This is a genomic window from Bradyrhizobium sp. USDA 376, assembly GCF_054063675.1.
The window spans coordinates 346,030-403,700 of sequence record NZ_JBSSGN010000001.1 but is presented as its reverse complement, the minus strand read 5'-3'; the positions used below and the strand labels follow the sequence as shown (position 1 = coordinate 403,700).

General features: G+C 59.7%; 39 protein-coding genes and 9 pseudogenes (2 of these 48 only partly in view). 36 read left to right on the top strand and 12 right to left on the bottom strand.

Annotated features, from left to right (window positions below):
• Together ACVJ19_RS01720 and ACVJ19_RS01715 are read left to right on the top strand one after the other, a co-directional pair.
• Positions 1-3,887 (top strand): annotated as a pseudogene (locus tag ACVJ19_RS01720) (Ulp1 family isopeptidase); it begins 1,248 nt to the left of the window's first position.
• A gap of 362 nt (positions 3,888-4,249) precedes the next feature.
• Positions 4,250-4,571, top strand: a pseudogene (locus ACVJ19_RS01715) (DDE-type integrase/transposase/recombinase); the annotation flags it as partial.
• Positions 4,572-4,621: 50 nt separating this feature from the next.
• On the opposite strand, the gene ACVJ19_RS01710 reads toward ACVJ19_RS01715, so the two are convergent.
• A complete protein-coding gene (locus ACVJ19_RS01710; RefSeq protein WP_011084508.1) occupies positions 4,622-4,879 on the bottom strand; it encodes a WGR domain-containing protein in 258 nt (85 codons plus the stop codon).
• Between the two features lie 569 nt (positions 4,880-5,448).
• On the opposite strand from ACVJ19_RS01710, the gene ACVJ19_RS01705 reads away from it, so the two are divergent.
• Positions 5,449-5,670, top strand: coding sequence for a hypothetical protein (locus ACVJ19_RS01705; protein WP_014497999.1), 222 nt, complete (start codon positions 5,449-5,451; stop codon positions 5,668-5,670).
• 524 nt (positions 5,671-6,194) lie between these two features.
• Here the strand turns inward: ACVJ19_RS01705 and ACVJ19_RS01700 are convergent.
• Entirely contained in the window at positions 6,195-6,539 is a 345-nt protein-coding gene (locus ACVJ19_RS01700) for a hypothetical protein (protein WP_011084509.1), read from the bottom strand.
• Between the two features lie 156 nt (positions 6,540-6,695).
• Between ACVJ19_RS01700 and ACVJ19_RS01695 the strand changes: the two genes are divergently transcribed.
• The 3 genes from ACVJ19_RS01695 to tnpC are packed head-to-tail and all read left to right on the top strand — an operon-like array spanning position 6,696 to position 9,047.
• The gene (locus tag ACVJ19_RS01695) at positions 6,696-7,070 is read left to right on the top strand and encodes a transposase (RefSeq protein ID WP_011084510.1); all 375 of its coding nucleotides are present in this window, start codon (positions 6,696-6,698) and stop codon (positions 7,068-7,070) included.
• A 19-nt stretch (positions 7,071-7,089) separates the two neighbouring features.
• Complete coding sequence (gene tnpB / locus ACVJ19_RS01690; RefSeq protein WP_453947815.1) at positions 7,090-7,446, top strand: IS66 family insertion sequence element accessory protein TnpB; 357 nt, start codon at positions 7,090-7,092, stop codon at positions 7,444-7,446.
• A gap of 53 nt (positions 7,447-7,499) precedes the next feature.
• Complete coding sequence (gene tnpC, locus ACVJ19_RS01685; protein ID WP_039156384.1) at positions 7,500-9,047, top strand: IS66 family transposase; 1,548 nt, start codon at positions 7,500-7,502, stop codon at positions 9,045-9,047.
• Between the two features lie 213 nt (positions 9,048-9,260).
• Here the strand turns inward: tnpC and ACVJ19_RS01680 are convergent.
• A pseudogene (locus ACVJ19_RS01680) lies at positions 9,261-10,262 on the bottom strand (type IV secretory system conjugative DNA transfer family protein); the annotation flags it as partial.
• Positions 10,263-10,532: 270 nt separating this feature from the next.
• On the opposite strand from ACVJ19_RS01680, the gene ACVJ19_RS01675 reads away from it, so the two are divergent.
• On the top strand, positions 10,533-11,597 hold the full coding sequence (locus ACVJ19_RS01675; protein WP_011084514.1) for an IS630-like element ISRj1 family transposase: 1,065 nt from the start codon (positions 10,533-10,535) through the stop codon (positions 11,595-11,597).
• A gap of 47 nt (positions 11,598-11,644) precedes the next feature.
• Here the strand turns inward: ACVJ19_RS01675 and ACVJ19_RS01670 are convergent, their stop codons facing one another.
• Together ACVJ19_RS01670 and ACVJ19_RS01665 are read right to left on the bottom strand one after the other, a co-directional pair.
• Entirely contained in the window at positions 11,645-12,628 is a 984-nt protein-coding gene (locus ACVJ19_RS01670) for a zinc ribbon domain-containing protein (RefSeq protein ID WP_453947814.1), read from the bottom strand.
• Between the two features lie 29 nt (positions 12,629-12,657).
• Positions 12,658-13,263, bottom strand: coding sequence for a recombinase family protein (locus ACVJ19_RS01665; protein ID WP_453955055.1), 606 nt, complete (start codon positions 13,261-13,263; stop codon positions 12,658-12,660).
• A 51-nt stretch (positions 13,264-13,314) separates the two neighbouring features.
• Between ACVJ19_RS01665 and ACVJ19_RS01660 the strand changes: the two are divergent.
• The 4 genes and pseudogenes from ACVJ19_RS01660 to ACVJ19_RS01645 all read left to right on the top strand — a co-directional run.
• A pseudogene (locus ACVJ19_RS01660) lies at positions 13,315-13,666 on the top strand (DDE-type integrase/transposase/recombinase); the annotation flags it as partial.
• Between the two features lie 181 nt (positions 13,667-13,847).
• Entirely contained in the window at positions 13,848-16,100 is a 2,253-nt protein-coding gene (locus tag ACVJ19_RS01655; RefSeq protein ID WP_011084516.1) for a hypothetical protein, read from the top strand.
• A 272-nt stretch (positions 16,101-16,372) separates the two neighbouring features.
• Positions 16,373-20,698, top strand: a complete 4,326-nt coding sequence (locus tag ACVJ19_RS01650) for a Ulp1 family isopeptidase (RefSeq protein WP_011084517.1) — start codon at positions 16,373-16,375, stop codon at positions 20,696-20,698.
• Between the two features lie 457 nt (positions 20,699-21,155).
• Entirely contained in the window at positions 21,156-21,734 is a 579-nt protein-coding gene (locus tag ACVJ19_RS01645) for a hypothetical protein (protein ID WP_011084521.1), read from the top strand.
• Positions 21,735-21,764: 30 nt separating this feature from the next.
• On the opposite strand, the gene istB is transcribed toward ACVJ19_RS01645, so the two are convergent.
• Positions 21,765-22,469 carry an IS21-like element ISFK1 family helper ATPase IstB gene (istB, locus tag ACVJ19_RS01640; protein WP_038952402.1) on the bottom strand — a complete coding sequence of 235 codons (705 nt, stop codon included), beginning with the start codon at positions 22,467-22,469 and terminating at the stop codon, positions 21,765-21,767.
• A gap of 8 nt (positions 22,470-22,477) precedes the next feature.
• Positions 22,478-23,770: pseudogene (gene istA / locus ACVJ19_RS01635) on the bottom strand (IS21 family transposase); the annotation flags it as partial.
• A gap of 39 nt (positions 23,771-23,809) precedes the next feature.
• On the opposite strand from istA, the gene ACVJ19_RS01630 reads away from it, so the two are divergent.
• Positions 23,810-25,078 (top strand): IS256 family transposase, encoded by a 1,269-nt coding sequence (locus ACVJ19_RS01630; protein WP_354269248.1) that lies wholly within the window; start codon positions 23,810-23,812, stop codon positions 25,076-25,078.
• 797 nt (positions 25,079-25,875) lie between these two features.
• Here the strand turns inward: ACVJ19_RS01630 and ACVJ19_RS01625 are convergent.
• The 3 genes from ACVJ19_RS01625 to ACVJ19_RS01615 form a co-directional block, all read right to left on the bottom strand.
• The gene (locus ACVJ19_RS01625) at positions 25,876-26,262 is read right to left on the bottom strand and encodes a response regulator transcription factor (RefSeq protein ID WP_018648887.1); all 387 of its coding nucleotides are present in this window, start codon (positions 26,260-26,262) and stop codon (positions 25,876-25,878) included.
• A gap of 84 nt (positions 26,263-26,346) precedes the next feature.
• Entirely contained in the window at positions 26,347-27,030 is a 684-nt protein-coding gene (locus ACVJ19_RS01620; protein ID WP_011084526.1) for a response regulator transcription factor, read from the bottom strand.
• Positions 27,027-29,696, bottom strand: coding sequence for a PAS domain-containing protein (locus ACVJ19_RS01615; protein WP_011084527.1), 2,670 nt, complete (start codon positions 29,694-29,696; stop codon positions 27,027-27,029). Before ACVJ19_RS01615 ends, ACVJ19_RS01620 begins: the two co-directional genes overlap by 4 nt.
• An 879-nt stretch (positions 29,697-30,575) precedes the next feature.
• Between ACVJ19_RS01615 and ACVJ19_RS01610 the strand changes: the two genes are divergently transcribed.
• A complete protein-coding gene (locus tag ACVJ19_RS01610; RefSeq protein WP_011084514.1) occupies positions 30,576-31,640 on the top strand; it encodes an IS630-like element ISRj1 family transposase in 1,065 nt (354 codons plus the stop codon).
• A 75-nt stretch (positions 31,641-31,715) separates the two neighbouring features.
• A protein-coding gene (locus ACVJ19_RS01605) for an IS5-like element ISBj2 family transposase (protein WP_110115815.1) occupies positions 31,716-32,476 on the top strand; the annotation gives its coding sequence in 2 pieces (ribosomal slippage) (positions 31,716-32,055 and positions 32,055-32,476; 762 coding nt in all).
• A gap of 122 nt (positions 32,477-32,598) precedes the next feature.
• Here the strand turns inward: ACVJ19_RS01605 and dctA are convergent.
• Positions 32,599-33,915: a C4-dicarboxylate transporter DctA gene (gene dctA, locus ACVJ19_RS01600; RefSeq protein WP_011084529.1), complete on the bottom strand. Its 1,317-nt coding sequence runs from the start codon at positions 33,913-33,915 to the stop codon at positions 32,599-32,601.
• Between the two features lie 1,107 nt (positions 33,916-35,022).
• On the opposite strand from dctA, the gene ACVJ19_RS01595 reads away from it, so the two are divergent.
• The 19 genes and pseudogenes from ACVJ19_RS01595 to ACVJ19_RS01505 all read left to right on the top strand — a co-directional run bounded on the left by ACVJ19_RS01595 (position 35,023) and on the right by ACVJ19_RS01505 (position 51,447).
• Positions 35,023-35,634, top strand: a complete 612-nt coding sequence (locus tag ACVJ19_RS01595) for a molybdate ABC transporter permease subunit (protein WP_011084530.1) — start codon at positions 35,023-35,025, stop codon at positions 35,632-35,634.
• Between the two features lie 645 nt (positions 35,635-36,279).
• Complete coding sequence (locus ACVJ19_RS01590) at positions 36,280-37,371, top strand: hydrogenase small subunit (protein WP_166344949.1); 1,092 nt, start codon at positions 36,280-36,282, stop codon at positions 37,369-37,371.
• 13 nt (positions 37,372-37,384) lie between these two features.
• Positions 37,385-37,942: a Ni/Fe-hydrogenase, b-type cytochrome subunit gene (cybH, locus tag ACVJ19_RS01585; RefSeq protein WP_018648279.1), complete on the top strand. Its 558-nt coding sequence runs from the start codon at positions 37,385-37,387 to the stop codon at positions 37,940-37,942.
• 34 nt (positions 37,943-37,976) lie between these two features.
• A pseudogene (locus ACVJ19_RS01580) lies at positions 37,977-38,575 on the top strand (HyaD/HybD family hydrogenase maturation endopeptidase).
• A gap of 2 nt (positions 38,576-38,577) precedes the next feature.
• Entirely contained in the window at positions 38,578-38,868 is a 291-nt protein-coding gene (locus ACVJ19_RS01575; protein WP_011084536.1) for a HypC/HybG/HupF family hydrogenase formation chaperone, read from the top strand.
• Positions 38,869-39,440: 572 nt separating this feature from the next.
• Positions 39,441-40,297: pseudogene (locus ACVJ19_RS01570) on the top strand (hydrogenase expression/formation protein).
• Between the two features lie 91 nt (positions 40,298-40,388).
• Complete coding sequence (locus ACVJ19_RS01565; RefSeq protein WP_018648280.1) at positions 40,389-40,652, top strand: hypothetical protein; 264 nt, start codon at positions 40,389-40,391, stop codon at positions 40,650-40,652.
• A 480-nt stretch (positions 40,653-41,132) separates the two neighbouring features.
• Positions 41,133-41,486 (top strand): nickel-dependent hydrogenase large subunit, encoded by a 354-nt coding sequence (locus ACVJ19_RS01560; RefSeq protein ID WP_014497978.1) that lies wholly within the window; start codon positions 41,133-41,135, stop codon positions 41,484-41,486.
• A complete protein-coding gene (hypA, locus tag ACVJ19_RS01555; RefSeq protein ID WP_011084541.1) occupies positions 41,479-41,820 on the top strand; it encodes a hydrogenase maturation nickel metallochaperone HypA in 342 nt (113 codons plus the stop codon). Before ACVJ19_RS01560 ends, hypA begins: the two co-directional genes overlap by 8 nt.
• A 209-nt stretch (positions 41,821-42,029) precedes the next feature.
• Entirely contained in the window at positions 42,030-42,332 is a 303-nt protein-coding gene (locus ACVJ19_RS01550) for a P-loop NTPase family protein (protein WP_014497976.1), read from the top strand.
• Positions 42,278-42,631 carry a hydrogenase nickel incorporation protein HypB gene (gene hypB / locus ACVJ19_RS01545; RefSeq protein WP_231166591.1) on the top strand — a complete coding sequence of 118 codons (354 nt, stop codon included), beginning with the start codon at positions 42,278-42,280 and terminating at the stop codon, positions 42,629-42,631. Before ACVJ19_RS01550 ends, hypB begins: the two co-directional genes overlap by 55 nt.
• Positions 42,632-42,668: 37 nt before the next feature.
• Positions 42,669-43,798, top strand: a protein-coding gene (locus tag ACVJ19_RS01540) for an IS3-like element ISRj2 family transposase (protein WP_109866565.1) whose coding sequence is annotated in 2 segments (ribosomal slippage) — positions 42,669-42,921 and positions 42,921-43,798 — 1,131 coding nt in all. Because the reading frame shifts where the segments join, the coding sequence is not laid out codon by codon here.
• Between the two features lie 262 nt (positions 43,799-44,060).
• Positions 44,061-45,575 (top strand): annotated as a pseudogene (locus tag ACVJ19_RS01535) (Kae1-like domain-containing protein); the annotation flags it as partial.
• A gap of 18 nt (positions 45,576-45,593) precedes the next feature.
• Positions 45,594-45,827 carry a HypC/HybG/HupF family hydrogenase formation chaperone gene (locus ACVJ19_RS01530; RefSeq protein ID WP_080588819.1) on the top strand — a complete coding sequence of 78 codons (234 nt, stop codon included), beginning with the start codon at positions 45,594-45,596 and terminating at the stop codon, positions 45,825-45,827.
• Positions 45,824-46,966: a hydrogenase formation protein HypD gene (gene hypD / locus ACVJ19_RS01525; protein ID WP_026312945.1), complete on the top strand. Its 1,143-nt coding sequence runs from the start codon at positions 45,824-45,826 to the stop codon at positions 46,964-46,966. Before ACVJ19_RS01530 ends, hypD begins: the two co-directional genes overlap by 4 nt.
• Complete coding sequence (hypE, locus tag ACVJ19_RS01520; RefSeq protein ID WP_340671989.1) at positions 46,963-48,009, top strand: hydrogenase expression/formation protein HypE; 1,047 nt, start codon at positions 46,963-46,965, stop codon at positions 48,007-48,009. The genes hypD and hypE overlap by 4 nt, the downstream gene beginning before the upstream one ends.
• 384 nt (positions 48,010-48,393) lie before the next feature.
• Positions 48,394-49,506, top strand: coding sequence for an alanine dehydrogenase (ald, locus tag ACVJ19_RS01515; RefSeq protein ID WP_011084547.1), 1,113 nt, complete (start codon positions 48,394-48,396; stop codon positions 49,504-49,506).
• A gap of 538 nt (positions 49,507-50,044) precedes the next feature.
• Positions 50,045-50,239, top strand: coding sequence for a 4Fe-4S binding protein (locus ACVJ19_RS01510; protein WP_011084548.1), 195 nt, complete (start codon positions 50,045-50,047; stop codon positions 50,237-50,239).
• Between the two features lie 143 nt (positions 50,240-50,382).
• The gene (locus ACVJ19_RS01505) at positions 50,383-51,447 is read left to right on the top strand and encodes an IS630-like element ISRj1 family transposase (protein ID WP_011084514.1); all 1,065 of its coding nucleotides are present in this window, start codon (positions 50,383-50,385) and stop codon (positions 51,445-51,447) included.
• 186 nt (positions 51,448-51,633) lie between these two features.
• On the opposite strand, the pseudogene ACVJ19_RS01500 reads toward ACVJ19_RS01505, so the two are convergent.
• Positions 51,634-52,619 (bottom strand): annotated as a pseudogene (locus ACVJ19_RS01500) (IS3-like element ISRj2 family transposase); the annotation flags it as partial.
• Between the two features lie 598 nt (positions 52,620-53,217).
• On the opposite strand from ACVJ19_RS01500, the gene nifD reads away from it, so the two are divergent.
• The 3 genes from nifD to nifE all read left to right on the top strand — a co-directional run.
• Positions 53,218-54,720 (top strand): nitrogenase molybdenum-iron protein alpha chain, encoded by a 1,503-nt coding sequence (gene nifD, locus ACVJ19_RS01495; protein ID WP_018648292.1) that lies wholly within the window; start codon positions 53,218-53,220, stop codon positions 54,718-54,720.
• 65 nt (positions 54,721-54,785) lie between these two features.
• Entirely contained in the window at positions 54,786-56,342 is a 1,557-nt protein-coding gene (nifK, locus tag ACVJ19_RS01490; RefSeq protein ID WP_011084553.1) for a nitrogenase molybdenum-iron protein subunit beta, read from the top strand.
• A gap of 92 nt (positions 56,343-56,434) precedes the next feature.
• On the top strand, positions 56,435-57,671 hold the 5' portion of the coding sequence (nifE, locus tag ACVJ19_RS01485) for a nitrogenase iron-molybdenum cofactor biosynthesis protein NifE (protein WP_011084554.1). Its footprint extends 407 nt past the window's final position; the window shows 1,237 of its 1,644 coding nt (coding positions 1-1,237); its start codon is at positions 56,435-56,437; the stop codon falls past the right edge of the window.

Genomic DNA, 57,671 nt, shown 5'->3' with positions numbered 1-57,671 from the left:
ATCTCAGGACCTCGCGGTTGACGGGCGGAATCGTGCCGATCGCAGGCCGCACTGAGTTGCATCCTTATCCCCAGGACGCAGCTCTCATCGAAGAGTACAAAAACGAAGCAGCGACAGATACCGGCAAGAAGGAAGAAGCCAGGAAGGATGCAACGGCTCTTCGCAGTTTCAGTGACTACCTGCGTGAAAACAACAAGAAGGGCATTGCTGGTCGGCTTTCAGGCAAGGCGCTGGATGGAGATGTCAAGAGCTATAAGAAGGACGCCGGTGCTGATTCGAGGATCGGTGCCGCTCTGGCTCATCTCCGAAAATCACAGGCGGGCCCTAAAGCGATGGAGCTCGAGCGCCATATTGATCCCGAAGACGCGGCCCTGATGGAGTCGAGACAGGTCGGCGACGCCGCTGCGCAGCACAGTGCGTGGCAGAAAGCTGGCAGTTGGCCAGAGGAATTGCTTCCTGCGGAAGGCCACGATCAGGATTTGGGCCGGATGGACGAACCCGGCCCGTCGTCCTCGGCGCCGCAGCCGGCTCAGTCAACTGGAATTTTGATAGGGCACGACAAGCAGCCTCTTCATACCGAGGATGCTCCCCTTATTTCGGGGCTTGAGGAGGCCCTCCGTAATGGGAACGCCGCCGAACGCACTGCCAGGGGCTATGTACGTACTCTTCTCAGCTTTGGCCACTGGCTCTTCGCAAATAACAAAGATCCCATTGCTGCTCGGCTCGACGACGAAAAGTCACTGACCGCTGATGCGCGCGAGTTCATCGGAAAGGGTAATCCCTTAAGGCTTCTTGCGGCGATAGTTCATCTCCGAACCTCGCAGTCGACGGGCGGAGTCGTGCGGATCGCAGGCCGCACTGAGTTGCATCCTTATCCCCAGGACGCGGCTCTCATCGAAGAGTACAAAAACGAAGCAGCGACAGATACCGGCAAGAAGGATGCAAGCAGGAAGGATGCAACTGCTCTTCGCAGTTTCAGCGACTACCTGCGTGACAACAACAGGCCGGGCATTGCTGCTGGGCTCGGCACGTCGTTTGATGGAGATGTCGAGAGCTATAGGAAGGTCGCCGGTGCTGATTTCAGGATTGGTGCCGCACTGGGTCGTCTCCGAAAATCGCAGGCCGGCGCTGAGGCGATGGAGCACGAGCGCCATATTGATCCCGAAGAGGCGGCCCTGAGGGAGTCGAGGCGGGTCGGCGACGCCGCTGCGCAGCACATTGCGTCGCAGAAGGGTGGCAGTTGGCCAGAGGAATTGCTTCCTGCGGAAGGCCATGATCAGGATTTGCTTTTGGGGCTGATGGATGAACCCGGCGCGTCGTCCTCGGCGCCGCAGTCAACTTGGATTGTGATAGGGAAGAGGAAGCAGCCTCTTTATTCCGTGGATGCTCCCCTTATTTCGGGGCTTGAGAGGGCCCTCATCAAGGGCGGGTTCAGCAAATCCGCTGCCGAGCAGCACGGAGGTTCTCTTCGTAGCTTTAGCCGTTGGCTTTTCGCAAAAGAAAAACCGAGCATTCGTGATCGGCTCGACAATAAGTCGCTGACCGATGGCGGTGAGGTGCTCGAGTTCACCGGAGAGGGTAATCCAAAGACACTCGTTCAGGCAATCGACTATCTCCGGACCTTGCGGTCGACGGGCGAAGTGCCGATCTCACGACGCGCTAAGCTGAATCCTCACCCCCAGAACGTGGCCTTTATCAATCCCGAAGACACGGTACTGATGGAGCCGAGGCGCGTCGACGCCGCCGCTGCGCAGCACAGCGCGTCGCAGGAAACTGGCCGTCGGCCAGAGGAGCTTCCCGCGGAAGGCCGCGATCAGGATTTGCTTTTGGGGCTGATGGACGAACCCCGCTCGTCGTCATCTCTCGAGCCAGCCGCGCGCCATGACCAGGCACCGGATCCCGGAGAGCCCGACCGCCAGCAGTCCCCGGACGAGCCGATGGCTGCGCTTGCCAGGAGCAACCGCCTGCCAAGCGAGGAGGTCCTCATCAACGATGAGCATGACACAGCTGAGTTGAGGCCAGCGAAGAGGCAGAGGACCCTAAACAATCCGCAAGGCGTTGCCGGCGAGCGGCAGCTGAGCGAGATCGCCAATTCAGGCGGCCAGCCGACACCGGCGCCTACCCATCAACAGGGTACGTCGTCATGGGAGACGCAGCCGATGCTGCTGCGGAGCGGCTACGAAGATGTCACGGCGCCGCATGCGGTCGCGACGTACGTCGGGGGCGCCGCTGCGCAGCACAGCGCGCGGCAGCGAGCTGTCAGTCGGCCATTGGTCCTCCCGGAAGGTTACGATCAGGATCTGCGCTTAATGGTGGAAGACGGCCCATCGTGGCCCGAGGTTCCTCCTGAGCAGGCGCAGGACATAGTCCAAGCTGGGCAGGAACCTGCCCGGCCGACCGTGGAAGCAGCGCCAACGCACTCTGCCAGGGCTCGCTCAAATACCTACGGCGGTATTGAGGTGTCGTTTAATCCGAATTCGCCCGCATCATTTGAGTTGCGTGACAATGCTTGCAGCCCGGCGCCTGGCTTTCCGCCGCCGTTTGCCGGCCCGGTACCGGGGCATCACCAGGGCGCTCAACAGCTCGGCTCGCCGCAGGGGCTTTCTCCGGTGTCCGCCCACTCGGACGATGACGCTTTGGCGTGGTTGAGCGAGGAGCTTGCGCGGCAGATGCAAGAACCGGCATCACCATCAACTGCCAGGGCTCAGGATCTCTATCGTGGATTTAAGGCACTGCTTGATCCGGATGTGGCCGAGTTGGATGACAGTGCTCACTTTGCGCCAGCGCCTTCTGCCAGGGCTCGCTCAGACACCTACGGCGGTCTTGAGGTATCGTTTAATCCGAATTCGCCCACATCATTTGAGTTGCGCGACAATGCTTGGAGCCGGGCGCCTGGCTTTCCGCCGCCGTTTGCCGGCCCGGTACCGGGGCATCACCAGGGCGCTCGACAGCTCGGCTCGCCGCAGGGGCTTTCTCCGGTGTCCGCCCACTCGGACGATGACGCTTTGGCGTGGTTGAGCGAGGAGCTTGCGCGGCAGATGCAAGAACCGGCATCACCATCAACTGCCAGGGCTCAGGATCTCTATCGTGGGTTTGGGGCACTGCTTGATCCGGATGCGGCCGAGTTGGATGACAGTGCTCACTTTGCGCCAGCGCCTTCTGCCAGGGCTCGTTCAGACACCTACGACGGTCTTCCATTGGTTGATCTGACCGCGCCCGCACCGTCCCCATTGCGCGACGATATCGTGCGGCGGTTTCCGATCACCTCCTCCGATGCTCAGATCGGGGCGTTGAATCCGATAGCCTTGTCCCACAACCGCGGGCTGGTGCTCGAGGACACGGAATGGCTGGGCGACGAGCATATCCTCAGGGATTACCAGCTTCAGGAGCTGGATTTGCAGAGGAGCGATTCGGATCTCGCCGCCCGGACGCGGTTCGTAGATCCCCTCGAAGCGCTGCGGCTGCGCCTGGGCGCGGAGAGCGACGTGCTACGCGTATTCCATCGCATCGTCCATGATCGGCGTGATAACGATACAGCCGACTTCCTGTTGCTGCCAGTGAACGATGCCAGTGCTACGGACCGCGGCAGGCATTGGTCGCTGCTGTTCGTTGATCGCAGCAACCGGCAACGGCCTGTCGCCTATCACTACGATTCCTACGGGAGATACAACGAGACGCATGCAAGACAACTCGCAGAAAGGCTGAACCTCGCCCTGCAGCCCGCCGGCATGGCCCAGCAGCAGAACACTTATGATTGCGGCGTCTTTGTCGTGGACGGCACGCGGGAGCTGGTTAGGCAATTGGCGCAAGGACGGGAGCCAGACCAGCTGAACCTCAGCAACGTCGTTGCCAATCGGCAGGCACTGCAAGCGCGACTCAGGGGTTGATGTCGCCGTGGGCGGACCCTCGCGGCGCTTCTCTTTGAGCTTGAATGACGGCTGGAAGAAGTTCACCAGCAGGCGCGCCGCGGCGTAGAGACGTGCCATCACGCGGGCCGTCTCGCCCCCGTCGAAGCGCCCGTATCCGACGAGCCGCCGGACCACCGACAGCGCGATGCGGTTGTCGGCAAGGGCGAGCGCGCGACGCTGCGCTTCGGAAAGACCGGTCAGCTGACCGGCGCCTCGAGGAGACCGAGCTTTCGCGCGGCCAGGTATCGGCCTTCGCCCGCGATGATCGTGCCATCGCTGTCGACGAGCAGCGGGTACCGTCAAGTTAACGAATTGGAGCGGCCGAGGGGTAGACGACCGGCATGCCGACCGCCCGGGACCCTCTTTATCGCCGCCATCGCTTCCCATCGGAAGTGATCAGCTATGCCGTTTGGTTGTATTTCCGGTTTCCCAGCGGCTCATGAAGAAGCTCTTGAAATCCGCCGGCACGCCGCCGCGCGTGATGATCACGGACAAGCGTTCGCACGGCGCTGCGAGGGCGAAGATGGGCTTTTTCGTCGAACATCGCCAGCACAGAGCTCTCAACAATCGGGCTGAGAATTCTCATCAGCCGACGCGGCAACGCGGCGGATCATGAAGCGTTTCAAATCGTCCCGTCAGGCTCAACGGTTTCTGTCACTTCACGTTCCAGGCATCGTAAGTGGATCCGTAATCCCCGGGAAATTGACGAAACCTCAGACTCTCTCCTCAGCAGAGGTGTATCCGCGCCTGCGCTTGGCGCGCTCCAGCCGTCCGAATGCTTCGCCCGCTTCAGCGCTGGCATCGAAAGTCTGCACCATCGTCTGGCCGGTCGTGCCGATCCGGCCCCAGTCGCGGATCAGCGAGACCCCGCCGAACAAGGTCGGTTGGATCGAAAGCAAGTAAAACCGCCGCATGTTGCGGGTGGTGTCGATGCGGCGAAGGTGAAGCGGCCCTAGCTTAAGGTTCGGCATGCATGGATTCTCGCTTCCTGTGGAAGCGAGGTCCAATGCTTTCTATGAATCGATCAGGGCCAAACGATTCATTCTCTCGCTACATCAATTGCACCAGGCGGGTGTCTTCGGACTGTGGCGATGATGTGGAGGCTCCACGGCCCGATTTGAACCCCACCGTCTCGCGGCAAAACCGAGACCGCAGTCTGAACTGATCGAGAAGCTCACTGAATCGCGCCGGAGCTCGGTCCAAGCATTGTCGATCCAGCAGCCTCAGCAAGGTTTGAAAGCTGACTAGGTGACATCGGTGCAGCCGTTGAGCGATCGACGGAGCAATTGCGGACGAACGGGAAATCGAAGTCCGGACACGGGTGAATTATGGAATGACACCCGGGCACTTCTTTGCCGGTGCTGCTGCAGAGAATCAAGCGCGCGATGTGGTCGGACATCGCCGACCTGCGTCTGGCAGCCCGACCAACCTTATGGGGTGTTGAAGAAGCGCGCGGCCTCTTAAAGGCCGCATTCTCTGTGGTAGGGCAGTATCTGAAAGCGCGTATGGCCGCGCAACCTGAGGCGAGAGGAGGATTCCGATGTTCGAGGCTAAAGACTATCGCGTGTGCTGCCATCACTTTGTCACCCCGACCGACCGCGCCGTCTACCCGGCGCAAGAGCCCTTACTAACCTACTCTGAGGCCCTCCGGCAGGTGCAGACCGAGCAGGCCAAGGGCTACATGGTGGCCTGGGTCATCGATCGCACCGGAGCAGGCGCCACCAATGAGATTGGTGGTTCGAACGCATCGGTTCGACGTTGATCGTAAGCGCAGCTCTGGCCCTTGGATTGGCGCTTGACGTCTGTTTTGATTACGGTGTGAGCCGGCACGGCTTCCACTTTTCCGACAACGTTGACGCTGGCCTCAAGCGCCTGCCTGTCGTCGAACCACTTTTTAGAGCTTGATCACATGATCGCAGCCGCGCCGAAGATCGAAGAGGCTGCAATGCCGTTTCCACGCCGAGTCACAAGCAGAAGAAACTCAACCAGGACTCGCGCTGGTCAGCGTCATCAGAAACTGTGCACGCTCGACAGGACGATCGAGCCAGTGCGTCGAGGTCTATTCCTGCATAGGAGGACGCGGCGAGGCGGCGGGAAAGTTGGAAGGTTGGGATCCAGCAAGGTCCCGATTCGCGCGCTGTACCTCGGCGGTCCCAAACACGAGGACGCAGAGAGGTCTGTTTTGGGCGCGGGATTTTGGCTGGGACACGAGCCCGTCAGAGCGTTGCCGCCGTCGCTCTGAAATGGTCGGGAAACCTTCCGATCGTGCGAGACTCTTATCTAACCTCACTTGTGATCCGCTCCCCTCGAGACTTTTGGAAGATATCCCAACTGCCGTTCCAGAGCAGCTAAGGTTCGACGGGCCGAATCCAATCTCGCAGTCGCCTCGACCAGGTCGGCCCATGTTTTATCCGACCGTGCAACCGCCGTGGAGCCGGTCTCAAACAGGTTGTTGTTGAGATGCGGGGCCGCTTCGCCTCGCAGGGCACGCTCCAAATCGAGCAGGGTGCTCGTCAGCGCTCGATGCGCGCACGCGTCCTCTCGTTCCAGGTTTTCCGCCACGTCGAGCGCCGCACGATAGTGTCGTATCGCTGCAACGACTCTGCTCTCGAGGTCGGGCTCATCGCTCATCTGCTTTTCTCTCCACGAATCTTTGAGCAATTTGTGTCGGTCTGAACGAGCAAAAATTGTAAGCGGAGCTTTTCTCCCATTTGATTGACTGGTTTCGCTTCGGCTTTCGCTCTGCGATCCTTGGCTTGTCAGAGAGCCGAGAGGAGACTGAAGGCGATGGAACAATCGGGGGAGGAAGCCGAAGCTGATGGCTTTGTGGGGAAGCTTACGCGCCGGACGCGTTCTGGATGCCGGTTATGGTCTGCGGAGATCAAGGGGCGCGCTGTTTTCGAGAGCATGAAGCCCGACGCCCGGGTATGTGATGTCGCACGGCGTTATGGTGTGAAGGCCCAGCAGTTGACGACGTGGCGCAGATTGGCGCGTGCTGGCCGGCTCGCATTGGTCACGGACGACGCGGCGGATTTCGTGTCGATCGAGCTGAGCGATCCAGTGGCGCCAGGCAAGAGCGAGGGCCCGTCGAGATTACGATTGGCAAGGTTTCGGTCCGCCTGGATGCGGACGTGTCGGCGGTGCGGATCGCGGAGATCGTGACTGCGATCGAGCGCGGCGCATGATCATTCCGGCGCAGGAACTGCGGATTGTGCTTGCTGTGCGTCCTGTTGACTTCCGGTGCGGGCACGACGCGCTGGCCGGTCTTGTGCAAAACACACTTGGGCTCGATCCGCATTCGGGCCTGATCGTGGTTTTTCGTTCGAAGCGCGCCGACCGGCTGAAGATTTTGCTATGGGACGGCACGGGCCTCGTTTTGGTCTACAAGCGCCTTGGCCGCGATGGTCGTTTCGAGTGGCCGCAGATCAGCGACGGCGTCATGCATCTGACGCGCGTGCAGTTCGAAGCGCTGTTTGAAGGGCTGAACTGGAAGCGAGTGGGCGAACGGATTGTCGCGACGCCAGCTGCGGCGAACTGACTCAGACCCGACAACCTGTTTCGCGCGGGGCTTTGGGATGATAGCTTGCGGATGTGCCGCCGTCCCCCATTGATCCCGCCCGTCTTGCAGCGCTGCCCGCCGATTTGCGCGCGCTCTTCCGCGCGCAGGAAGCGATGATTGAAGCCGAGCGTCGTCGCGCAGACGATGAATGCTCGGCGCGCCTTCATGTCGAGAGTGAACTGGCTGCGTCCAAAGAGAGCGTCGAACGCCTCGAACTGCTCGTGAAGGAGTACGAGCGCGCACGTTTCGGTAAACGCTCGGAGAAGTTCAATCCCGATCAGATGCAACTGGTTCTCGAGGACATCGAGATTGCCATCGCCGAAGTCCAGGAACGCCAGGACGATCGTGCGCGCCGCGCCGGCACGGCGCCGTCCAGCGGCCGGACCAGGCGCGCTGCCCGTGCCTTTCCCGCGCACCTGCCGCGCATCGAGCAGGTGATCGAACCCGAGAACCTCGAGTGTCCCTGCGGCTGCGGCCGGATGGTCCAGATCGGCGAGGATCGCTCCCGCCGTCTCGATGTCATGGCCGCCCAGTATCGTGTGATCGAGACGGTGCGACCGCGCTACGCCTGCGCAAAGGGCTGCACCGGTGTTGCTCAGGCGCCGGCGCCCGCCCATCTCGTGGAGGGTGGCATCCCCACCGAGGCGCTGCTGGCGCAGGTGGCGGTCGCCAAGTTCAGCGAGCACATGCCACTCTATCGTCAGTCGCAGGTTCTGGCTCGGCATGGCATCTTCATCGATCGCGCCGTTCTGGCAGACTGGATGGGAACGGTCGCCTTCCACCTCGCGCCGCTGGTCGAGCGCATGAGCGTCGTGATGAAGCAATCGGGCCGCTTGTTCATAGACGAGACCAGGGCGCCTGTGCTCGATCCGGGCCGGGGCCGAACGAAGACCGGCTATCTGTGGGCTGTCCTGCGCGACGATCGCGGCCACGGCGGCGCTGATCCACCAATCGTGGTCTACCACTACGCGCCAGGACGCGGTGGTGACCATGCTGAGCGCATCCTCGAGGGCTTCGACGGCATCCTTCAGGTCGACGGATACCAGGGCTATCATCGGCTCGCACGGCCCAAGCGCAAAGGCGGCGTGCCGCTGCGGCTGGCCGCATGTTGGTCCCACTCAAGGCGCAAGATCATCGCAGCGACTCCGAAAGCCGGCTCACCCATCGCCGAAGCCGTTCTCGCGCGCATCGCCGCACTCTATGCGATCGAGAAGGAGATCCGTGGCGCCGACGCCCCGGCTCGGCAAACGACCCGTAACGAGCGATCACGGCCGCTCGTCGCTGAACTCGAGAGGTTTCTGCGCGAGCAAGCCGCTCGCCTGTCGCCGGGCAGCGAGATGGGCAAGGCGATCGCCTATCTCCTGAACCATTGGGATGGCCTCACCTTGTTTCTCGACGATGGTTGCGTTGAGATGGACACCAATCCCGTCGAAAATCAAATCAGGCCGCTGACTCTGACGCGTAAAAATAGTTCATTTGCTGGTCACGACGAAGGTGGTCGTTCATGGGCGCGCATAGCTTCGCTCATCGCCACCTGCAAAATCAACAGCGTGGAGCCCTACGTCTGGATCAAAAATTAGGCGGCTTACAGGTGGCGGGCGAGATGATGCGCCGGCTCGTACGACGAGCCGAGCATCGAGCCCGGTATGCCGTCGTTGCTGGATGCGCTCCGTCTCGGCTTTCCGTTCCCAGACAATACTGCCCTTCCACGTACGCCCTTTCTTTCTCTGCCTGGGAACCAGCCGGTCGTTTGTATGCCGCCCACGTCTTTCTCATCGCCGCGTTCGCGATAATCAGCGACGCCGACCAGCGTCTCTCCGATAGAACCTGTTTTCGCCGACGCAGGCGCGCATGTCGGTGCGCCGGAACCAGATGGCGCGTCCGCATCGCAGCGGTGGATTGCCCGCAATAAAGATGACCTGCTCGTCGGTTCGCATGCGCAAGACATCATGCGGCAGCATCAGCGGCCGGCGCGCGAGCTGCTTGGACCGCGTCCGGGAGGAACCCGACGTCTGCGAGGACAGGCTCAGCTGATCGACCTCGACCGTCGTGTCGCCGCAGCGCTTGGAGATGTAGTCCGCCGTCTCGGGGTCGTTGATCGCCGAGAAGGAGATCCAGGATGCGCTTTCGAACCACTTGCTGGTGGCATCGCGGCCGCCATAGGCCTCGCGCATCTGGCCGATTGACTGGTAGAGCATCAAGAGGGTGATGCCGTATTTGCGCCCCGCATCACGCGCGGTTTCGAGAATGCGTAAGTAGCCGAGACGCGCGACCTCATCGAGTAGGAACAGGGTCCGGCCGGTCACTTCGCCATTGCGATTGTAGATGGCGTTGAGCAGCGAGCCGATGATGACGCGGGCGAGGCCGGCATGGTTCTCCAGGGTCTTCAGGTCGAGATTGATGAAGACGTCCGTCCGGCCCTCCGCGAGCTCGGCCGTCGTGAAGCTCGATCCGGACACCAGGGCGGCATAGTTGCCATAGGAGAGCCAGTGGGTTTCCTTCACCGCATTGGCGTAGACGCCGCTGAAGGTCTCTGGCGTCATGGCGATGAAGGGCGCGACATTCTCCTTCACGAATCCGGACTCGGAGTTGTCGTAAATCGTCTGAAGCCGCTGGCGCAACTTCGGCTCCGGCTCCGACAGGTTGGCGCGGACCTGGCGGAGGTGCTGATCCTTCTTTTCCGTATGACCGGACAAACAGACATCGGCGATCAACGCCGTCAGCAGTTGCAGCGCCGAGGCCCGAAAGAAGTCATCCCGCGCCGAGCCCTGGCGCGGATTGTCGGTCATGATGAACATCCCTCGTTTTGAAAAGGAAACCTCATGTCTGAAAGTCGAAAGCCCACGCACGATGCCTTCGCTGTGGCCGGTGACGGCCGAAATTCTACATGGACGCGGATCGGCGCCGCTTGGCCGAACGATGACGGCAAGGGTTTCAATATCGTGATCGCGCCCGGCTTGGCCGTTTTGGGTAAAATCGTGCTGCGCGAACCGAAGCCCCAGGCCGACCAGGAGCCTGACTAGTACCCACTTTTCTTGGAACGTGAGTCGTGATTCAAGGTCGGGATGATACCCGAAGCAAGAGAAGTCCACCTTTCGAGGAAAGATCGCAAGGTGCTTGAGGCGTGCTGTCGCTCACCGGTGACGTTGCAGCGCGATTTGAAGCGGGCGCGGATAGTTCTGTTGGCGGCGGATGGGCGCAGCACCCGGTCGATCGCCAAGGAAGTTGGGGTCCAGCCGCGGATTGTCAGCCTTTGGCGGCATCGCTATGCCGACCATGGCCTTGAAGGGCTGCAAGACAAGCCGCGGCCTGGCAAGCAGCCGATCTATACGAAGACGACCGACAAGCGGATTCTGAAGCTGCTGGATAAGCCGCCACCGCAAGGGTTTGCGCGCTGGACCGGCCCCCTGCTGGCCGAGGCGCTGGGCGATGTCGATGTCCAATATGTCTGGCGGTTCCTGCGCAGCCACAAGATTGACCTGGTGGCTCGCAAGTCCTGGTGCGAGAGCAACGACCCGAACTTTACGGCCAAAGCCGCCGATGTTGTCGGCCTCTATGTCGCGCCGCCGGCGAAGGCCATTGTGCTGTGCGTGGACGAGAAGCCCTCGATCCAGGCTTTGGAGCGAGCGCAGGGTTATCTGAAGTTGCCCAATGGCCGCGCCTTAACCGGCCAAAGCCACGATTACAAGCGGCATGGCACCACAACATTGTTTGCGGCGCTCGAAGTCGCCACCGGAAAGATCATCGCGACCCATTCAAAACGCCGGCGCCGCGTCGAGTTTCTCGATTTCATGAACAGCGTCACCGCGACTTTTCCGAACCGCAAGCTTCACGTCATCCTCGACAACCTCAACACCCATAAAAAGAACGAGGACTGGCTCAAGGCCCACCCCAACGTGCAATTTCATTTCACGCCGACAAGTGCGTCATGGCTCAATCAGGTCGAAGTATGGTTTTCCATCTTGCAGGGGCAGTCGCTCAGCGGCACCTCCTTCACGAGCCTCAAGCAGCTTCAGGAACACATCGATGCCTACGTCAACGCATACAACGACAGAGCCGAGCCCTTCGTCTGGACCAAGAAAAAGGTCCGGCAACGCCGTTTCAAAGGCCGCCGTATCACTCAGCTCTGATTCCGGGTACTAGATTCGATAACCTGTTTTGTTGAGTAGCGTGATGGTCAAGGTTGCCAAGCCCCGAGCCATGGCTCGATCGCGTCCTCGGCGGGCTTGAACACCGGGATGTGGTAGTTCGAGCGCATTGATGTGACGCGCTCGCGGGTCCAGCGATTGCCGTTGCCGGTCTTGAGGCCGTTGCGATTGAGGAGGCCGGCAATCAGATCGTCGCTGGCGATCAGCACCAGTTGACGCACGGCCTGGACGATATCGGCAGAGGTGCTGTTGCGCTGTCCGCGCCGGCGCTTCGGCAAGCGCAACTCGCTGTGGGCGCCCCCCACCCAATGGACGATGAGAACGATCTCCGAGGCCGCGTCGTCGATATCGGCCACGACCTCATGGATGAGGGTGCGCACAATGCGCTTCTTGAGGCGAGCATCCGTCGTCGGCGCATCCCAGACCGTTTTGAGGTTCGAGGCCAGAACGCCGAGCGAGACTGGATCGGCAAGGGGTGCGGGCGTGGCCGCATCATGCATGGCGATCTTGGCCTCAACCTCCGCCGCGTGAGCGAGCGCCCTGTTCCAGCGCGCTTCCAGCTCACTGGCCACCAGCCGGTTCGCGGGATCAGCGGCATCGTATTGCCGGAAAGCCCTGTCGGCGGCATAGCGCGCCGCTTCGAGGTCGCGACTGAGAGCATCGCGTACCTGATCGCGCCGTTCCCTGGCTCCCTTGGCGGCAGCGGTTGCGGCGGCGACAGCGCCCGGACCGACGACTCCAAGCAGCGATTCTTCGATGGCGTCATCGACGCGCAGTCCGCCGAAGGCGATGCAGTGGGCCCAGCCATTATCCATCCAGGCACGGTTGCAGCTGTAGCGCGGGATATGGTTCTCCATGCCGGAGTACCGGAGTGTGAGCTTGCGACCGCAGCGCTTGCAGCGGATCAGACCGGCCAGCAACGCGTCACCATGGTTGGGCGCGCCGTGATGCCGACTGGTGGGAACATTGCTGCTGACCATGGTGCGAATCGCCTCGAACTTCTCCCAGCTCACATACCCTTCGTGAGTGTTGGGCTTCAGCGTCAGCCATTCGTTCCGCGCCTTGCGCTCACGCCAGCGGTGCTGTATCCCGCCGCCACAGCTGTCTTACCATAGGCATAGGCGCCGCCGTAGACCGGGTTCTCAATGATCCGGTGGATGGCAGAGTAGTTTGGTCGCCGCCAGGCCGTGTCGCCGTTGGTCTGCTTCACCGGCAGATCGAGATTGTACTCATGGAGCCAGCAGAGCGCCTGTCGCGCGCTGCCCAGTTCCTCGACCTTGTCGAACACCAGCTTGATCGCCTCCTGGACACGCCGATCCGGGTCTTTCTCATAACGGTCGCCGGCCTTCACGAAGCCGACGGGCGCTGTCACAACCAACTCGCCCCGGCGCGCCTTCTCGTAGCGGGCCGAGAGCGAGCGCTGGCGCAACAGATCCAGCTCGTACTCGTTGAGGCTGCCCTTGAGCCCGAGCAGCAGGCGGTCGTTGCCGTGCCTTGGCGCATAGATGGTCTCTTGATCGACCAGAACGGTATCGACCACGCGGCACATCTCGATGAGTTGCTGCCAATCCCGGCTGTTGCGGGCGAAGCGCGAGACCTCGCGGGCGCAAACCGCACCAACCCTGCCGAGGCAAACCTCCGCCACCATTCGCTCGAATCCGGCGCGTTGTATGCCGCCGGCGGCTGAACGACCATCTGACGACGGACAATCACGGACAAGCTCCGTTCGTACGGCGCTGCGAGGGCGAAGATGGGCTTTCACGTCGAACATCGCCAGCACAAAGCTCTCAACAATTGGGCCGAGAATTCTCATCAGCCGACGCGGCGGCGCGAGCGGATCATGGAGCGTTTCAAATCGTCCCGTCAGGCTCAACGGTTTCTGTCAGTTCACGATCAGGTCGCGAACCTTTTCCACATCCCCTATTCTGGAGCCGTCACTGCCGACTTCCGTCGTGCTTCGCGCGGGCGAGCCTTTGCGACTTGGCGCGAGATCTCCGCGACAAGCGCTATCGCCGAATCTCGAACCTTTGAGAAGCGCCTCCTTCGGCTCGCGGTCGATTAAGTTGACGATGCCCCGCTGCCTCCAGCAGCACGCCAGGCGCGATGGAATTGCACCCCACGGTGATCCGGGTTTTCCTGTGAATCGGGGAGAAGCGCCCTACGTCAGCTACTCGTCAGCCAGCCAGTCTATGCAGACTGGCTGCGCACTCTCGACTTTATCGGAGGTGGAATATGACAGGCATTGGCCGAGCTGGTAAATCGCACGTTGGGCCCGCAGGAGCCGACAGCGCATGGGGATCGAGTAGTTCGAGCCCGGAGCTCGGTCCCGCCCCCGGGGAGGGCGGGCAATCTTTCGACTCTGTCGTGGAGCGGATGCGCTCCGGGCCTCGAGATGGAACGGCTCCGCTCGTGAGCCTGCCACCAGCTTCGGCGGTGGCAGTCCAGATTTCCTCAAGTGGCGACGGAATCAAGGCAGCGAAGCAAAAAATGCGCAGCCTGCTTGCGGGGCTTGATGCTTCTAAAAATGCAGCCACACGAGCCCAGAACCCGAACCCGTCGGAGGCGCAAGAGCTGATCGATCAAGTCGTCAAGGCAGGCTCGGAAGTTCTGGGCTATTACGCGAGCCTCCCCCCGGACATGGCGCGCGGGCTTCTTTCCGACGGTCGGGCTCGCCGACTCCGCGAGGAAACTATCGCTGCGGGAAACGAATGCGACATCGTGGCCACCTGGATTATCGGCGACCTGGAGAAGAGCAGGAAGAAAGCAACAGCCTTGCTCAAGAATATGCGAGTTGCCAACGCTCAGCCTGACCAGCTGAGCCGAGCGGTATCCAGCGTGGCGAAGCACTACGAGGCCTGCATGGAGGGGTGGGGAAAGAAGGCATTACGCATGGAACGGATGCAGTCCGTCTGCGCGGCCACCGCCAACTTGCCGAGCACCACGCCCGAGATGCGGCAGGCCGAAGAGGCCGCACTACGCCTGCAGACCGGCTGGGCACTTTATACGAAGTGCGTGTATCTGCAATCGCAGGTTGCTCTTGCTCAGCTTCTAATTGAGTCGCGGGCGAGCACGTTCGAACCAGCTGTAAGCGACGCCCTCATGGGTGAGGATGGGCGGGTGCGTCTGCTCGGGACCTTTATCGAGGATGTTTTTCCGGCATTTAACTCGGCGTCCGAAGCCGTTCTGAGCAGCAACGGAGCGGCACTCGACGCAGACCACTGCACCGTTCTGGAAGGAGTCATGGAGCGGCTTTCGGAATTTGCCTCAGGGGTGCACGGAATCGTTACCAGGCTAAGGGACGCCGGAACGGATGCCGACCTTCCATTAAAACTGTTGGGCCAGATCGCGGATGGTGCATGGGTCACCGCGGACGACGTCACGCGTCTTTTGGACGTGCAGCCAAAGACGCCCGCCGTGATTGAGCCGACGGCCCGGACTGCCGTAGTGGTTGAGGGGGGCGCGGCCCGCAGGGAGGGGAAGGGCAAGCGCGCACCGGCCGCAGGCGAGCGAAGTTCGGCGGCCGGGCCGCGCGAGCCGCAGCTCGCCACGCCCGACGCTGCCACGGCCCCGACAGTCAAGGTGATCGTACTCTCGGATCTGGGTACGAAGAAACTCGCGAGCGCGGAGGAGGCGGCACTCGCGAGGGCGTCATCGTCGGCGACCGGGCACCTGGAGATATTGCAGGCTCCGCCCTCCAGGAACGCACTGACCGGATTACTCAAGCGATTGGACGAACTTTTGCAGTTCGATCTGCCGGCTCAGCAAAGCGCGGTCTCGCAAGCGCGCCACGGGAAGCCCGAGGACGCCGATCACGCCGTGGATCTCGTCGTTAAGCGCCTGCAGACACAGGCCTCCGAGATTGAGGCCAGTGTAGCCGCGCTGGAGGAGCCTCGCCGACGTGTCCTACTCACGCCTGCGCAAGTGCCGGAAGTGCACGACAAAATAGCCCGGCTCAAGGCGATGTTGTCCGAGGTGCAGGGACAGGCAAACTCTTTCACGGCGCAAAAGGCGGTGATCACGATCGATTGCATGAAGACCTACGCGTTTCCGTCCCAGAAGTATCTTGAACAGTTGCGAGCGGCCGGGGAGTTGGCGGCTGTGAATTCACCGCGCGCCTTGAAGGATGATCCGGGGACACTGTTCGAGATCAAGCTGCAGCCCAAGGCCCTGCGCAATGGCGCGACGCCAAGCCCGATGTGGGTGCACATCCATACCAAGCGGCCGGTACATGCCAGGCAGTTGGCAACGCTGAGCGATGCCGGGTTCGCCGCTTGCCACGTGAAGTCCAATGACCAGCGCGGCTACAATCAGGACTGGCAGAGCGCTCGAGCTGCGACGGGGCGCGAGAACGTCGTGATCCACCGCGGCAAGCTCACGCCGGCGTTCTGTAGGTCCTTGTTGCGCACCGCAGCTGGCGGCCAGCCGTGGCATCCCCTTCCCGAGGCGGAGCACGCGTCGATGCAGTTCGCGCGCCTCGGGATGTAGTTACCTGGGTGTCCCGCGCCAGAGCGTCGCTGTGGTGACACGATCAAGTGGACCGTTTCTCACCGAGAGGAAATCCTCGATGAGCTCGAAGCCGGCGCGGGCTTCCTCGAACAGATCGACAACAGGGTCCGATTGAAATTCGATCGGGAGCGTCGTGACCCCAACTTCCTTTCGCTTGGCAGCTGAACCGTCAAATGCCGGCGATGTGTCGTCTCAAGTCCAGGCGCATGCGATCAGCGCTCCAGGCTCTTCATCTTCGAAAGTGAGTACACATGAAATTCGTCTCAATGAATCGGGGGGGGCAACAAACGGATAGCGTGGACGCGCAAGATGCCTCTCCAGCCGACTCGTCGGCAGAGGCGGCGGCCTTTCAGCGGCAGCTGAGCGAGGTCGCTGTCCTGTCCGCTCCCGTGCTCATGCAGGTCCGCGCCTATCAAGCGGATGCATCGCGATCTGAGGCGCGACCCATCGTGCGGGCGAGCGGGCAACCATATACGCCGGCTCCGCACGGTGAAGGCGGTGGAACGACGCTGAATGCGTCGGCGCTGCCGCTCGGCCATGCAAATTTGGTTTTCGCAGGAAGCGGCATGGATCCTGTTTATTCCGACGATGCGTCTCTTATTGAGGGGCTCGGGCCGGCACTCTTCAAGGCTGGGGCCACCGAGCGCACCGTCAGGCGCAATGTACGTTGTCTTCTCGGATTGGGGCATTGGCTCGTAAAGAACGGAAAGCCGGGCATTGCTGCCCGGCTTTCCGAAGAGTCGCTGGTCGAGGATGCCCTGGAGTTCGGCAAGCAGGAGGGGCAGGCCATCGCTACGCCACTGGTTCATCTTCGAGCCTCCCAATCGCCGGGCGGCATCGCGCCGATTGCAAGCCGGGTTGAGCTGAATCCCTATTCCCAAGATGCGGATCTCATCAAAGGGTACAAGGAAGATGCAGCGTCAGGCACCGCCAACACCGTCAGGAAGTATGCAACTCTTCTTATCGATTTCAGTGATTACCTCCGTGAGAACGATAAGCCCGGCATTGCTGCTCGACTTGGCGACGGCTCGCTGGATAATGATGTCAGCCAGTATAAGGAGGCGGACCCCCGTGGCCGCAGAAAAGCCGGGGCCGCACTGGCTCATCTCCTGAGGTCGCCGGCGGGTGCTAGAGCGATCGAGCTCCGGCCTCATATTCGCCCCGTTCCTGATTTCGAAGGCGCGGTTCGCGCTGAGCCGAGCCGGACCCGGGCCGCGACTGCACAGCACAGCTCGAGCGGAGCTATCAGCTGGCCGGAGACTCTGCCTGCGAACCAGCAGGATCTGCTTTTGGAGACGATGGACGGACCCAGCTCCTCGCCGCCTATCGAGACAATTGCGCACCATCAACAAGCAGCGGATGCAGGAGGGTCTTTTCGTGACTTGAACTTGCCCCGCGCCGACCATGGGGTTTCACCGCCGCATGGCCTGGCATTGGATGCTGCAGGGTCCCTGAACTGGCGCCACCATGACGACGAACTGACGGATAAACGTCACAGGAACCCGCTCGGGCCAGGCGAGCAGGTTCTCGTCATCAATGAGCATGATATAGGGGAGTTGAGATCAGCGAAGAGGCAGAAGACGCTAAGCAATCCGCAGGGCGTCGCCGTTGAGCGGCAGCTGATGCAGACGCCATCCCATCAACTGGCGGCGTCCCCATTGCAGATGCAGGCTCCGATGCTGTCGCAAAACGAGCTAATCGGCGAGCCGCTCCCGGGGGAAGACGCGGAGCTCTTGGCGAGGTTTCGTGTAGACGCCAAGCGGCGCAAGCTCACCCCAGGCGCCATCAATAACAGTGTTTCCGGGCTTGGGAGATTTGTTCGCTGGGTCAACGCAGAGCATGGGGGGTCCGTAGCTTCTCGGCTACGAAAAGGTACACCGCTGGATGAGGAAATTGCGGCGTACCGGAGATTGGGCCGTGACCCCCAGCACCGCATTACATCGGCCCTGGATGTTCTCCGGCGGCTCTTGCGTGGGGGTGAAGAAGCCGAAGCTCCCGAACCCCGCGTCCTCGGTGCCCCACGTCGCCTGGTTCCTCATCCAGAAGATGCGCCCCTCATCGAGGGCGCGCTGAGCCAAGCTCTGAAACATGTTAAAACTGCGAAGGATAAGGGGTCTGCGCAAAAGCGGGCGACACGTCTTCGCGCGCTGAGTGCGTGGCTTAAAGGGAATCGCAAAGGGAGCATCATCGGGCGACTTAACGGCTCTAGCAAGGAGCAGTTAACGCTGGACAACGATGTGCTGGCGTTCCAACGGACCGGAGGCGCAAGATACCGTCCCGATTTGTCGCATCTTCGCAGCTACTTAAAACTCATCGAGGCGAACCGAGAGCTGGGGCTGCCAGGCCCTGAGCAGCCGAGCTCGCCGGCCGCGTGGGGCGATCGGCATCCCGGCTCGGCGCAGGATCTTCCCTCAACGCCGGCAAGCCCAAGCGCGGGAGCTTGGGTTTGGTTGGGTGAACAGCTGCACGAACCAGCATCACCATCCAGGCCCCCGTCACATGCTAAGGGCAGGCTTGAGCCATCTGTTGATCTGAATGCGCCGACGCCGTCCGAGTTGCGCGACGATGCTCATTTTGCGCCAGCGCATCCTGCCAGGGCCCGTTCAGACACCTACGCTGGTCTTGAGCCATTTGTTGATCTGAATGCGCCGACGCCGTCCGAGTTGCGCGACGATGCTCACTTTGCGCCGGCGCATCCTGCCAGGGCTCGTTCAGACACCTACGCTGGTCTTGAGCCATTTGTTGATTTGAATGCGCCGACGCCGTCCGAGTTGCGCGACGATGCTCACTTTGCGCCGGCGCATCCTGCCGGGGCTCGTTCAGACACCTACGCTGGTCTTGAGCCATTTGTTGATCTGAATGCGCCGACGCCGTCCGAGTTGCGCGACGATGCTCACTTTGCGCCGGCGCATCCTGCCAGGGCTCGTTCAGACACCTACGCTGGTCTTGAGCCATTTGTTGATCTGAATGCGCCGACGCCGTCCGAGTTGCGCGACGATGCTCACTTTGCGCCGGCGCATCCTGCCAGGGCTCGTTCAGACACCTACGCTGGTCTTGAGCCATTTGTTGATCTGAATGCGCCGACGCCGTCCGAGTTGCGCGACGATGCTCACTTTGCGCCGGCGCATCCTGCCAGGGCTCGTTCAGACACCTACGCTGGTCTTGAGCCATTTGTTGATCTGAATGCGCCGACGCCGTCCGAGTTGCGCGACGATGCTCATTTTGCGCCAGCGCATCCTGCCAGGGCTCGTTCAGACACCTACGCTGGTCTTGAGCCATTTGTTGATCTGAATGCGCCGACGCCGTCCGAGTTGCGCGACGATGCTCATTTTGCGCCAGCGCATCCTGCCAGGGCCCGTTCAGACACCTACGCTGGTCTTGAGCCATTTGTTGATCTGAATGCGCCGACGCCGTCCGAGTTGCGCGACGATGCTCATTTTGCGCCAGCGCATCCTGCCAGGGCTCGCTCAGACACCTACGCCGGTCTTGAGGCAGCGGTTAATCCGAATCCGCGCACACCATTCGAGTTGCGTGACAATGCTTGGGCCCCGGCGCCTGACTTTCGGCCGCTGTTTGCCGGGCCAGTACCGGGGCATCACCAGGGCGCTCGACAGCCCGGTTCGCCGCAGGGGCTTTCTCCGGCGCCAGCCTTCTCGGATGATGAAGCTTTGGCGTGGTTGCGCGAGGAGCTGGCGCGACGGCAGATGCAAGAACCGGCCTCACCATCAACCGGCAGGGCTCCCTCAGACATCTACGGCGGCCTTGAGTCATTGGTGCATCTGGATGCGCCCACGCCGTGGGAATTGCGCGACGATGCTCACTTTGCGCCGGCGCCCGCTGCCAGGGCGCGCTCGGACACCTACCGCGGTTTTCCATTGGTTGATCTGACTGCGCCCACGCCGTCCGAATCACGCGACGATGCTAATTCTGTACGGCCGTTTCCGATCACCTCCGCCAACGCTCAGATCGGGGCTTTAGATCCGACAGTCTCGTCTCACGGCCACGGGCTGGTGCTCGAGGACACGGAATGGCTGGGCGACGAGCATATCGACAGGGATTACCGGCTCCAGGAGCAGGATTTGCAGAGGAACGATCCGGATCTCGCCGCCCGGACGCGGTTCGTGAATCCCCTCATCGTCCTAAATTATCTGGGCTCTAACGACGATGGCGTCGTGCAAACCGAGTTCCAGCGCATCGTCCATGATGATGAATTTAATGATACAGCCGACTTCCTGTTCCTGCCCGTGATTAATGCCAACCCTGAAGATCCTAATAACCTCGGCAACCATTGGTCGCTGCTGTTCGTTGATCGCAGTGACCGGGGGCAGCCGGTCGCCTACCACTACGATTCCTACAGGGGACTCAACAAAAAGCATGCAGAGCATCTCGCAAGTAGGCTGCACCTCCGCCTGGAGCCAGCCGGCATGGCCCAGCAGCAGAACACTTATGATTGCGGCGTCTTTGTCGTGGACGGGACGCGGGCGCTGGTTAGGCAATTGGAGCAAGGAGGGCAGACAGTCCACCTGGACCAGCTCGTCGTCGATCGGCAGGCACTGCAAAACCGACTCAGGGGCTGATGTCGCCGTGGGCGAGATAGAGTTGGCTGTGAATCGACGCTGAACATTGACCCCCGTACGCGCGAAGTCAATCAAGTACTTGGGACGCCGATCGGCGTCCGGACCCCACACGATGACATAATTGCGGTCGGCGCCCGCGGGACGAAAGGTCCGCTATCTTCAAGCCTGCACGCAATCACACGAATCGGAGGGGCTATGAAGCAATATGTTGGGCTTGACGTCTCACAAAAGGAGAGAATCAGGAACAGCAGAAGCCCGTTCCCGAAGATCATACGTCCGTCAGCAAGGACGAGGAATCGGGCGCACGAGGGTTGCAGCGCGATTTGCAGGATCGGTTGCAGCCGGCGCACGACGAGCCGGTGAGCGAGCCCGTCAGCGATAGTGCTTCCCATCCCGAAGTACCTGCAGGCTCGCGCCGGTTCGCCGCCTGCTCAAGGTCGGCATTGGCCTTGCGATTGTGGCCGTCTTCGGATGGTTGCCGCTGAAGGCCGTGCTGCAGACCTCGAGCGTTGCGGCCGTGGTCAATGCCAGGATCGTGACGTTGCGCTCGCCGATTGACGGCACCGTGAGCGCGAAGCCGCCGCAAGGCTCGACGCAACTCAGCGTGGTCCATGAGGGCGACGCGATCCTTCATGTCGTCAACGCGCGTGGCGATCGCGTGCGGCTCGACGATCTTCGGCGGCAGATGTCCCGGATGGAAAATGAGCGCCCGAGTTTCGCCGCCAAGCTTGCGGCCGCCGAGACGGCGCAACAGGACCTCGCCCGCCAGGCGGCCCAGTTCCGCGACGGTCGCATCCTCCAGCTCCAGGCGCGCATTGCCGAAATCCAGTCGGCGATCGAGGCCGCGGCCGCGCGACGGGAGAAGGCAGTGGCCGCCGTCGAGCGGGCCTCGTCACTGATCAAATCGGGCAGCGTCTCGACGGTCGAAATGGCCCGCCTGACGCGCGAGCAGGCGATCGCCCAGCAGACTGCGGATTTCACGGATCGTGAGCATCGATTTCGCGCGATCGTGAGCACTGAATTCAGACGATCGTGAGCAGCCCGCTACGGCCAATGGGAGATAGAGTCAGTGTTCTGGTTGGCCGTCAAGGGTGATGGTTTTGGCGCTGCGTTTTCGCATGCTTTCTCCGGTGAGCTGGAGGCGGTGGGCGTTGTGGACGAGGCGATCGAGAATGGCGTCGGCGACCGTGGGGTCCCCAATGGCTCCATGCCAGGTGTCCACGGGGAGCTGACTTGTGACGATGGTGGATGCGCGGCCATGTCGGTCCTCGAGGATTTCGAGCAGATCGCGGCGTTCCGCGGCGGTGAGCACCGATAGTCCCCAATCATCCAAAATCAGAAGCTGAGCGCGGCCGAGGCTTTTGAGGAGCCGGGCGTAGCGTCCGTCTCCGCGCGCGAGCGCCTCGAACAGCCTTGGAACGCGATGATAGAGGACTGATCGGTTGTCGCGGCAGGCCTTGTGGCCGAGCGCGCAGGCTAACCAACTTTTGCCCAGGCCGGTTGCCCCGGTGACGAGCAAATTCTCGTGGCGATCGATCCAGCGACCTTCGACGAGTTTGGCGAAAACGGCGCGGTCGATGCCCCGCGGGGTGCGCAGATCGACGTCCTCGACGCAAGCAGTCTGGCGCAGTGCGGCGATCTTGAGGCGCGTGGTGAGCCGCCTGGTGTCGCGTTCGGCGGCTTCGCGGTCGACCAACAGGCCGATGCGATCTTCGAACGGCAGGGCTTCGAGATCGGGCGATCGGCGCTGCTCCTCGAAGGCCTTGGCCATTCCGGTCAGTCGGCGCCGTAGCTTTTGACGAGCGCCAGAATGCCAAGGCAGGTTCGAAAGCCTTGTTCTGGATGGGGCCGGGCGTCGATCACGGCCTGGAAAAACGCTGCTGTCGAAGGACCGATCCGCTCGCCGGCGGCGATCACCGCGGCGGGGGTCTATTCGCCGTAGCGGCGATGGGCGCTGGGCATGTGGTCGGCGATGGTGGTGTGTCCGCGTCGGTTGGGCGCGCGGGCATGGCTGGCGATCCGCTGGCCCTTGTGGAAGATCTCGACCGTCCGATCGTCGATACGGGCATCGACCAGCTCGCCAATCAGACGATACGGCGCGGAGTACCAATGGCCGTCGACCTCGACATGATAATCGGGAGCGAGGCGGCAGCGCTTCCAGCGTGCGAAGGCATAAGGCTGATCTGGCAGCGGGGTTAGCTTGGGTTTGTCGAGTTCGGCAAACAGTTCGGCGCGGCTTGAGCCGAAGCCACGCATTTGACGAGCATTGAGTTCGTCGACGAGTGTCTTGATGGCGGCGTTGAGCTCGGCCCGGGAAAAGAAGCGCTGATTGCGCAGCCGGGCCAGAATCCAGCGCTGGGCGATTTGCACCGCGACCTCGACCTTCGCCTTGTCTTTTGGGCGCCGCGGCCGTGCGGCGAGAATGGCGGTGCCGTAATGGCTCGCCATCTCGGCATAAGTGCGATTGAGGCCGGGATCGTAGCGGTCGGGGTTGCTGACGGCGGCTTTGAGGTTGTCGCAGACCACGAACGTCGGCGTTCCGCTCAAAAACGTGAACAAGTTGACGTGGGCCCGGATCCAGTCGGCCAAGCTCTCGCTGGGGCAGGCCTCGGCGTAGGTGTAGTTCGAAGCGCCCATCGCCGCGACGAACAGCTTCATCGGCTGCACTTCCCCGGTCAGGGGATCGACGATGTCGATGGTGTCGCCGGCGAAATCCACGAACACCTTCTCGCCGCCCAGATGAATCTGCCGCATCGAAGGTCGGACCCGCCCCTTCCAGGCCTCGTAGGTAGTGCAGAACCACGTGTACCCGAAACCGTCGGGATTAACGGCGCGATACTCCTCCCAGAGCAGGCGACGGGTTACGTTGCGCCGGCGGAGCTCTTTATCGATGTAGCTCCAGTCGGGCACCGGCCGCTGCGGGCTCTGAGACGCTGGTCGTGGGGCCGGGAAAAGCAAAAGCTCCAGGTCTTCATCGGTCATTCCCTCCGGAAGCGGCCAGCTCAACCCAGCAGACGAGCTATGCGGGAAACTGGGTGATGACGGAATGAGATAGGCGGCGTATCGAGGCGGGTGTCGAGCCTGCCAGAACCTCAAGGAGAGCGATACGCCATGAACGAGCATAGCAACATTGTCCCACTGCGTCAGCCCGATGAGATCGACGATCCACTGACGAATATTTTGCGATCTGGTGCTCGGCAGCTGCTTGCGCAGGCTGTCGAGATGGAAGCCGAGGCGTTTCTCGCCGCGATGAAGGGCTTGAAGCGTCCCGATGGCCGCGACCGCCTCGTGCGGCACGGCCATGGTCCAGCGCGGACGATCCAGACGGGGATCGGCGCCGTCGAAGTCGCCCGGGTAAAGATTCGCGATCGCGCGGTGACCAGCGATGGCGAGCGGATCCGCTTCACCTCGGCGATCCTGCCGTTGTGGGCACGGCGCACGAAGAGCTTGGATGCACTTTTGCCGGTTCTGTACCTGCGAGGCATCTCGACGGGCGACTTCCAGGAGGCGCTGGCGGCGCTCTTGGGCAAGGATGCGCCGAATCTTTCTCCGGGGGTGGTTTCCAGACTGACGACGGAGTGGCAGCTCGAGTACGAGCGTTGGCAGAAGCGCGATCTGTCGGCGCGCCGGTACGTATACGTGTGGGCGGACGGCGTCTTCCTGCAGGCTCGCATGGAAGACCACAGCGAATGCATGCTGGTGCTGATCGGCGCGACGCCGGAAGGCAAGAAGGAACTCATCGGCTTCCAGGTCGGCGTGCGCGAGAGCACGCAGAGCTGGCACGAACTGCTCGTCGAGGCGAAAACCCGTGGGCTGAAGATCGCCCCGGAAATCGCCGTCGGTGACGGCGCGCTCGGCTTCTGGAAGGCGCTCGACGAGGTCTTTCCCGCCACGCGACATCAGCGGTGCTGGGTGCACAAAACCGCGAATATCTTGAACAAAGTCGCAGTGTCGGTACAGGCCAGCATGAAGAAGGATCTGCGCGAGGTCTATTTGGCGTCCAACCGAGCTTCGGCCGAAGTGGCGATCGATGTCTTTGCCGAGAAATACGGAGCGAAGTACGACAAGGCGGTCGAGTGCCTGACGAAAGATCGCGACGCAATGCTTGCGTTCTACGAATTCCCCGCCGAGCATTGGGACCACTTGCGGACGACGAATCCCATCGAAAGCGTGTTCGCGACGGTCCGGCACAGAACGGTGCGCACGAAAGGTTCGTTATCGTCAACGACTGCCAAGTTGATGGTGTTCAAGCTGCTCTGCGCCGCATCAAAGACCTGGCGGCGGCTGAAAGGCACAAATCAGTTGCCGAAGGTCAGCGCAGGTGTCAGATTCGAAAACGGCATCGAGGTCATCCAAGTGCCGGAAAACCACGCCGCCTGATCGCCTCGTCACCCAAAATCCCGCATAGCTCAGACGAACTTAGGTTACGTTCTGACACAGGAGACATCAATGCTGTCTCCTCGGTCCTCCTTAGCTTAGCAGTTGCTGACTGATTTGTTTGCCCTAAGAAATTGGGGGCTACAGTACAAACCAGTTGCTGCCGATGCTCGCTGCGGCGAGGACACCTGTGTGATAGCCCGGCCGTGGTGGGGACGTGTTGCGCCGAGCACGTTTGACGGGTTGGACCAGAGGTCTGCCACACATGATGTGGGAGCTTGACGATAGCCGGAGCGCTGGGAATCGATAACGAAGCGGCGGCCCTATAGACAAGTCCAACCCGCACGCGTCAGCGGACGTAACAATTCCTTGGGCTGGGCATCGTTCAAAGCGCTTTCACCGGAAAAGCGGTGACCAAGACATGAGGGGCGTCCTGGCGAAGCTCCATTTCGTCGTCACCGCGGCTGGGCTGAGCACAACCAATCTCGTGCTTGCCGAGCGCTCTCGGGAACCGCTCTGCAATGGAGCATATAGCTTCGCTCCAGGTGGAGTTAAATGCTAGGGGCGCTGATCGCTCTGGGCCGGCATTACTTTGATCACGACCTGGAATGAATCGAGCCGGCGTACCCTCCGTCTCTCGCAAGGTCAAAGGTTGTTTTGCAGCCGACAGTAGCCGGTAATGCTTTGGCGGGCAAGAATTAGCTCCTAATAACGTTAGGGCAGGTCGCGGTTCCGGCCGCAAAGAGGTTGCCCGGTGCGTGATCGTCGTTAGATCGGACAAGAACGCGCAGTTGATCGAATCAGATGCGGCCTCGGTCGCCATATGCCTGCAGTGCGCTGTCGAGACACTTGACTAACTCTTGTACGCCGAATGGTTTGGCGAGGAAGCCGATCGCTCCGGCGTCCAAGGCTGACGCGCGTACGCGCTCGTTGGGGAAAGCTGTAATGAAAATGAAGGGTGCTTGGTAACCACGCGTCCGCATCTCTGCCAGCAGCTCCAGCCCGCTCATCGCTGCCATCTGCACATCAGTTATGACGCAGGATATCTCGTTCAACCGCGGCGACCGCAGGAGCGCCTCGGCCGAGGCAAATATCTGCACGACGTAGCCACGCGATTTCAAAAGGTTTTCTGTCGCCGCACGGACCGAGGGGTCGTCGTCAACGACGGAAATCAAAGGCGTGGACAAGATGAGCCCTCCCGACGCAGTACAGCGGCTGCCAAACCGTCAGCCACTTTCGCGAAAGTGGGCTTAAGTGATGGAATTGTAAAATCATACTTGGGTTTGTTCAGTGTGATTGGCGCTAATTCCGAGCGTCTCGCTCATTCTGATCAAGTCAGCCAGCGAGCGGGCACGCATCTTTTTCATTACGTGTCCCCGGTAGATCTTGACGGTGATCTCGGCGAGCCCAAGTTCGGCGGCTACCTGCTTGTTCATCAGCCCCGTCGCGACCAGTTTCATCACTGCCTGTTCTCGCGGGCTTAGGGTCTCAAATAGAGATTTCAGGTTCGCCACGGTTCGCTGAGCTTCTCGTCTTTTGCGATCGCGTTCGGTCGCCGCAACGACGGCATCAAGCAGTTCCTGATCGCGGAAGGGCTTGCTGAGGAAATCGACCGCGCCTCCCTTCATGGCCCTGACGGTCATGGGAATGTCGCCATGGCCGGTAATGAAGATGATTGGGATGTGTATGTTCAACCTGGCGAGCTCGGTCTGGTAGTCAAGGCCGCTCAGGCCCGGCAGCCGGACATCAAGAACTAGACAGCTTGTGACGTCCGGCATTGTGCTCTGCAGCATTTCACGGGCCGATCCGAACGCCACGACCTCCAAGCCTACCGATCGAAAAAGGTTCGTAAGCGAGCGACGCATAGAGATGTCATCCTCGACGACAAAGACGATTGCCTTCGTCGAAGCCTCGGTATGTCCGCCTTGGCCTCTCCAGTCAAATCGTCCTGTCACGAGATGGCCTCCTTATGCAGCGGAAGGGCAAACTGGAACGTCGCGCCCGGTCCATTTTTCTGAACCACTGAAATTCGTCCTCCGTGAACTTCCACGATCGACCGGCAGATCGAAAGGCCCATTCCTAGGCCGCTCGATTTGGTGGTGAAGAAGGGGTCCAAGACGCGGTCCGCGTCATTCTCGGCGATCCCGACGCCGCAATCGGTCACGGAAAGCTGCACGTACCCCAGATCGTCCGTAGATGATTGAATCAGAAGTTCACGCGGCCGGTCTGTAACTGCGTCCATGGCCTCGATTCCGTTCATCACCAGATTGATGATCACTTGTTGTAGCTGAATTCGATCACCGAGGACCCTAGGCAGCGCAGACGCCAACTCGCTTCGCAACGTCACTTGGTGGCTCACCAGCTCTCGTGTTACCAGCGCGCTGACGTCCCTAACCACCTGATTAATGTCGAGCGGCACCATCTCGATCTCGCCCTTTTTCGCGAGTGCGCGAATACTACGGATCACCTCGCTTGCCCGGATTGCATCTTCTATGATCCATTCGACTGAAGAGCGCGCGGCTGCAAGATTGGGAACATCGCGAGCCATCCAGCCGAGGCACGCATCGGCGTTGCTGAGGATAGCGGCGAGTGGTTGGGTTATCTCGTGGGCGATAGAAGTTGTCATTTCTCCCAAGGTCGTTACACGCGTCACATGTGCAAGCTCCGCCTGTGCCTTTCGCAGCTCTTGTTCGGCCTGATCAGCGCGAATGGTAGCGGTGATGTCAGTGCTGACGCCGCGATAGCCCAAAAAATTTCCGTTTCCGTCGAAGAAGGGCTTGCCACTAGTGCGGACGTAGATCGGAGATCCCATCCTATTTACGGTACGGTAGATGAGATCCCGGAACGGCAGGTGTGCCTGCAACGTCGCCCGATGCTGACGCCACTTCTCCGGTTCTTCTTCCATGTCGCACGCGATGTCCCAGCGAAGCAGGCCCGTTAACCCTGTCGCCAAAATTCCCGCAGCGCTGGTGTGCTCGGACAAGTGAGTGACCCGATGATCTGGCCCGGTTTCCCAGAGCCAGTCGGAAGCAGTCTCGGCATAGTCGCGAAAGCGCTGTTCGCTCTCGCGCAGCGCTACAAGCGTGTTTTCCAAGCGTTCCCTAGCTGCGTGTTGCTCGGTAACATCCATATGTGTTCCGATCAGCTCGCTGACATTACCATCGCTGCCGACGACAACGTGTGCAACGGAGTGTATGCGCCTTATCCCGCCATCTGGCAGAATAACACGGAAATCATATTCGAACCGTTCGTGCTCCTGGTCAATCGCCTGACGCTGCACCTCCTGCAACCCTGGCAAGTCTTCCGGATGGATGCGCGATCGAATAGTCTCTAGCGAAACCGGCTCTTGTGGGTTAAAGCCAAACAGGCGGTCGACCTCAGCGGAGCGATAAACGAAATCTCGTGTGTGGACGTCCCAGGACCAGCTGCCTGTGTGAGTGAGATGCTGAGCCTCGGCCAGATAGGCCTCGCTTCGGCGCAACTGCTGTTCTGCTCGCCTAGCTGCCGTAATATCGGTGGCTGCCCCAACAAACTCAATTTCACCAGAGGCGGTTCGCGTGACTCGTGCCTGCGCATGGATGTGCTTCACGGAGCCGTCAGGTAGCAGCAGCCGGTACTCGTGCTCGAAATCCCTCAGGTCTCGCATCGCTTCATCGATAATCTCTTTGACAGAAGCCCTATCATCTGGGTGCGTGCGCTCAATGACGAGTTGTGGCGCCGGTGTCGTCTGAAGATCGATTTGGAAAATCCGAAATGTCTCCTTAGACCAGAAGGCCTCGCCGGTAGAGGCGTTCCAGCTGAAGCTGCCTGTATGACTCAACTCCTGCGCGTGAGCCAAATGCGCTTCGCTCCGCTGCAGCGCAAGCTCGGTCTGCTTGCGCTCCGTAATATCTTCGCACGCCATGAGGATGACGGGGCGGTCGCCGGCCCAAAGCATGGCCTTGGCGTTTTCACGCACCCACAATACAGAACCGTCCTTCCTGACTTTCCGGACGTCCCAAGTGCGCGATTGTCCAACATCCTCAAGACACGTCTGAATGCATTTGCGGACGAATGCGCGATCCTCCTCCAGAAATACGTCGAGCACGGATTGGCCCAATAGTTCTGCACAAGCAAATCCCAGTTGTGTCGCGCCCAACGTATTGACGTTGAGGACAATGCCGGCCTCATCGACCATGAAGTACATGGCTGGATTGTGCTCGAAAATTGCGCGCCACCGTTTTTCACGATCCTCCAAATCCGAGGCACTCCGCTGAAGCTTGGCCGCAGCCACACGTGCAGCCTCTCTTTCCTGGCGGAGTTTTCCAATCAGGTACGTTCCGACAACAGAGACAATAAGAAATGCAACAACCACAGGAACATCGCGGGGATCATCGATTCGTAAACTAAACGCCGGCGGCGCAAAGTAGTATGCGAGAGCAGCGATTGCGACGATGCAAAGCGCTGATGAAGCAATGAAGCTGCCCATCAACGAAAATAGTAAGACTACTAACAAATAGGCGAACGCCGCGGCGGCGAAATGCGCCTGAAAGTACACGCAAGTCAGTGTAACCGCGGCTAGCGCTATGCTGCCCAAGGTCAACTGAGGGGCTGAACGTTTGAAACTGCTGATCCTATACATTTTGAGACCGTCCGGCCTGTTATCCGGCGGGAGAGCTATAGCATTTTAGGCAAAAATGAGGCAATCTTGAACACTTGGGTCCGCATGATAGCGTGTGCAAGATCGATCATCGGCTGCCGAACTCAGCACGGGCGGGGAAAAAACGCATTATAAACATACGTATATTTGTCCTAAACCTTTCAGTAGGTGTCGCTGACGCGACTTTAGTCGAAGCTGAAACGTCCGCTTTTGCGCATCGCTCGAGCCTACGGCCAATGCGCCCCATTAGGCCGCGGAATGAGGACAGTGGTTTCAGTTCAGCCGATAGGTTCGAAGGCGCGCCTCCGGACCGGCAAGGATCAGAAAAAAGCTGCCCAATGACTCGTCTCCCCGACACAGCCGCTCCCGCGAAGAAAGCGCAAGTTCGCCTGCCGACACAGAAGCCGGAGTCGCGCGAGTCCTACGCGCGATGATGATTCGTTCCAATCTTATCGCGCTTTAGCTGCGAAAAACTGGTTCCGCTGGAAGCGAGCGGCGTCGCAGAACGCAGGGCAGCCTCGTATGACTCGCCACGGCTTTGTCGAGTGCCATTCACGCTGATCACACCCACCATGCTCTGCTAACGCAGCGCGCATCGTAACGAGAACGACAAGCTGCGTCCGCAGGATCCCTACGTCGTCCTTAATCGCGTGAGGCAAGTGGAGCGACGTGCATATGGATCTTCGTAGGCGGACCAATACCTAGTCCGTCAGTCCCGTCATCGGCTTGGCAAAAATGTTGCACAAGCGTTCAGATGGCCGGTAGCCCTTGAGTGCGAAAGCGAAACCCTGAAAAAGCTCCTGCCTCTTTTCTCGCTAGTACCCACTTTTCTTGGAACGTGAGTCGTGATTCAAGGTCGGGATGATACCCGAAGCAAGAGAAGTCCACCTTTCGAGGAAAGATCGCAAGGTGCTTGAGGCGTGCTGTCGCTCACCGGTGACGTTGCAGCGCGATTTGAAGCGGGCGCGGATAGTTCTGTTGGCGGCGGATGGGCGCAGCACCCGGTCGATCGCCAAGGAAGTTGGGGTCCAGCCGCGGATTGTCAGCCTTTGGCGGCATCGCTATGCCGACCATGGCCTTGAAGGGCTGCAAGACAAGCCGCGGCCTGGCAAGCAGCCGATCTATACGAAGACGACCGACAAGCGGATTCTGAAGCTGCTGGATAAGCCGCCACCGCAAGGGTTTGCGCGCTGGACCGGCCCCCTGCTGGCCGAGGCGCTGGGCGATGTCGATGTCCAATATGTCTGGCGGTTCCTGCGCAGCCACAAGATTGACCTGGTGGCTCGCAAGTCCTGGTGCGAGAGCAACGACCCGAACTTTACGGCCAAAGCCGCCGATGTTGTCGGCCTCTATGTCGCGCCGCCGGCGAAGGCCATTGTGCTGTGCGTGGACGAGAAGCCCTCGATCCAGGCTTTGGAGCGAGCGCAGGGTTATCTGAAGTTGCCCAATGGCCGCGCCTTAACCGGCCAAAGCCACGATTACAAGCGGCATGGCACCACAACATTGTTTGCGGCGCTCGAAGTCGCCACCGGAAAGATCATCGCGACCCATTCAAAACGCCGGCGCCGCGTCGAGTTTCTCGATTTCATGAACAGCGTCACCGCGACTTTTCCGAACCGCAAGCTTCACGTCATCCTCGACAACCTCAACACCCATAAAAAGAACGAGGACTGGCTCAAGGCCCACCCCAACGTGCAATTTCATTTCACGCCGACAAGTGCGTCATGGCTCAATCAGGTCGAAGTATGGTTTTCCATCTTGCAGGGGCAGTCGCTCAGCGGCACCTCCTTCACGAGCCTCAAGCAGCTTCAGGAACACATCGATGCCTACGTCAACGCATACAACGACAGAGCCGAGCCCTTCGTCTGGACCAAGAAAAAGGTCCGTCAACGCCGTTTCAAAGGCCGCCGTATCACTCAGCTCTGATTCCGGGTACTAGGGTCTGTACCTAAATAGCGCCACGTGATTCTCTTGCCTACGTGTTGATTCGGGGGCGAGAGAATGCGCGCTGGTTTGTTTTGGCTGAACGACAGGCAATGGGCGCGTATCGAACCGCATCTGCCGAGGGGACTGACGGGGCCGGATCGGGACGACGACCGACGCATCGTCAGCGGCATCATTCACATGCTGCAATCGGGTGCACGATGGCGTGATTGTCCACGTGAATACGGCCCTTACACGACGATCTACAATCGCTTCAATCGCTGGGCCAAGCGAGGACGATGGTGCGCAATCTTCGAAGCGCTGGCCAAGCCTGGCGAAGACGGCGTCGTACTGTCGCTCGACTCGACCTCGATTAAAGCTCACCGGTGTGCCTCCGGCGGAAAAGGGGGGAGCACAATCAAGCAATCGGCCGCTCGCGCGGAGGCCGCACGACAAAAATCCATGCGCTGAGCGATCCGCTCTGCCGGCCGGTCGTCCTGCATCTGACTCCAGGCCAGGATGCCGATATCGCTGCGGCTCCCGATGTCCTGGCGCTCGCGCCACCCATGAGCGTGCTCCTCGCCGACAAAGGGTATGATGGCGACAAGCTTCGCGGCGCAATCATTCGTCGTGGCGCCAAGCCCGTAATCCCCAATAAATCTAACCGTGTCGTCATCCATCGCTTCAACAAACGCGCCTACAAAGGACGAAATGTCATCGAACGCTGCTTTTGCAGGCTCAAGGACTTCCGGCGCATCGCCACGCGATATGACAAGCTCGCCCGTAATTTTTTGGCCGCTGTTCATCTCGCCGCTCTCGTCGCATATTGGCTCAATTGAGTCTGGACCCTAGCCTCTCAGGGGCAGCTGCCCTGGCTGCGGCGCGGAATAATGCTGTGCGCCGGAGAGCGCAGGGGGAGTATTCGTGTCCGAATGGCGGCGGTTCAGATCCGGGACCTACCTCATGTGCTTGTAGTGTCGATAGTAGTGGAAGCGGTGGACTTGTTGAGCCGAGTCTGCAGCGTCACGTGATCGAGCTCGCTTTCCCACCAGGATACGAACACAGCCGCGATGCCATTGCCGATGATGTTGGTGAGGGCGCGCACCTCGCTCATGAACTTGTCGATAGAAAACACGATTGCCATGCCCGGCACCAGAGCTGGGTTTACTACCGATAATGTCGCAGCGAGCGTGATAAAGCCTGCGCCGGTGACGCCGCTTGCTCCCTTCGAAGTTAGCATTGCTACTAGCAGGATCGTGAGCTGCTGGCCAAAGCTGAGATCGACACCGAGTGCCTGGGCAATGAACAATGTTGCAAGTGTCATATAGATATTGGTGCCGTCAAGGTTGAAGGAGTAGCCAGTCGGCACCACCAGCCCGACCACCGGCTTGGAGCAGCCCAGCCGCTCGAGCTTCTCCATCAATTGAGGGAGCGCGCTTTCGGAGGATGAAGTACCGAGCACGATCAGAAGCTCGTCTTTAATATAGATAAGGAACTTGAAGATTGAAAAGCCGACGAGGCGGGCGATCAGACCAAGCACGACTACTACGAATAGGGCAGCAGTCACGTAAAACAGCGCGATCAGACCGATCAGATTGCCGAGTGCTGCGGGCCCGAACTTGCCGACTGTGAAAGCCATGGCGCCGAAGGCGCCGATCGGGGCCGCTTTCATTACAATAGCTATTACCCCGAACACCGCGTGCGCGACGTCGTCAATCATGCCGCGCAGACGCTCGCCACGCTTTCCCAACGCCATCAGCGAGAAGCCAAAAAGGATCGCGAACAGGAGAACCTGCAGAACATCGCCGCGAGCGAAGGCGCCGACCACGCTATCGGGAATGATGTTGAGAATAAAGTCGACGGTTTTCGAGGCTTCCGCCTGCTTGACGTAATTGGCGACCGCCGCAGCATCCGGTTTGACCGCAAGGCCATGGCCAATCCGGACCAGATTGCCCATGGCAAGGCCCAACAGCAAGGCAAAGCTGGAGACGATCTCGAAATAGAACAGCGCCTTGACGCCGACGCACCCGACTTTCTTGGCATCTTGAATATGCGCAATGCCAGACGTGACGGTGCAGAAAATAATGGGCGCGATCACCATCTTGATGAGCTTGATGAACCCATCACCGAGCGCCTTGACCCAGTCGTTTGTGGCGACAGACGGCCATAGGCAGCCAACCATGGCGCCAATTAGGATTGCGATCAGCACCTGGACGTAGAGTATCTTATACCAAGCTTGCGACGCGCGCACAGGCGCCGCGGTTGCCATGGTGGTCATGACGCTTCCTTCCCGAATATACTCGAATGTGTGCCGCGGCTCGGTGAGAGGCGACAGTGTCATACGAGACTAATCATTATAGCCTTGCGCGATTGAAGACGCGTCCGAGAGCCGGCGCGTCTTTCCAAAGGCAGGCGTTTAGTTGCGTTGTCCTTTCTGGCTAAGCAAGATATGCACCAAATCCCAAACTGCGGCGGACTAAAAAGTCGCGGACAATGGCCTCCCTTCGGTGGCATCGGCTTGAGTGCTCTTAGCCGTGTTCGCAAGGTCGAACATTAGGCTGCAGCGTAGCGCGCATTAGCGGAATGCTGGAGTGTTGAGATCGTGCAGCAGTACGTGCAGTTGGTAAAATTGCTATTTTGGATTGAACGCATTTACCGAATGGAAGTCTGGCTAGGAGCTGCGTTGCCCGGGTAGGACCTCTGATGGATGACTGCGTTTTTCCGCAAGCGGCCAATCTCGTCGATGACGCGGCGTTTGTCTCCACGCCTGTGCTGACGATGTGCAAGCTAAGCCGGTCAGGGGAGCGGCCGTCGCTCGCGGCCCCTCGCGCCTTTGCCGCGTCGCCGAACCAGCCTTACGACGAGTTTTCAGCTACTTCGTTTGCGTAGCTGCCGACCGGCAGGCTTCTTGCGATCGGTTCAGCTACCGGCCCTGCGAGCACGGGATTTGAGCCGCCGACAAACCAAACAGGCATTTCTCGAGTCGAGTCTGCCGTTTTCGTTGGGCGGCTGTTGCTGTCCGCTTGGAAACAAAGATGCCAGAAACCTGACAAAGCGTTAGGTCCACTCCACGGTGACGTCGGCGTCTACGCAAAGTGCTTTCACATAAGCATAGCGCCGCCGCTGTTCGCACGTGGCACTCGAATTGCTGATGACAAATGAGAAGCTGCCGCCGTCGGGTGGGACGAAGCGGACTTGTCACAGGAGTTGCCGATGAGCCTTGCGATGCTGCTCTTGCTCGCAGAAACGGTGCGCGTAAATTTGGGGGACAGAGCGAGCTGCCGCACGAACAAATGGCTATTCGCACCACATCGCTGGGCAGCCCGACGTGCAGGCAATCACTATCGCGATACGGCGACCTGCGCTCGTTGGCGGGCTGACGCACATGGATTTTGATTCGTCAGAGATCTCGCAATCCATTGCGCTCACGATAGAGCTCGCTAGCGTGACGACCGTGATCCTCCTCGTGATTGGTGTGCCCCTCGCCTGGTGGCTGGCGCGTTCAAAGACTTTTCTGAGCGAGGCTGTCGCTGCGCTAATTGCCCTTCCGCTGGTACTACCCCCAGCGGCTCTCGGCTTTTGCGTACTCGTTCTGCTCGGCCCCGACGGACCCGGCGGCGTTCTCGCCTCTTTCTGGGGCGAGCGCACGCTCGCTCTTACCTTCGTCGGGATCGTGGTCGGATCGGTGCTCTCGGCGCTGCCATTGGTCGTGCAGCCGATACGTAACGCCTTTCTTGCGGTTGGCGATCACCCGTTGGAAATGACAGGGCGTGTTTCGCCATTGTATGGCTTCGTTGCTATCATCGCACCGCTGGCGCGACTGGAGCTCGTTAAAGCGGCCGTGCTTGGATTTTCTCACACGATAGGCACATTCGGCGTCGTGATGATGATCGGCGGAAATATTCCTGGACGCACCAAGGTGTTGTCGGCCTATGTCGTGGACTACGTCCAAGAGCCGCGCTGGCACGAGGAAGTGTGGTTGCCGCTGGTATGGTGATGTTCGCATTTGCGACAATCTTCACCTTAGCCATCATCGACAGACATTGTACCGGGCGAGGCAACGAATCATCTTAGGTTTGCCAGGGCGATCGCTCTAAACGTCCAGCCTGTCGCCGCGCACAGCCCCGTAGGCGAGGAGCCCCTTGGAACCAGGGGCAGATCGGATCAAATCAGACCTAAAGTCAAGCCAACGTGCGCACCACATTCTCAGTCCCTTGCGGGCTCTGTTCCTTGCTCGGCAACCGCGTTGGTACGTGCTGCCTGCATTAGGTTCGATTATGAGCGCTTTAACGCACCGTTGGTCAGCGATCGGCAAGTCTGATTGAGGCCGGGCAATGTGGTGCCCGTCGACTGAACCAATTCTATTCAACAATCGGCATCATGAGTGCCGCCTGCAGGAGCGTAGTTCCCTTCAGCGGTGAACGATCGGCTTGATTTGTTAAAGTGCTCACATCGACGTCGAAAACTGGACACCAATAGCGTAGCAGATCAATGGCCTAGCTTCTGGGACGCTGGCCGGATTCGACAAGCCGAAAATCTTAAAGCGGTGGCTTGTTATCTTTCAGGTGTTTCGCTCTGCTGGCTTGTTTCTTGCCGAACATCACCAATCGTAACGCTGGCGACAACTCGCTTGGAAGGTTTCATCGGTGATGCAACGGAAACCTTCTACGGCGTGATCAGACGACAGGGTATCACGCGTCGCAGTTTCCTTAAATTCTGCAGTTTCACGGCCGCGAGCTTGGGGCTTGGTGCAAGCAGTATTGCGCACGCCCTGGAAACCAAACCGCGAGTGCCCGTCATCTGGCTGCACGGGCTTGAGTGTACCTGCTGCTCGGAAAGCTTTATCCGCTCGGCTCATCCCTTGATCAAGGACGCGCTGCTGTCGATGATTTCGCTCGACTATGACCATATGATCATGGCGGCGGCAGGACACCAGGCTGAGGCCATCCTGGAGGAAACCCGTGCCAGGTACAAAGGCGGATATGTGCTTGCCGTTGAAGGTAACCCGCCCTTGAACGAGGGTGGCATGTTCTGCATTGACGGCGGCAAGCCGTTCGTTGAAAAGCTCACGTCGATGGCGGAAGAGTCCATGGCGATCGTCGCTTGGGGCACGTGTGCGTCCTGGGGATGCGTGCAGGCGGCCAAGCCAAATCCGACTCGCGCGGTGCCGATCGATAAGGTAATCACCAACAGGCCCTTCATCAAGGTGCCCGGGGGCCCGCCGATCGCAGAGGTCATGAGCGGCCTCGTGACTTTCATTACCACGTTCGGAAAGCTTCCAAAGCTTGATCACCAAGGGCGTCCAAGTATGTTTTATTCCGAGCGCATTCACGATAAGTGCTACCGGCGGTCCCATTTCGACGCTGGTCAATTCGTCGAAGAGTGGGACGACACCAACGCACGCAAGGGCTATTGCTTGTACAAGTTGGGCTGCAAGGGACCAACCACCTACAATGCCTGTTCGGCCCTTCGGTGGAACGGCGGCGTTTCATTTCCCATTCAATCCGGCCACGGCTGTCTCGGCTGCTCCGAAGATGGCTTCTGGGATAAAGGGTCATTTTACGACCGACTCACGACCATCAAGCAGTTCGGCATCGAGCAGAACGCCGACGAGATCGGCATGGCCGCTGCCGGCGTGGTGGGGCTAGCGGTCGCTGCCCACGCGGCGGTCACCGCCGCGAAGCGGTTGAGGCACCGGCCGGATCGCCCTGCCCACAAAGGCAAGCCGAGTTGAGGAGGTAACGACGGTGGCCGTCCAGACGCCGAATGGGTTCAATCTCGATCGTTCCGGCAAGCGAATCGTTAGCGGCGGTTTTCTATTCGGCTATATCCGCTTTGCTCATTTCTCGGCGGGATATGTACTCAGCGCCGGCTTTCTTCTGCGTATCTACTGGGCCTTGATGGGAAACGCGCACGCCATGCAGATCTTTTGCGTGCCGCTTTGGCGCCGGTGCTTTTGGCGGGAGTTGCACCACGAGATTCGCCGGTATTCGTTCCTTGCGGTTGAGCCTGAAAGGGGCCTCGGGCACAACCGCCTTGCTCAGCTAGCAATGTTCTTCATGTTTACGCAGACGATCACGTTCATGGTCGTCACCGGCTTTGCACTTTACGGGCAAGGTGCCGGTACTGACAGCTGGCAGTACAAGGTGTTCGGCTGGGTGTTTTCACTCTGGCCGAACAGCCAGGACTTTCACACCTGGCATCATCTCGGCCTGTGGGTGATCGTGATGTTCGCGCTGGTCCACATCTACGCGGTGCTCTGGGACGACGTCGTGTCGCGCCGCAGCTTCCCTTCTATCAAGTAGGTGAGCATTGGTTTGGCGATTGACTGGGAAGCGGATGCTCAATTCAACAGAGAAAAAGCGGATTTTGGTGCTCGGCATTGGCAATGTTCTGTGGGCCGATGAGGGATTCGGTGTGCGTGCGGTCGAGGAGTTTCATCGTAGCTACGCGGTCGATGATACGTCACCGTTCTCGATGGCGGCACCCAGGGGCTCTACCTCGTTAGTTTTCTTGAGGGGGCCGACTGCCTGATCGTGTTCGACGCCATCGACTATGGATTGCTGCCCGGGCAGTTGGAGCTTGTACGAGATGACGAAGTGCCAAAATTCACGGGGGCCAAGAAGGTGAGCCTGCATCAGATGGGCTTCCAGGAGGTCTTGAGCGCGGCCGATTTGCTTGGCCGCCGCCCGCGAGAGCTCGCTCTTATCGGCTGCCAGCCGATGGATCTGGAGAATTGGGGCGGTCCGCTGACCGCGCCGGTGCGCTTTCAGATTGCCCCCGCGATTAGACTGGCCTGTAAGCTCCTAGAGCAGTGGGACTCGCCGGCAAAACCGCGGAGTGCGCCGCTGCCTGCATCAGAACGGCTGTTGGCGAACAATATTGACCATGCGAATTATGAAATGAAAGGCAGAGCCGATCTAGCGGCCTGCGGCTGATCATGTGCCTTGGCTTGCCAATGACGATTGTCGAGACCGACGGTGTCACCGCGTTATGCGAGTATGGCAATGAGCAGCGGCGCATCTCCGTCGTGCTGCTCGCTGATGTACGGGCCGGCGCCAAGGTGCTCGTTCATATCGACAGCGCAGTGCGGCTCCTGGACGAAAACGAAGCAAGGCTGATCTGCAAAGCACTTGACGGGCTTGAGGCCAGCCTCAACGGTCAGAGCTGCGATCGCTTCTTTGCGGACTTGATCGGTCACGAGCCGCAATTGCCGGAGCACCTACGCTAGCGCTTCCGCTCCCTTGCACCGGCTGGGGTTCATAGACCGGATTCCAGTCGCAGGACCATCGGCTTGGACAACGTCAGGCGCTACGCCGTTGGGTCGAACGCGACTCGCGCACCTAGAGATGATTGGCATGCGCCTTGCTAACCGCCATGCTGGCAGAACCGATCATGATCAGAGAGGAGTGTGATGAAGTTGCAGCCGGCTCAGCATGCTCTGACACGGCCCGCTCCGTCCGACGACGTGGAGGGCGTTAGCGCCGATGCGCGCCTGGTCGCGCACGTTCCCAGGAAGGCGACCTTGATGCCGCTGCCGGCGGCTGATCCCCTACATATTCTGCGGATCAGTGAAGCACCCTCGCGCGGCCCTGGTGGCACACTGACCGGCCGGCCCGGCCAGCGTAGACTGTCGACGCCGCGCCTATCCCCGAGGAACAATATACTCTGCCTGATCGGCAAGAGACCGGATCGTTTGCTCACGATCAACCGCATCTCCTCACCGATCCTTTGGGCACTCGCCGGCAGCACCGGCGCCGGCAAGTGCAATACCCCTCGACACAGACAATGGAACATCGCATCGTGAAAGCAGCGATCCCCGTTGTATCTGGCGGCGCCGGCCGCGCGGCGAGCGGCTTTACCACAGGTTCTGGAACTCTCGATGTATTCTATCGCGGCGCGACAAGTGCGCTTGTCAATCGCGTTTGGCGGGTTTGCGACGAATGTGCAAGGAAGTATCCGAACGCTGCCCTGCTAATGTCAAATGTCGCTGCTGCTGTTGGGGGTCAGAGAAGCGGTGATCCGACACAATTGTACGGACTCGCAAATTTCAGCGATGCCGAGCGCAAGCTGATTGACGAATTGCTCGGGGAAGGCGAGGTGACCGGGTGGTTGCGTTGCAGGACGGCAGTTTGGCACCAATCCGGGAGTCCGTGCATGCCGGAATCTGGCGCGTGCGCATCGGAACCGAACCGGCGCACGAATATGTCGAGGTTGGAGCGATTCCGCAGATTGTCCGGCGTGCCGCAACTGACCTGACATCAACCGAACTTCTGATTGACACGCCGCCGGATGGCGCGATGAACGTTCAACCGGTGCTGGCCGAAATACGCGAGCGGGCCAGCGTCTGGCAATTTTGCATGAATGCGCATGTCATCAATCTGACGTTACTGCCAATGAGCGTTGTCGACTTGACATTCCTGCAGCAAAGCTTGGGCAACGGACCCGTCCAACTCATGTTGCGGGGCTACGGTGCCTGCAGAGTGCAGGCGACCGGGACTAGGAATGTTTGGTCCGTGCAGTTCTTCAATTCTACGGACAACATCATCCTTGATACGGTGGAGGTCGGGGGCGTGCCGATTGTTGCGTTGGCTGCCGACGAGGATTTCCAGGACTCTGCCGGACGCGTGCAGGAAATTCTCGAGGCGTACTTCACATGATGCGCTCGGGCACTCGACATCAGTTGCGATCCCACAGACGGCGCCTTCGGATGGATCATAGCTTGCGCGGGGGGAGGGGGCAGCATTGCGCATGAACCTCACTGCAAGCAACAAAATCCATGTCCGCGTATTGCTAGCTGCCGACGTAGTCGCCTCGGTCGAGATCCAGCCGCGAGTCCGGCCGCCGCTGGGTCGGATATTCGCCGGAAAGCAGGCCTCGTCACTGCTCAACGCAGTGCCGCGGCTCTTCGCGTTATGTGCCGCTGCGCAGCAAACCGCACTGTTGACCGCGATCGAAACGGCGCGCGACGAAGTGATCACCCTCGCAAAAAAAAACAGCATCGTATTGCGCTGATCGTTACCGAGCGCATCATGGATTTGGCACGGGGCCTATTTGCCGGACATCTCACGCTAGAGGTCGCCAGTGCGGCAGCAATCCGCTCCCTGATGTCGGAATTGTCAGCGCTTGTTCGCTCCGCCCAGCGAGCCTCGTGCCCCCCTCAACGGGAAGCAACAGCGCGGATCGCGGCGGCGCTGGCCGCGCTGGGCGTACCGAATGAGGGACGCGCGCTCAGGTCCGGCAGCCCACTGTCGCTTCGCGTCGCGGCGCTTCATGAGGCCGGCTTGAAGTCGGCTCCGGCAGCATACTCGTTCCTGTCCGCTGCTGACGACTTCAACATCGCGAAGCGATTGCTCGGGGATGATTCGACGTTTTGCGATTGTCCGGATCTGGAAGGACATGTGCCTGAGACGGGTCCTTGGGCGCGCCAAATGACCCGGGATCGGTTCTTGCTGAGACCCTTCGGTGCGGCCGAGCGGCTGATGGCCAGAATAGTTGAAATCGTCCGGGCTATGTGCCTGGCTTGAGGCCGGCGCTCAGCCGGATACCGCAGAGCATGGGATTATCGAAAGATATAAGCTTGGGCCCGGTCGTGCAGCGGCCGCGGTCGAATGCGCCAGGGGACGTCTCTACCACGCTGTTGAGCTTGACGCTCACGGCCGGATATCTCGCTTCGAATTCCTGGCGCCGACGGAGTGGAATTTCCATAAGCGCGGACCGCTTGTACGGAACCTGCAGGGCGCCGTGCTGACAGCTCCGCGGCGCTGTGATGCAGTCCACGCGGTGATTGCGTCGCTGGATCCGTGCGTCGGGTTCACTCTCAATTTTCGTGAATTTCACGATGCATGAAATGGCCATTTGCATGGGGATCATTCAGATCGTCGAGGAGAAGGTACGGGAGCGATCCTCTTCGCGGGTGCGGAGCGTCTGTTTGGAATTGGGAACGCTGAGTCATGCCGCGCCTGAAGCGATCAGGTTCTGCTTTGCTGTCGCTGCAATGCGGACCGTTGCCGAAGGCGCCGCGCTTAATATCGTTGAACTACCGGGCGTTGCCTGGTGCATGAGCTGTTCGAAGAGCGTTGAAATTGCACGCCGGGGTGATTGCTGTCCTTGCTGCGGCAGTTATCAGTTGCAGGTAACCGCGGGCGAACAGATGCGCGTGAAAGCGCTGGAGATCGATTGATGTGTACCGTTTGCGGCTGCACGGAAGGTACACCGACGACCAAACACTCGAGGTCAAATGATGCGAAGAGCCACGAGCGATACAATGACCATGTGCGGGACTCTTGCGATGGCCATTCTCCTCTTCGCCGGCCGGCCCACCATCAGGCACATGGCATACAGCCGCTTCCGAGCGGCGGCGCCGGCTCGGCTGATTCAAGGGTCGGGGGCATGAGCGGAAAGCAGGTCATCGAGATCGAGCGCGATATCCTGGGCAAGAATAATGGGATTGCGGCGGTCAACCGGGCCCTCTTCCTTGCCGATGACGTTCTCGTGTTTAATCTTTTATCCAGTCCCGGTGCAGGTAAAACGACGCTGCTGGTCCGTGCCGCGTCCGAGCTCAAGCGCAGCCGCCCGGTCGGTGTCATCGAAGCGACCAGCAGACCTCGAACGACGCTGAACGTATTCAGGCTGTCGGCGTGCCAGCCGTTCAAATCAATACCGGCAAGAATTGTCATCTCGATGCTGCAATGATCGGCGGAGCTTATCGCCGCTTGCCCCTGCTTTCAGGCGGCATTCTCTTCATCGAGAACGTCGGTAATCTGATCTGTCCCGCTGCCTTCGATCTTGGCGAGGCCTGCAAGATCGTGGTGTTCTCGATTACGGAAGGTGAAGACAAGCCCCTCAAATGTCCTGATATGTTTGCTGCTTCATCCCTCGTGGTGATCAACAAGATCGATCTGGCGCCGCTGCTTGAATTCGATTTGGAAAAGACCATCGAGAGAGCTGGCCCCGCAAATTCGGACAGTAGCTTGAGTGGATTTTCTGCCTGACAGCGGCGAGGATTCTTGCTGCGAATCAGGAGCGAAGATGACGAAGAAGAGTCGCCGGACGCATTCTCCGGCATTCAAGGCGAAGGTTGCTTTGGCTGCGGTCAAAGGAGACAAGACACTGGCGGAGCTGGCGCAACTGTTTGATGTTCATCCGAACCAGATCACGATCTGGAAAAACCAGCTCCTGGAAGGCGCCGCCGGCGTGTTTGGGCATGACAAGACATCGGCCGAGACGCCGGTCGATTTGAAGGCGTTGCATGCCAAGATCGGCGAGCTGGCGTTGGAAAACGATTTTTTGTCCGGCGCGCTCACCAAGGCGGGCCTGCTGAGCGCAAAGCGATGATCGACCGCGGTCATGATCTTTCTATCGTGCGCCAGGCGAAGGTCCTGAAGCTGGCTCGCAGCACGGTCTACTATGAACCTCGGCCAGTTTCGGCCGAGGACCTTGCCTTGATGCGTCGGCTCGATGAGCTGCATCTCGATTATCCCTTCGCGGGAGCGCGTATGCTGCGATCGTTGCTGCGGCGGGAGGGGGTATACGCCGGTCGCCGCCACATCGCGACGCTGATGAAGCGCATGGGGATCGAGGCGGTCTATCGTCGCCCGAACACGAGCAAGCCGGCTCCGGGTCACAAGATCTACCCGTACCTGTTGCGCGGATTGAAGATCGAGCGGCCCGACCATGCGTGGGCAATGGACATCACCTACATTCCGATGCGGCGTGGCTTCGTCTATCTCGCGGCGGTCGTCGATGTGTTCAGCCGACGGGTCCTGGCCCATCGCGTCTCGATCACAATGGAGGCGGCCTTCTGCGTCGAAGCGGTCCAGGAGGCGTTGGCGAAGCACGGCAGGCCCGCGATTTTCAACACGGACCAGGGCAGCCAGTTCACCAGCCTCGAGTTCACCGATGTGCTGCTGGACGCGAAGATCGCCATCAGCATGGATGGCAAGGGCGCCTGGCGCGACAACGTGTTTGTCGAGCGGCTCTGGCGCACGGTCAAATACGAAGAAGTTTATCTCCGCGCCTACGACAGCGTGTCCGAGGCGCGAGCGTCAATTGCCAAGTATCTGGCCTTCTACAATCAGGGACGCCCTCACTCGAGCCTTGACGGGCGCACGCCCGACGAGGCTTACTTCGGCACGCAAGCTATGGTGATGGCCGCATGACCGTCGCCGACGATTTTGTCGTCGCTCTGGTCGGGCTACGCCCTCCCGACGCAACGACAAAATCGTAAAGCCCCGCGTTCAGCATAACCCGGCAGGAATCCACTTAAATCCAGCGGGGCGCTGTCCAAACAACCGGGGCCAGCTCTGAGTATGCCAGACGGGTCAACCCAAAGATTGACGTGCTTGTCGTTTCGGCTCGTACTGGCGAGGGCTTTGGCGCGCTCTACGCCTGGATCAACAGGCAGGCGCGCCGTCAGAGGCGCGCCTTAGAGGACGCAAGGCGATGAGCGCCGCAGCCACCTGCGATCGAAAGCGACTGCGCGTGCGCGTGAGTGGAGCAGTGCAAGGGGTTGGCTTTCGTCCCTACGTCTATGGACTAGCCATGCGGTACGGATTGGCGGGATTTGTCATCAATGGTCCCGAGGGCGTTCTCATCGAGGTCGAGGGGCACCGTACGTCTGAGTTTATTGCCGCGTTGCCGCAGCGTGGAGAGGCTGGCCCGGTCATCGTTGTCACCAGTGCAAATCTCTACGGCGAACCCCTGCTGATCGATAACGTGGAGGCGTTGAGACAGCTCAAGGGGGTCGCCGACCTGGTCGTGACCCATGATCGCGATATCTTGGCGTGCGCTGATGATTCCGTGGTTTCGGTGGCCGCTGGCCGGGACCAATTCATCCGTCGTGCTCGCGGCTATGTTCCCGAGCCAATTCGGCTTGCAAGGTCTGTCCCGCCCGTGCTCGCCGTCGGCGGGATACTGAAGTCGACCGTCACCATCACGCGGGACGACCAAGCGTTCGTCTCTCAGCATATTGGCGATCTAAATACGGCCGAAAGCATCCGTGCGTTCGAGAAGACGATCCGGCACCTCACATCGAGCCTCGGCGTGGAGCCTGTCGCCGTCGCCCATGATTTGCATCCCGATATGGCTTCTACCCGGTTTGCGGAAGCAAATGCTCGCGCGCTAGTCGCGGTTCAGCATCACCATGCACACGCTGCCGCAGTAATCGCTGAGCACGGCCATGCGGGACCTGCGCTTGCCCTGGTGCTCGATGGCCATGGCTTTGGCTCCGACGGCGGTAACTGGGGTGGCGAATTATTGTTGTGCGAAGAGACGTCGTCCCAGCGCATCGGGCACTTAGCGCCCCTGCAGATACCGGGTGGAGATCGTGCAGCCCGCGAGCCGTGGCGCATGGCCAGCGCAGTATTACACGGGCTCGGCCGGGGTAACGAAATCGGGCAGCGCTTTGCCGCGCAGCGGCAAGCCGGCTGTCTGTCGGACTTGCTCGATCAGCCGGGCGGGACCACCACGACCAGTGCGGGACGGTTGTTCGACGCGGCAGCGGCGCTGCTAGGTATTGCGAATCTGCAGAGCTATGACGGCGAAGCAGCGTTGAAGCTCGAAGCGCTGGTGCGGGGTACTACGATTCTGGAAGCCGGCTGGACGATCGAGGGCGGCGTGCTGTCCCTTGGTCCGCTATTTTCACGTTTGATTGCTGATGACATTGACGCTGCCGGAGGAGCCGGGCTGTTTCATGGCACGTTAGCCGCTGCCTGCGTTGACTGGGTCACACGCTCTGCGCGGACAACCGGCATCAATACCGTGGTTCTGAGCGGCGGCTGCTTCCTGAACGCGGTGCTGGCGGACAAAATCCCGCGGGGGTGCAGCGATGCCGGTCTTACCCCCCTGGTACCGCGACGGCTGCCGCCCAATGACGGCGGTTTGAGCCTCGGCCAGGCCTGGATTGCGGCTCTAAAGATTGCTCAACAGCCGCCCGCCGGGCAGGAGCTGCCTGATATGTGTCTTTCGGTTCCGGCAAAGATCGCGAAAATTCTTCCCAACGAAATGGCCCTCGTGTTCATCGATGGCGTCAACCTGGAGATATCGATTGCCCTCCTCGACGAGCTCGACGTCGGCGATTTCGTCCTGGTCCATGTCGGCTATGCGCTCGCTAAGATCGATCCGGCGGAAGCCAAGCGCACGCTAGAGCTCCTGCAGGAGCTAGGCGCTGCGAAGGAATGCCGATCGTGAAATATTCCAGCGAATTTCGCGACAAGACTATCGCGCAGGAACTTGCGCGAGCAATTGACGCTGAGGTCAGTTCACAACGAGCCTACCGGTTCGTGGAATTTTGCGGTGGACACACTCATGCAATCTCCCGCTACGGTCTTGAGGATCTGCTGCCCGCGAACGTTCGGATGATCCACGGGCCCGGTTGTCCCGTCTGCGTTCTGCCGGCGAGCCGTATCGACATGGCGATCCGGCTCGCCGAGCGGCCAGAGGTCATTCTGTGCGTCTACGGCGACCTGATGCGCGCGCCTGGGTCGCAAGGGCAGTCCCTGTTGCTTGCCAAAGCGCTGGGTGCCCACATTCGGATGGTCTACTCGACCCTCGACGCTATCCGGCTCGCCGAACAGACGCCGGGCCGCGAAGTGGTCTTCTTTGCCATCGGATTTGAGACCACGACGCCCCCGACGGCGGTCATGATCAGGATTGCCGAGCACAAGCGGCTCGAGGGCCTTAGCGTGTTCTGCAATCACGTTCTTACGCCCTCTGCGATGCACCGCATTCTCGAGAACCCGAAGATCCGCAACACGGGCGGGGTCCCCATTGACGGCTTCATCGGGCCTGCACATGTCAGCACCATTGTCGGTACGCAGCCTTACGAGCCCATGGCGGAACAATTCGAGAAGCCGATCGTGGTCGCCGGATTTGAACCCCTCGACGTGCTGCAGGCTGTCCTGATGCTGGTGCGGCAAGTGAACCAAAACCGCCACGAGGTGGAAAACCAATACAGCCGTGCAGTGACACGCGAAGGCAACCGGCGCGCCAAGGAGGAGGTCTCGCAGGTCTTCGAGCTGCGTGAGCAGTTTGAATGGCGCGGGCTTGGACTGGTACCCAACAGCGGACTGAAGCTGAAGCAATCATATGCAAAATTCGACGCCGAGACGCGCTTTGCGATCCATGACCTGCGTGTCGCAGACAATCCGGCCTGCGAATGCTGCGCGATCCTGCGTGGCGCCAAACGGCCGATCGATTGCAAGTTGTTTGGCAATATCTGCACGCCGGAAACGCCCATAGGAGCCTGCATGGTGTCATCAGAAGGAGCTTGTGCGGCGTATTGGACCTATCGCCGAGTTCGCGATGAGCAGGCGAGGCAGACGTCATGAGCGTGAAAGCCTATCAACGCAAGCTCGATGTGGAGAACGGACGCGTTGAACTTTCCCACGGGGCCGGAGGCCGTGCCATGGCACAGCTAATCTCCGGCCTCTTTCATCAGGCCTTCGGTAATGAATGGCTCGCCGGCTCCAATGATCAGTCGGCGTTCGATGTTACCGCAGGCAGGATGGTGATGACGACTGATGGCTATGTGATTTCGCCACTGTTCTTTCCTGGCGGCAACATCGGGTCATTGGCTGTGCACGGCACGATTAATGACATCGCGATGTCCGGTGCGCGTCCTCTCTATTTGTCGGCCAGCTTTATCATCGAGGAGGGTTTCCGGTTTTCGGATCTCAAGACGATCGCGGAGTCGATGGGCGCGGCGGCATGTGCCGCCGGCGTCTATATCATTGCCGGGGATACCAAGGTGGTCGAGCGTGGCAAGGCGGACGGTCTGTTCATCTCTATGACCGGGATCGGGCTGGTGGCCGATGGGCTCGATCTTTCCGCTGACAAGGCAAAGGTCGGGGACCGTGTGCTGCTGTCCGGTAGCCTCGGTGATCATGGGGTGGCGATCATGTCAAAGCGTCAGAACGTTGCATTTCAAACCGAAATCGTCTCCGACTCAGCAGCGTTGCATAGTCTCGCTGCGGCCATGGTTGCCGCTGGCGGTGGCGGCATCCGGGTGATGCGCGACCCTACGCGCGGCGGGCTCGCTGCGGCTCTCAATGAGATCGCGCTTCAATCAGAGCTCGGCTTCCATCTGCAGGAATCGATGATTCCGGTGAAGCCTGCGGTTGCGGCTACCTGCGAACTGCTTGGACTCGAACCGATCCATGTTGCCAACGAAGGCAAGCTCGTCGCGATCGTGGCGCCGGATTCTGCCGATGCCGTTCTCGCAGCCATGAAGGCGCACCCCCTCGGGTCCAATGCGGCCGATATCGGTGAGGCGGAGGCTGACGATCACAAATTTGTGCAGATGACGACCGATTTCGGCGGCCGGCGAATCGTCGACTGGCTGTGGGGGGAACAATTGCCTCGGATCTGTTGAACAGGCTGCGCAACGTCCATTTCTTGGCCGCCATTTACTGACAACGCCATTAGCCCTCAGCTCAACAAGCGTTTCGCTTGATAGGCAATCCTACCTAATTGGCAAATTGCCGTCTTTGCTGCTTGAGGAGTTCGGCGAGGCTGGATTTCGGTTGTTGGCTTTTCTGCGGGCCGCGACTGCAATTCGGAACGATTCACCGGCATCGCGCAGTTTTCGACGGCTAAGTTCAGCGAACAGGATCACACGATCTACCCAGCACCCCTGGGTTTGAAATCCTGCGAAGCCTCGCAAATATCGCTGAATTCCTGCGCCATTTTGCCCGGCTGCGTCGCGATATCGCTGCGCGCTTCCGATAAGAAGGCGCGTCAGGCAGGGAGTATTCAAATGAAGGTCGGAGTTCCAAAGGAAATCAAGGCGCACGAATATCGCGTGGGCCTTACCCCAGGAGCTGCCCGTGAATACGTGGCAGCGGGCCACCGCGTGATGATCGAGACCAATGCCGGCGCTGGCATTGGTGCAACCGATGGCGATTATCGCAATGCCGGCGCAACGATCTTAACTTCGGCAGCTGAGGTATTCGCATCGAGCGAGATGATCGTAAAGGTCAAGGAGCCTCAGCCGGCCGAATGGTCCCAGCTGCGTGAGGATCAAATCCTGTTCACCTATTTGCACTTGGCCCCGGACCCGGAACAGGCTGCCGGCCTCTTGAAATCTGGATGCATTGCAATCGCCTATGAGACCGTAACTGATGCTCATGGTGGTCTTCCACTGCTGGCGCCGATGAGCGAGGTCGCGGGCAGGCTTTCGATCGAAGCGGCGGGTAGCGCTCTAAAGCGGAGTACAGGGGGGCGAGGGCTGCTGATCGGTGGGGTGCCCGGGGTTCAGCCTGCCCGAATCGTGGTGATTGGAGGTGGGGTCGTCGGTACGCACGCCGCGCGCATGGCGGCTGGTCTGGGCGCAGAGGTGACCATCATCGATCGTTCGATCATCCGGCTCCGTGAGCTGGACGAGCTATTCGAAGGACGGGTTCGCACTAGGTTTTCGACCATCGAATCCGTGGAGGAAGAGGTATTTGCGGCGGACGTGGTGATTGGTGCGGTGCTCGTCCCAGGGGCAAGCGCTCCGAAGCTGGTCCGCCGGAGCATGCTGAGCTCAATGCGCAAGAGAGCCGTACTCGTGGACGTCGCTATCGATCAGGGCGGCTGCTTTGAGACATCGCGCCCAACCACTCACGCTGATCCAACATACGAAGTAGATGGCATCATTCATTATTGTGTGGCCAATATGCCGGGTGCCGTGCCGCTAACCTCGAGCCAGGCACTGAATAACGCGACCCTGCCGTTTGGTTTGGCTCTGGCCAACAAGGGTTTTTCCGCCGTACTCGAGAATCCACATCTGCGCGCAGGCCTCAACGTCCATCGGGGCCGGCTAACATACAAGGCGGTGGCCGAGAGCCTCGGGCTGCCCTTCTCCCCGATCGAACAGGCTGCGGCCTGATCCCAGAGGCCCTCATGGGCGTTTCCTCCCTGACTAAGGCCACCCTTCGGGGTGGCTCTTTTTTTCGGCTATTAATCAACTGACCTCCGCCAGTATTGATTAGGAGTGCGGAACGAAGCAGAGGATCACCGGACGAACGCCTGCCTCAACCGCCGCCAGGATAGGGAGACGATGTACCTTCCGGTCCCATTGAGTGAAGCCGACAAGATGCGCCGCGGGCGACCTGATACTTGCCCGGACAGCTCCATGATGTCGCGACACATCGATCATAGCCGCGGCAGGCGGCCTTAAGGATCTCGGATCGTTCCCTAATGCTGGAGAAGGTGGTTTACCTGATCGCTGACGGCCGTGACACCGATCATGCGCAAACCACAGGATCGAGATCAGATTGTCATGTTCGTTGTAGGATTTGCGACACCGTATCGGGTCGGCGACCTGCGTTATCGAAATTTCTTCAGATGAATCAAGCTCAAGATGTCTGGCACAAGACTTGATAGCAAGAAACTGTTCCGCACCTTTTGCTTATGGAATAGCACTGATGGCCTACAAGATAATCGCATCCCAATGCACGGTCTGCGGTGCGTGCGAGTTCGAGTGTCCCAATGCCGCGATTAGCCTGAAGAACGACATCTATGTGATCAATCCGTCCCAGTGTACCCAATGTGAGGGGCATTCTGACGCGCCAAAGTGCGCCGTGGTTTGCCCCGTGCCAGATACTTGCGTGCCCGCATAGGAGCGGCAGCCGATGAGAGGGGCTCCTGCACGAAGCATGATGAAGATAATATCCAAAACAGCCGCCTTTGCGACCCGTCTCCCGTTTTCCTCGCTCGCTAGTACCCACTTTTCTTGGAACGTGAGTCGTGATTCAAGGTCGGGATGATACCCGAAGCAAGAGAAGTCCACCTTTCGAGGAAAGATCGCAAGGTGCTTGAGGCGTGCTGTCGCTCACCGGTGACGTTGCAGCGCGATTTGAAGCGGGCGCGGATAGTTCTGTTGGCGGCGGATGGGCGCAGCACCCGGTCGATCGCCAAGGAAGTTGGGGTCCAGCCGCGGATTGTCAGCCTTTGGCGGCATCGCTATGCCGACCATGGCCTTGAAGGGCTGCAAGACAAGCCGCGGCCTGGCAAGCAGCCGATCTATACGAAGACGACCGACAAGCGGATTCTGAAGCTGCTGGATAAGCCGCCACCGCAAGGGTTTGCGCGCTGGACCGGCCCCCTGCTGGCCGAGGCGCTGGGCGATGTCGATGTCCAATATGTCTGGCGGTTCCTGCGCAGCCACAAGATTGACCTGGTGGCTCGCAAGTCCTGGTGCGAGAGCAACGACCCGAACTTTACGGCCAAAGCCGCCGATGTTGTCGGCCTCTATGTCGCGCCGCCGGCGAAGGCCATTGTGCTGTGCGTGGACGAGAAGCCCTCGATCCAGGCTTTGGAGCGAGCGCAGGGTTATCTGAAGTTGCCCAATGGCCGCGCCTTAACCGGCCAAAGCCACGATTACAAGCGGCATGGCACCACAACATTGTTTGCGGCGCTCGAAGTCGCCACCGGAAAGATCATCGCGACCCATTCAAAACGCCGGCGCCGCGTCGAGTTTCTCGATTTCATGAACAGCGTCACCGCGACTTTTCCGAACCGCAAGCTTCACGTCATCCTCGACAACCTCAACACCCATAAAAAGAACGAGGACTGGCTCAAGGCCCACCCCAACGTGCAATTTCATTTCACGCCGACAAGTGCGTCATGGCTCAATCAGGTCGAAGTATGGTTTTCCATCTTGCAGGGGCAGTCGCTCAGCGGCACCTCCTTCACGAGCCTCAAGCAGCTTCAGGAACACATCGATGCCTACGTCAACGCATACAACGACAGAGCCGAGCCCTTCGTCTGGACCAAGAAAAAGGTCCGTCAACGCCGTTTCAAAGGCCGCCGTATCACTCAGCTCTGATTCCGGGTACTAGCCCCGTGTTCGAAGAGAGCTGGCCCCGGTTGTTTGGACAGCGCCCCGCTGGATTTAAGTGGATTCCTGCCGGGTTATGCTGAACGCGGGGCTTTACGATTTTGTCGTTGCGTCGGGAGGGCGTAGCCCGACCAGAGCGACGACAAAATCGTCGGCGACGGTCATGCGGCCATTGCGGAGATAAACTTCTTCGTATTTGACCGTGCGCCAGAGCCGCTCGACAAACACGTTGTCGCGCCAGGCGCCCTTGCCGTCCATGCTGATGGCGATCTTCGCGTCCAGCAGCACATCGGTGAACTCGAGGCTGGTGAACTGGCTGCCCTGGTCCGTGTTGAAAATCGCGGGCCTGCCGTGCTTCGCCAACGCCTCCTGGACCGCTTCGACGCAGAAGGCCGCCTCCATTGTGATCGAGACGCGATGGGCCAGGACCCGTCGGCTGAACACATCGACGACCGCCGCGAGATAGACGAAGCCACGCCGCATCGGAATGTAGGTGATGTCCATTGCCCACGCATGGTCGGGCCGCTCGATCTTCAATCCGCGCAACAGGTACGGGTAGATCTTGTGACCCGGAGCCGGCTTGCTCGTGTTCGGGCGACGATAGACCGCCTCGATCCGCATGCGCTTCATCAGCGTCGCGATGTGGCGGCGACCGGCGTATACGCCCTCCCGCCGCAGCAACGATCGCAGCATACGCGCTCCCGCGAAGGGATAATCGAGATGCAGCTCATCGAGCCGACGCATCAAGGCAAGGTCCTCGGCCGAAACTGGCCGAGGTTCATAGTAGACCGTGCTGCGAGCCAGCTTCAGGACCTTCGCCTGGCGCACGATAGAAAGATCATGACCGCGGTCGATCATCGCTTTGCGCTCAGCAGGCCCGCCTTGGTGAGCGCGCCGGACAAAAAATCGTTTTCCAACGCCAGCTCGCCGATCTTGGCATGTAACGCCTTCAAATCGACCGGCGTCTCGGCCGATGTCTTGTCATGCCCAAACACGCCGGCGGCGCCTTCCAGGAGCTGGTTTTTCCAGATCGTGATCTGGTTCGGATGAACATCAAACAGTTGCGCCAGCTCCGCCAGTGTCTTGCCGCCTTTGACCGCAGCCAAAGCAACCTTCGCCTTGAATGCCGGAGAATGCGTCCGGCGGCTCTTCTTCGTCATCTTCGCTCCTGATTCGCAGCAAGAATCCTCGCCGCTGTCAGGCAGAAAATCCACTCAAGCTACTGTCCGAATTTGCGGGGCCAGCTCTGTGTCCCTCGGCATGTACAACGCACGCGAAGACATCGATGTGATCGTGCGTGCCCCTTATCAAGGCGCGACGATGCTCGTGTGATCTAACGAGCCTAAGAAGTTCACGTGGCGTCGAGGTAGCTCGCCTTGAGATCTAGAGCGCGAGATCGCGCACGTCATTACATCGCAGGTGAGCACCTGTAGGTTTCAATAAGTATGAAGGATTGGAAGCCAGACTTGCGGCCTGCTTCCGCCTTACACCGCAGAGCGTTGCTGTCGCGCATAAACTCAAAAACTCCGCCGTGAATTTCACGCGCGGCCGCCTTGTTCCATTTCGAACACCGCCAAACCAAGAGTCCCTCGCAAAGGCGAGATGTCGGATTCGCAACAACAGCCCGTCACCGTACAAGTCGCGCTAAGAAACTGTTGTTGTTCTAGTTTTAGTGCTCATGAGACCCTGGCATGCCGGTTGCAAAGTCTTGGATCAAGAAGCCGCCCTCCCAACAGCTAACCTTTTAAAGGACACCAGATGAGTCTCGCCACGACCAACAGCGTCGCAGAAATCAGGGCTCGCAACAAAGAGCTGATCGAGGAGGTGCTGAAGGTCTATCCGGAGAAAACCGCGAAAAGGCGTGCCAAGCACCTCAACGTGCACCAAGCAGGTAAGTCGGACTGCGGGGTGAAGTCCAACATCAAATCCATACCCGGCGTGATGACGATAAGAGGGTGCGCCTATGCAGGGTCGAAGGGGGTGGTCTGGGGACCAATCAAGGACATGGTTCATATCAGCCATGGCCCGGTTGGCTGCGGCCAATATTCATGGGGCTCGCGGCGCAACTATTACGTTGGCACCACGGGCATCGATAGCTTCGTGACTCTGCAGTTCACCTCCGACTTCCAGGAAAAGGATATCGTATTTGGCGGCGACAAGAAACTGGACAAAATCCTTGATGAAATCCAAGAGCTGTTTCCACTCAACAACGGCATTACGATACAATCAGAGTGCCCGGTAGGGTTGATCGGTGACGATATCGAGGCGGTGTCAAGGGCGAAATCCAAAGAATATGGAGGCAAGACCATCGTGCCGGTCCGTTGTGAGGGCTTTCGGGGTGTGTCGCAGTCACTAGGCCATCACATTGCAAACGATGCGGTACGCGATTGGATTTTCGGGCATATCGAGGCCGAGGGCAAACCAAAGTTCGAGCCGACACCATACGATGTTGCGATCATCGGAGACTACAATATCGGCGGCGATGCTTGGTCGTCGCGAATTCTGCTTGAAGAGATGGGACTACGGGTAATCGCGCAGTGGTCCGGCGACGGTTCACTGGCCGAGCTCGAAGCAACGCCGAAGGCAAAGCTCAACATTCTGCATTGCTACCGTTCCATGAACTATATCTCACGCCACATGGAAGAGAAGTTCGGCATCCCTTGGTGCGAGTACAACTTCTTCGGACCTTCAAAGATCGCGGACTCACTGCGCAGGATTGCGGGTTATTTTGACGACGAGATCAAGGAAGGCGCCGAGCGAGTGATCGAGAAGTATCAGCCGCTGGTGGACGCCGTGATTGCAAAATATCGCCCGCGCCTCGAGGGCAAGACGGTGATGCTGTACGTCGGCGGCCTTCGTCCGCGTCATGTGATTGGCGCGTACGAGGACCTCGGGATGGACGTCATTGGCACTGGCTACGAGTTCGGTCACAACGACGACTATCAGCGCACAGCTCAGCACTACGTGAAAGACAGCACCCTCATCTATGATGACGTCAATGGCTATGAGTTCGAGCGCTTCGTCGAAAAACTCCAGCCTGATCTTGTCGGCTCAGGCATCAAGGAAAAGTACGTTTTCCAAAAGATGAGTGTGCCGTTCCGGCAGATGCATTCGTGGGACTATTCGGGTCCATATCACGGTTATGACGGCTTTGCGATCTTCGCGCGCGACATGGACATGGCCGTCAACTCGCCAATTTGGAAAAGAACGAAAGCTCCCTGGAAGGAAGCGCCGAGCGCCAAGCTCCAGGCTGCAGAATAACGCAACTCGTCTCGCTCTCCGGGAAAGCCCGGGCGATTCCAATCTGATAGTGAAGGATTTCACCGATGCCGCAGAGTGCCGAACACGTGCTCGATCATGTCGAACTGTTCCGCGGTCCAGAATACCAGCAAATGCTGGCGAAGAAGAAGATATTCGAGAATCCGCGCGATCCTGCCGAGGTCGAACGTATCAAGGAATGGACCAAAACGGCCGAATATCGCGAAAAAAACTTCGCGCGGGAGGCGCTGGCGGTAAATCCGGCGAAGGCGTGTCAGCCGCTTGGCGCCGTATTCGCCTCTGTCGGCTTTGAGCGCACGCTGCCCTTCGTCCACGGCAGCCAAGGCTGTGTGGCCTATTACCGCAGTCATTTGTCGCGGCACTTCAAGGAGCCTAGCTCCTGTGTCTCTTCGTCAATGACGGAAGATGCTGCCGTATTCGGCGGTCTGAACAACATGACCGACGGGCTCGCGAACAGCTACAAGATGTACAAGCCCAAGATGATTGCGGTTTCCACAACCTGCATGGCCGAAGTGATCGGCGATGACCTGAACGCCTTCATCAAGACGTCGAAAGAAAAGGGCTCGGTTCCGGCAGACTTCGACGTGCCGTTCGCCCACACGCCCGCATTCGTTGGCAGTCACGTCACCGGCTACGACAATGCCCTCAAAGGCATTCTGGAGCATTTTTGGGACGGCAAGGCCGGAACAGCGCCGAAGCTGGAGCGCAAACCGAATGGAGCGATCAACATCATTGGCGGGTTCGATGGATATACCGTCGGGAACCTTCGCGAGATTAAGCGCATCTTGGAATTGATGGGCATCCAGCACACAGTTCTCGCCGACAATTCTGAAGTGTTCGACACTCCGACAGACGGCGAATTCCGGATGTATGACGGTGGTACGACGCTGAAGGATGCGGCGAACGCGATTCACGCCAAGGCGACCATCTCCATGCAGCAATGGTGCACGGAAAAAACGCTGTCATTTGCGGCAGAGCATGGCCAGGACGTTCTATCCTTCAACTACCCGGTAGGCTTATCAGCAACGGATGACTTTATCGTCGCGCTGTCACGCATCAGCGGCAAGGAGATTCCGGAGCAACTCGCGCGAGAACGTGGCCGCTTGGTTGATGCCATTGCCGACTCAAGCGCTCATGTTCATGGCAAAAAGTTCGCGATCTATGGCGATCCGGATCTTTGCTATGGATTGGCTGCGTTTCTGCTCGAACTCGGCGCCGAGCCGACCCATGTGCTGTCCACCAATGGCAACAAAGCGTGGCAGGAGAAAATGCAGGCGCTGCTTGCAAGCTCGCCATTTGGACAGGGCTGCCAAGTCTATCCGGGGCGGGATCTCTGGCACATGCGTTCACTCTTGTTCACCGAGCCGGTCGATTTTCTGATTGGCAACACCTATGGGAAGTATCTGGAGCGTGATACCGCAACGCCACTGATCCGCATCGGCTTTCCGATTTTCGACCGGCATCACCATCACCGCTCCCCCATATGGGGCTATCAGGGCGGTCTGAATGTGCTGGTCAAGATCCTGGACAAGATCTTCGACGAGATCGACAACAAGACCAACATTCTTGGCAAAACCGACTACAGCTTCGACATCATTCGTTGATGAGCAACTACACGTGCCATCGTCCAGGACTGGACGATGGCACGAGCACATAACGGTTGAGTTTACAATTTGTTGCCCTGAGAGGAAGCAGGATGAGTTCACTGGCGGCCACGGTCCAGGATATCTTCGACGAGCCGGGCTGCGCCAAGAATGGCAGTAAGTCTGAGGCGGAACGCAGGAACGGCTGTACCAGACAGTTGCAGCCGGGTAGCGCTGCGGGTGGCTGTGCTTTCGACGGCGCGAAGGTTGCGCTGCAGCCGTTCACCGATGTCGCTCACTTGGTACATGGCCCGATCGCGTGCGAAGGTAATTCCTGGGACAATCGCGGCGCGGCGTCGTCCGGCTCGGATTTGTGGCGTACCGCTTTCACAACCGATTTGAGCGAAACCGATATTGTATTCGGAGGCGAGAAGCGGCTGTGCAAAGCGATCAAGGAGATCATCGACAAGTGCGATCCGCCCGCAATCTTCGTCTATCAAACCTGCATCCCGGCGATGATCGGCGATGACATCAATGCAGTCTGCAAGGCAGCGTCGCGAAGATTCTCAAAACCGGTGATCCCGATCAATTCTCCGGGCTTCGCCGGTTCGAAAAACCTCGGTAACAAGCTCGCGGGCGAAGCCTTGCTCGACTACGTGATCGGCACGCGAGAACCGGACTACACCACGCCGTACGACATCAATCTGATCGGAGAATACAACCTTTCAGGAGAGCTCTGGCAGGTGAAGCCAGTGTTAGACGAGCTTGGAGTGCGAATTCTCTGCTGCATTTCGGGCGATGGCAAATACCGCGAAGTCGCTTCATCTCATCGCGCGCGGGCGGCAATGTTGGTGTGCTCAAAATCCATGATCAACGTGGCACGCAAGATGGAGCAACGTTACGGGATCCCATTCTTCGAGGGGTCGTTCTACGGTATTCAGGATTCAAGCGAATCGCTACGCCAGATCGCCCGCTTATTGGTTGAGCGCGGCGCCCCGGCAGATCTGCTCGGGCGCACCGAAGCGGTGATCGCGCGCGAGGAAGCGCGGGCGTGGGCTGCCATCCAGCCGTACAAGCCGCGACTGGAAGGCAAAAGGGCCTTGTTAATGACCGGCGGTGTCAAGTCATGGTCGGTCGTCTCGGCGCTCCAGGAAGCCGGGCTGGAATTAGTCGGAACCAGTGTGAAGAAATCGACCATGGAAGACAAGGAGCGCATCAAGGAGCTCATGGGGCAGGATGCCCACATGATCGACGACATGACTGCGCGCGAAATGTACAAGATGTTGAAGGACGCAGAAGCGGACATCATGCTATCGGGCGGCAAGTCGCAATTTGTCGCGCTGAAGGCGG

Excerpts from the sequence above, each read along its gene's own strand:
- ACVJ19_RS01710 (WP_011084508.1), bottom strand. The coding sequence starts at position 4,879 with ATGCCGAACCTTAAGCTAGGGCCGCTTCACCTTCGCCGCATCGACACC.
- ACVJ19_RS01705 (WP_014497999.1), top strand. The coding sequence starts at position 5,449 with ATGTTCGAGGCTAAAGACTATCGCGTGTGCTGCCATCACTTTGTCACC.
- ACVJ19_RS01700 (WP_011084509.1), bottom strand. The coding sequence starts at position 6,539 with ATGAGCGATGAGCCCGACCTCGAGAGCAGAGTCGTTGCAGCGATACGA.
- ACVJ19_RS01695 (WP_011084510.1), top strand. The coding sequence starts at position 6,696 with ATGGAACAATCGGGGGAGGAAGCCGAAGCTGATGGCTTTGTGGGGAAG.
- tnpB (WP_453947815.1), top strand. The coding sequence starts at position 7,090 with ATGATCATTCCGGCGCAGGAACTGCGGATTGTGCTTGCTGTGCGTCCT.
- ACVJ19_RS01675 (WP_011084514.1), top strand. The coding sequence starts at position 10,533 with ATGATACCCGAAGCAAGAGAAGTCCACCTTTCGAGGAAAGATCGCAAG.
- ACVJ19_RS01665 (WP_453955055.1), bottom strand. The coding sequence starts at position 13,263 with ATGGTGGCGGAGGTTTGCCTCGGCAGGGTTGGTGCGGTTTGCGCCCGC.
- ACVJ19_RS01655 (WP_011084516.1), top strand. The coding sequence starts at position 13,848 with ATGACAGGCATTGGCCGAGCTGGTAAATCGCACGTTGGGCCCGCAGGA.
- ACVJ19_RS01650 (WP_011084517.1), top strand. The coding sequence starts at position 16,373 with ATGAAATTCGTCTCAATGAATCGGGGGGGGCAACAAACGGATAGCGTG.
- istB (WP_038952402.1), bottom strand. The coding sequence starts at position 22,469 with ATGGCCAAGGCCTTCGAGGAGCAGCGCCGATCGCCCGATCTCGAAGCC.
- ACVJ19_RS01630 (WP_354269248.1), top strand. The coding sequence starts at position 23,810 with ATGAACGAGCATAGCAACATTGTCCCACTGCGTCAGCCCGATGAGATC.
- ACVJ19_RS01615 (WP_011084527.1), bottom strand. The coding sequence starts at position 29,696 with ATGTATAGGATCAGCAGTTTCAAACGTTCAGCCCCTCAGTTGACCTTG.
- ACVJ19_RS01610 (WP_011084514.1), top strand. The coding sequence starts at position 30,576 with ATGATACCCGAAGCAAGAGAAGTCCACCTTTCGAGGAAAGATCGCAAG.
- dctA (WP_011084529.1), bottom strand. The coding sequence starts at position 33,915 with ATGACCACCATGGCAACCGCGGCGCCTGTGCGCGCGTCGCAAGCTTGG.
- ACVJ19_RS01595 (WP_011084530.1), top strand. The coding sequence starts at position 35,023 with ATGGATTTTGATTCGTCAGAGATCTCGCAATCCATTGCGCTCACGATA.
- ACVJ19_RS01575 (WP_011084536.1), top strand. The coding sequence starts at position 38,578 with ATGTGCCTTGGCTTGCCAATGACGATTGTCGAGACCGACGGTGTCACC.
- ACVJ19_RS01565 (WP_018648280.1), top strand. The coding sequence starts at position 40,389 with ATGAACCTCACTGCAAGCAACAAAATCCATGTCCGCGTATTGCTAGCT.
- hypA (WP_011084541.1), top strand. The coding sequence starts at position 41,479 with ATGCATGAAATGGCCATTTGCATGGGGATCATTCAGATCGTCGAGGAG.
- ACVJ19_RS01550 (WP_014497976.1), top strand. The coding sequence starts at position 42,030 with ATGAGCGGAAAGCAGGTCATCGAGATCGAGCGCGATATCCTGGGCAAG.
- ACVJ19_RS01530 (WP_080588819.1), top strand. The coding sequence starts at position 45,594 with ATGTGTCTTTCGGTTCCGGCAAAGATCGCGAAAATTCTTCCCAACGAA.
- hypE (WP_340671989.1), top strand. The coding sequence starts at position 46,963 with ATGAGCGTGAAAGCCTATCAACGCAAGCTCGATGTGGAGAACGGACGC.
- ald (WP_011084547.1), top strand. The coding sequence starts at position 48,394 with ATGAAGGTCGGAGTTCCAAAGGAAATCAAGGCGCACGAATATCGCGTG.
- ACVJ19_RS01510 (WP_011084548.1), top strand. The coding sequence starts at position 50,045 with ATGGCCTACAAGATAATCGCATCCCAATGCACGGTCTGCGGTGCGTGC.
- ACVJ19_RS01505 (WP_011084514.1), top strand. The coding sequence starts at position 50,383 with ATGATACCCGAAGCAAGAGAAGTCCACCTTTCGAGGAAAGATCGCAAG.
- nifD (WP_018648292.1), top strand. The coding sequence starts at position 53,218 with ATGAGTCTCGCCACGACCAACAGCGTCGCAGAAATCAGGGCTCGCAAC.
- nifK (WP_011084553.1), top strand. The coding sequence starts at position 54,786 with ATGCCGCAGAGTGCCGAACACGTGCTCGATCATGTCGAACTGTTCCGC.